48 protein-coding genes and 2 pseudogenes (1 of these 50 cut by a window edge) are annotated in these 56575 nt (G+C 63.6%); 27 read left to right on the top strand and 23 right to left on the bottom strand.

Annotated features, from left to right (window positions below; genetic code table 11):
- From dctM to ACN0X6_RS21985, 4 genes and pseudogenes are all read left to right on the top strand, one after another.
- Window positions 1-535: pseudogene (gene dctM, locus ACN0X6_RS21970) on the top strand (C4-dicarboxylate TRAP transporter large permease protein DctM); the annotation flags it as partial.
- Between the two features lie 224 nt (window positions 536-759).
- Window positions 760-2721, top strand: a complete 1962-nt coding sequence (gene acs, locus ACN0X6_RS21975; protein WP_417707233.1) for an acetate--CoA ligase — start codon at window positions 760-762, stop codon at window positions 2719-2721.
- A gap of 200 nt (window positions 2722-2921) precedes the next feature.
- On the top strand, window positions 2922-3107 hold the full coding sequence (locus ACN0X6_RS21980; RefSeq protein ID WP_417707235.1) for a hypothetical protein: 186 nt from the start codon (window positions 2922-2924) through the stop codon (window positions 3105-3107).
- 185 nt (window positions 3108-3292) lie between these two features.
- Complete coding sequence (locus tag ACN0X6_RS21985) at window positions 3293-4075, top strand: EAL domain-containing protein (protein ID WP_417707237.1); 783 nt, start codon at window positions 3293-3295, stop codon at window positions 4073-4075.
- A 185-nt stretch (window positions 4076-4260) separates the two neighbouring features.
- On the opposite strand, the gene ACN0X6_RS21990 is transcribed toward ACN0X6_RS21985, so the two are convergent.
- A complete protein-coding gene (locus ACN0X6_RS21990; protein WP_417707239.1) occupies window positions 4261-4938 on the bottom strand; it encodes a DUF4197 domain-containing protein in 678 nt (225 codons plus the stop codon).
- A 117-nt stretch (window positions 4939-5055) separates the two neighbouring features.
- Here ACN0X6_RS21990 and ACN0X6_RS21995 point away from each other — a divergent pair, with 117 nt between their 5' ends.
- Window positions 5056-5457: a hypothetical protein gene (locus tag ACN0X6_RS21995; RefSeq protein WP_417707240.1), complete on the top strand. Its 402-nt coding sequence runs from the start codon at window positions 5056-5058 to the stop codon at window positions 5455-5457.
- 73 nt (window positions 5458-5530) lie between these two features.
- Here ACN0X6_RS21995 and ACN0X6_RS22000 read toward each other — a convergent pair whose 3' ends face one another.
- The 3 genes from ACN0X6_RS22000 to ACN0X6_RS22010 are packed head-to-tail and all read right to left on the bottom strand — an operon-like array spanning window position 5531 to window position 11258.
- The gene (locus tag ACN0X6_RS22000; RefSeq protein WP_417707242.1) at window positions 5531-6931 is read right to left on the bottom strand and encodes an efflux transporter outer membrane subunit; all 1401 of its coding nucleotides are present in this window, start codon (window positions 6929-6931) and stop codon (window positions 5531-5533) included.
- 4 nt (window positions 6932-6935) lie between these two features.
- Window positions 6936-10073, bottom strand: a complete 3138-nt coding sequence (locus tag ACN0X6_RS22005; RefSeq protein ID WP_417707243.1) for a multidrug efflux RND transporter permease subunit — start codon at window positions 10071-10073, stop codon at window positions 6936-6938.
- A 15-nt stretch (window positions 10074-10088) separates the two neighbouring features.
- Complete coding sequence (locus ACN0X6_RS22010) at window positions 10089-11258, bottom strand: MexC family multidrug efflux RND transporter periplasmic adaptor subunit (RefSeq protein ID WP_417707245.1); 1170 nt, start codon at window positions 11256-11258, stop codon at window positions 10089-10091.
- Between the two features lie 172 nt (window positions 11259-11430).
- Between ACN0X6_RS22010 and ACN0X6_RS22015 the strand changes: the two genes are divergently transcribed.
- A complete protein-coding gene (locus ACN0X6_RS22015; protein ID WP_417707247.1) occupies window positions 11431-11982 on the top strand; it encodes a TetR/AcrR family transcriptional regulator in 552 nt (183 codons plus the stop codon).
- A gap of 27 nt (window positions 11983-12009) precedes the next feature.
- Here the strand turns inward: ACN0X6_RS22015 and ACN0X6_RS22020 are convergent, their stop codons facing one another.
- From ACN0X6_RS22020 to ACN0X6_RS22040, 5 genes are all read right to left on the bottom strand, one after another.
- Complete coding sequence (locus tag ACN0X6_RS22020) at window positions 12010-12708, bottom strand: SDR family NAD(P)-dependent oxidoreductase (protein WP_417707249.1); 699 nt, start codon at window positions 12706-12708, stop codon at window positions 12010-12012.
- Window positions 12705-13238 (bottom strand): DUF3833 domain-containing protein, encoded by a 534-nt coding sequence (locus tag ACN0X6_RS22025; protein ID WP_160016700.1) that lies wholly within the window; start codon window positions 13236-13238, stop codon window positions 12705-12707. Before ACN0X6_RS22025 ends, ACN0X6_RS22020 begins: the two co-directional genes overlap by 4 nt.
- 8 nt (window positions 13239-13246) lie before the next feature.
- Window positions 13247-13792, bottom strand: a complete 546-nt coding sequence (locus tag ACN0X6_RS22030; protein WP_417707251.1) for a chalcone isomerase family protein — start codon at window positions 13790-13792, stop codon at window positions 13247-13249.
- Window positions 13793-13922: 130 nt separating this feature from the next.
- Window positions 13923-15701 carry an acyl-CoA dehydrogenase C-terminal domain-containing protein gene (locus tag ACN0X6_RS22035; RefSeq protein ID WP_417707253.1) on the bottom strand — a complete coding sequence of 593 codons (1779 nt, stop codon included), beginning with the start codon at window positions 15699-15701 and terminating at the stop codon, window positions 13923-13925.
- Window positions 15702-15991: 290 nt separating this feature from the next.
- Window positions 15992-16855, bottom strand: coding sequence for an MBL fold metallo-hydrolase (locus tag ACN0X6_RS22040; RefSeq protein WP_417707317.1), 864 nt, complete (start codon window positions 16853-16855; stop codon window positions 15992-15994).
- A gap of 102 nt (window positions 16856-16957) precedes the next feature.
- Here ACN0X6_RS22040 and ACN0X6_RS22045 point away from each other — a divergent pair, with 102 nt between their 5' ends.
- The 3 genes from ACN0X6_RS22045 (at window position 16958) to ACN0X6_RS22055 (ending at window position 20330) form a co-directional block, all read left to right on the top strand.
- Window positions 16958-17857, top strand: coding sequence for a LysR family transcriptional regulator (locus ACN0X6_RS22045; RefSeq protein WP_417707319.1), 900 nt, complete (start codon window positions 16958-16960; stop codon window positions 17855-17857).
- Window positions 17858-18081: 224 nt separating this feature from the next.
- Window positions 18082-19443, top strand: a complete 1362-nt coding sequence (locus ACN0X6_RS22050) for a putative bifunctional diguanylate cyclase/phosphodiesterase (protein ID WP_417707255.1) — start codon at window positions 18082-18084, stop codon at window positions 19441-19443.
- A gap of 230 nt (window positions 19444-19673) precedes the next feature.
- Entirely contained in the window at window positions 19674-20330 is a 657-nt protein-coding gene (locus ACN0X6_RS22055; protein ID WP_417707257.1) for a TIGR04211 family SH3 domain-containing protein, read from the top strand.
- A gap of 64 nt (window positions 20331-20394) precedes the next feature.
- Here the strand turns inward: ACN0X6_RS22055 and ubiM are convergent, their stop codons facing one another.
- Entirely contained in the window at window positions 20395-21564 is a 1170-nt protein-coding gene (gene ubiM, locus ACN0X6_RS22060; RefSeq protein WP_417707258.1) for a 5-demethoxyubiquinol-8 5-hydroxylase UbiM, read from the bottom strand.
- 328 nt (window positions 21565-21892) lie between these two features.
- Between ubiM and ACN0X6_RS22065 the strand changes: the two genes are divergently transcribed.
- Genes ACN0X6_RS22065 through ACN0X6_RS22075 form a run of 3 tightly spaced genes read left to right on the top strand, consistent with a single transcriptional unit; the run spans window position 21893 to window position 25110 of the window.
- Window positions 21893-22879 carry a glucokinase gene (locus ACN0X6_RS22065; protein ID WP_417707260.1) on the top strand — a complete coding sequence of 329 codons (987 nt, stop codon included), beginning with the start codon at window positions 21893-21895 and terminating at the stop codon, window positions 22877-22879.
- A 55-nt stretch (window positions 22880-22934) separates the two neighbouring features.
- Window positions 22935-23669: a response regulator gene (locus tag ACN0X6_RS22070; protein WP_417707262.1), complete on the top strand. Its 735-nt coding sequence runs from the start codon at window positions 22935-22937 to the stop codon at window positions 23667-23669.
- Complete coding sequence (locus tag ACN0X6_RS22075) at window positions 23659-25110, top strand: ATP-binding protein (RefSeq protein WP_417707264.1); 1452 nt, start codon at window positions 23659-23661, stop codon at window positions 25108-25110. Before ACN0X6_RS22070 ends, ACN0X6_RS22075 begins: the two co-directional genes overlap by 11 nt.
- A 10-nt stretch (window positions 25111-25120) precedes the next feature.
- On the opposite strand, the gene ACN0X6_RS22080 is transcribed toward ACN0X6_RS22075, so the two are convergent.
- Window positions 25121-26074, bottom strand: coding sequence for a phytanoyl-CoA dioxygenase family protein (locus ACN0X6_RS22080; protein WP_417707266.1), 954 nt, complete (start codon window positions 26072-26074; stop codon window positions 25121-25123).
- Between the two features lie 183 nt (window positions 26075-26257).
- On the opposite strand from ACN0X6_RS22080, the gene ACN0X6_RS22085 reads away from it, so the two are divergent.
- The 8 genes from ACN0X6_RS22085 (at window position 26258) to ACN0X6_RS22120 (ending at window position 35700) form a co-directional block, all read left to right on the top strand.
- Complete coding sequence (locus ACN0X6_RS22085; protein ID WP_417707268.1) at window positions 26258-27154, top strand: AraC family transcriptional regulator; 897 nt, start codon at window positions 26258-26260, stop codon at window positions 27152-27154.
- Window positions 27155-27271: 117 nt separating this feature from the next.
- Complete coding sequence (locus tag ACN0X6_RS22090) at window positions 27272-28525, top strand: ABC transporter substrate-binding protein (RefSeq protein ID WP_417707270.1); 1254 nt, start codon at window positions 27272-27274, stop codon at window positions 28523-28525.
- Window positions 28526-29767 carry an AGE family epimerase/isomerase gene (locus tag ACN0X6_RS22095; RefSeq protein ID WP_417707272.1) on the top strand — a complete coding sequence of 414 codons (1242 nt, stop codon included), beginning with the start codon at window positions 28526-28528 and terminating at the stop codon, window positions 29765-29767.
- A 104-nt stretch (window positions 29768-29871) separates the two neighbouring features.
- The gene (locus ACN0X6_RS22100; protein ID WP_417707273.1) at window positions 29872-31140 is read left to right on the top strand and encodes an ABC transporter substrate-binding protein; all 1269 of its coding nucleotides are present in this window, start codon (window positions 29872-29874) and stop codon (window positions 31138-31140) included.
- Window positions 31141-31256: 116 nt separating this feature from the next.
- Entirely contained in the window at window positions 31257-32165 is a 909-nt protein-coding gene (locus tag ACN0X6_RS22105; protein ID WP_417707274.1) for a carbohydrate ABC transporter permease, read from the top strand.
- A gap of 70 nt (window positions 32166-32235) precedes the next feature.
- The gene (locus ACN0X6_RS22110; protein WP_417707276.1) at window positions 32236-33063 is read left to right on the top strand and encodes a carbohydrate ABC transporter permease; all 828 of its coding nucleotides are present in this window, start codon (window positions 32236-32238) and stop codon (window positions 33061-33063) included.
- A gap of 28 nt (window positions 33064-33091) precedes the next feature.
- Window positions 33092-34252, top strand: coding sequence for an ABC transporter ATP-binding protein (locus tag ACN0X6_RS22115; protein WP_417707321.1), 1161 nt, complete (start codon window positions 33092-33094; stop codon window positions 34250-34252).
- Window positions 34253-34425: 173 nt separating this feature from the next.
- Entirely contained in the window at window positions 34426-35700 is a 1275-nt protein-coding gene (locus tag ACN0X6_RS22120) for a maltoporin (RefSeq protein ID WP_417707278.1), read from the top strand.
- Window positions 35701-35986: 286 nt separating this feature from the next.
- Here the strand turns inward: ACN0X6_RS22120 and mapR are convergent, their stop codons facing one another.
- Window positions 35987-37399, bottom strand: a complete 1413-nt coding sequence (gene mapR / locus ACN0X6_RS22125) for a GntR family transcriptional regulator MpaR (protein ID WP_417707280.1) — start codon at window positions 37397-37399, stop codon at window positions 35987-35989.
- 295 nt (window positions 37400-37694) lie between these two features.
- Window positions 37695-39107 (bottom strand): cytochrome c oxidase accessory protein CcoG, encoded by a 1413-nt coding sequence (gene ccoG, locus ACN0X6_RS22130; protein WP_417707282.1) that lies wholly within the window; start codon window positions 39105-39107, stop codon window positions 37695-37697.
- A gap of 338 nt (window positions 39108-39445) precedes the next feature.
- Between ccoG and ACN0X6_RS22135 the strand changes: the two genes are divergently transcribed.
- The 5 genes from ACN0X6_RS22135 to ACN0X6_RS22155 all read left to right on the top strand — a co-directional run bounded on the left by ACN0X6_RS22135 (window position 39446) and on the right by ACN0X6_RS22155 (window position 44563).
- Window positions 39446-41113 carry a nitrite/sulfite reductase gene (locus tag ACN0X6_RS22135; protein ID WP_417707284.1) on the top strand — a complete coding sequence of 556 codons (1668 nt, stop codon included), beginning with the start codon at window positions 39446-39448 and terminating at the stop codon, window positions 41111-41113.
- Window positions 41110-41628: a DUF934 domain-containing protein gene (locus ACN0X6_RS22140; protein ID WP_417707286.1), complete on the top strand. Its 519-nt coding sequence runs from the start codon at window positions 41110-41112 to the stop codon at window positions 41626-41628. Before ACN0X6_RS22135 ends, ACN0X6_RS22140 begins: the two co-directional genes overlap by 4 nt.
- Window positions 41625-41978 (top strand): CidA/LrgA family protein, encoded by a 354-nt coding sequence (locus ACN0X6_RS22145; protein ID WP_017674822.1) that lies wholly within the window; start codon window positions 41625-41627, stop codon window positions 41976-41978. Before ACN0X6_RS22140 ends, ACN0X6_RS22145 begins: the two co-directional genes overlap by 4 nt.
- Window positions 41975-42658, top strand: a complete 684-nt coding sequence (locus ACN0X6_RS22150) for an LrgB family protein (RefSeq protein ID WP_064495811.1) — start codon at window positions 41975-41977, stop codon at window positions 42656-42658. Before ACN0X6_RS22145 ends, ACN0X6_RS22150 begins: the two co-directional genes overlap by 4 nt.
- Window positions 42659-42955: 297 nt before the next feature.
- Window positions 42956-44563: a malate:quinone oxidoreductase gene (locus ACN0X6_RS22155; protein ID WP_417707288.1), complete on the top strand. Its 1608-nt coding sequence runs from the start codon at window positions 42956-42958 to the stop codon at window positions 44561-44563.
- A gap of 225 nt (window positions 44564-44788) precedes the next feature.
- On the opposite strand, the gene ACN0X6_RS22160 is transcribed toward ACN0X6_RS22155, so the two are convergent.
- The 3 genes from ACN0X6_RS22160 to ACN0X6_RS22170 all read right to left on the bottom strand — a co-directional run bounded on the left by ACN0X6_RS22160 (window position 44789) and on the right by ACN0X6_RS22170 (window position 49521).
- Window positions 44789-45502 carry a S1 family peptidase gene (locus tag ACN0X6_RS22160; protein ID WP_417707290.1) on the bottom strand — a complete coding sequence of 238 codons (714 nt, stop codon included), beginning with the start codon at window positions 45500-45502 and terminating at the stop codon, window positions 44789-44791.
- Window positions 45503-45722: 220 nt separating this feature from the next.
- Window positions 45723-48206 carry a glycerol-3-phosphate 1-O-acyltransferase PlsB gene (gene plsB / locus ACN0X6_RS22165; RefSeq protein WP_417707292.1) on the bottom strand — a complete coding sequence of 828 codons (2484 nt, stop codon included), beginning with the start codon at window positions 48204-48206 and terminating at the stop codon, window positions 45723-45725.
- 472 nt (window positions 48207-48678) lie between these two features.
- Window positions 48679-49521: an EamA family transporter gene (locus tag ACN0X6_RS22170; protein ID WP_417707294.1), complete on the bottom strand. Its 843-nt coding sequence runs from the start codon at window positions 49519-49521 to the stop codon at window positions 48679-48681.
- A gap of 354 nt (window positions 49522-49875) precedes the next feature.
- Between ACN0X6_RS22170 and ACN0X6_RS22175 the strand changes: the two genes are divergently transcribed.
- Window positions 49876-51687, top strand: a complete 1812-nt coding sequence (locus ACN0X6_RS22175; protein ID WP_417707296.1) for a diguanylate cyclase domain-containing protein — start codon at window positions 49876-49878, stop codon at window positions 51685-51687.
- A gap of 56 nt (window positions 51688-51743) precedes the next feature.
- Here ACN0X6_RS22175 and ACN0X6_RS22180 read toward each other — a convergent pair whose 3' ends face one another.
- The 4 genes from ACN0X6_RS22180 to ACN0X6_RS22195 form a co-directional block, all read right to left on the bottom strand.
- Window positions 51744-52160 (bottom strand): hypothetical protein, encoded by a 417-nt coding sequence (locus tag ACN0X6_RS22180; RefSeq protein WP_417707298.1) that lies wholly within the window; start codon window positions 52158-52160, stop codon window positions 51744-51746.
- A gap of 10 nt (window positions 52161-52170) precedes the next feature.
- Window positions 52171-52563 carry a hypothetical protein gene (locus tag ACN0X6_RS22185; RefSeq protein ID WP_417707300.1) on the bottom strand — a complete coding sequence of 131 codons (393 nt, stop codon included), beginning with the start codon at window positions 52561-52563 and terminating at the stop codon, window positions 52171-52173.
- A gap of 239 nt (window positions 52564-52802) precedes the next feature.
- A complete protein-coding gene (locus ACN0X6_RS22190; protein ID WP_417707302.1) occupies window positions 52803-53261 on the bottom strand; it encodes a hypothetical protein in 459 nt (152 codons plus the stop codon).
- A 362-nt stretch (window positions 53262-53623) separates the two neighbouring features.
- Window positions 53624-53995, bottom strand: a complete 372-nt coding sequence (locus ACN0X6_RS22195) for a hypothetical protein (protein ID WP_417707304.1) — start codon at window positions 53993-53995, stop codon at window positions 53624-53626.
- Window positions 53996-54147: 152 nt separating this feature from the next.
- On the opposite strand from ACN0X6_RS22195, the pseudogene ACN0X6_RS22200 reads away from it, so the two are divergent.
- Window positions 54148-54521 (top strand): annotated as a pseudogene (locus ACN0X6_RS22200) (hypothetical protein).
- A gap of 136 nt (window positions 54522-54657) precedes the next feature.
- Here the strand turns inward: ACN0X6_RS22200 and ACN0X6_RS22205 are convergent.
- From ACN0X6_RS22205 to ACN0X6_RS22215, 3 genes are all read right to left on the bottom strand, one after another.
- Window positions 54658-55074, bottom strand: a complete 417-nt coding sequence (locus tag ACN0X6_RS22205) for a DUF3617 domain-containing protein (protein ID WP_417707306.1) — start codon at window positions 55072-55074, stop codon at window positions 54658-54660.
- Between the two features lie 871 nt (window positions 55075-55945).
- Window positions 55946-56299 carry an Imm1 family immunity protein gene (locus ACN0X6_RS22210; RefSeq protein ID WP_417707308.1) on the bottom strand — a complete coding sequence of 118 codons (354 nt, stop codon included), beginning with the start codon at window positions 56297-56299 and terminating at the stop codon, window positions 55946-55948.
- A 77-nt stretch (window positions 56300-56376) separates the two neighbouring features.
- Window positions 56377-56575, bottom strand: partial view of a hypothetical protein gene (locus ACN0X6_RS22215; protein WP_417707310.1) — the 3' portion only. It continues 89 nt past the right edge of the window; 199 of the gene's 288 nt are visible here — the last part of the coding sequence; the start codon falls outside the window, past its right edge — the gene reads right to left on this strand; it ends in the stop codon at window positions 56377-56379.

Genomic DNA, 56575 nt, shown 5'->3' on the forward strand with positions numbered 1-56575 from the left:
CGTCGCCCTGTTCGTGTACAAGGACCTGAAGATCAGCGAGTGCCCGAAGGTGCTGCTGGAGTCCGGCAAGCTGACCATCATGCTGATGTTCATCATCGCCAACGCCATGCTCTTCGCCCACGTGCTGACCACCGAGCAGATTCCGCAACAGATCACCGCCTGGGTGGTGGATCTGGGTCTGCAGCCGTGGCAGTTCCTGCTGGTGGTGAACATCGTGCTGCTGATCGCCGGTGCCTTCATGGAACCGTCGGCGATCATCCTGATCCTGGCGCCGATCCTGTTCCCGATCGCCATGCAGCTGGGCATCGACCCGATCCACCTGGGCATCATCATGGTGGTGAACATGGAGATCGGCCTGATCACGCCACCGGTGGGGCTGAACCTGTTCGTCACCTCGGCGGTGACGGGCATGCCGCTGACGGCGGTGATCCGCGCCGCACTGCCATGGCTGATGCTGCTGATCAGCTTCCTGATGGTGATCACCTACATCCCGGCCGTGTCCATGACGCTGCCGAACTGGCTGGGGATGAGCTGAGCAACCGTCTTTACCGCGTCTACCTCTGCGCCCGGCCTTGTGCCGGGTTTTTTTATCTGCGTGCCGCGATATATCCATGACACTGTCGAAGTGGCTTTTCATAAGCCGGGCAGGGCCTCAAGACCATGGTCTTAGAGCGGTAAGACCATGGTCGAATGGCCTTACGAAGGGTCGGGGGATACAACATGCACCATACAAAAACAACTCCCCGTCGAGGTGATTCCATGAGTGCTGCGTCTCTTTACCCTGTGCGTCCCGAAGTGGCCGCGCGGACCCTCACTGACGAGGCCACCTACAAGGCCATGTACCAGCAGTCGGTGGTCAACCCCGAGGGTTTCTGGCGTGAGCAGGGCAAGCGAATCGACTGGATCAAGCCTTACAACAAGGTCAAGCAGACCACCTTTGACGATCACCACGTTGACATCAAGTGGTTCGCCGACGGCACCCTGAACGTCTCCTACAACTGCCTCGACCGTCACCTGGAAGAGCGCGGCGACCAGATCGCGATCATCTGGGAAGGCGACGATCCGTCCGAACACCGGGAGATCACCTACCGCGAACTGCACGAGCAAGTGTGCAAGTTCGCCAACGCCCTGCGTGGCCAGGACGTTCACCGCGGCGACGTGGTGACCATCTACATGCCGATGATCCCGGAAGCCGTGGTGGCCATGCTGGCCTGTGCACGCATCGGCGCGATCCACTCGGTGGTGTTCGGTGGCTTCTCGCCCGAGGCGCTGGCCGGCCGCATCATCGACTGCCAGTCCAAGGTGGTGATCACCGCTGACGAAGGGCTGCGTGGCGGCAAGAAAGTGCCGCTCAAGGCCAACGTCGACGATGCGCTGACCAACCCCGAGACCCGCAGTATCCAGAAGGTCATCGTGGTGCAGCGCACCGGTTCCGAAATCAAGTGGAACCAGCATCGTGACATCTGGTACGAAGACCTGATGAAGGTCGCAGGCAGTGTCTGCGCACCCAAGGAAATGGGCGCTGAAGAGGCCCTGTTCATCCTCTACACCTCCGGTTCGACCGGCAAGCCAAAGGGCGTGCTGCACACCACTGGCGGCTACCTGGTATACGCTTCGCTGACCCATGAGCGCGTGTTCGACTACCGGCCGGGCGAAGTCTTCTGGTGCACCGCCGATATCGGTTGGGTCACCGGCCACACCTACCTGGTCTACGGACCGCTGTCCAACGGCGCCACCACCCTGATGTTCGAAGGCGTGCCGAACTATCCGGACGTTTCGCGCGTCGCCAAGATCGTCGACAAGCACAAGGTCAACATCCTCTACACCGCACCGACTGCCATTCGCGCCATGATGGCCGAGGGCAAGGCTGCGGTCGAAGGCGCCGATGGTTCCAGCCTGCGTCTGCTCGGTTCGGTCGGTGAGCCGATCAACCCGGAAGCCTGGCAGTGGTACTACGAGAACGTCGGCCAGAGCCGTTGCCCGATCGTCGACACCTGGTGGCAGACCGAGACCGGTGCCTGCCTGATGACTCCGCTGCCGGGCGCTCATGGCCTCAAGCCGGGCTCCGCTGCGCGTCCGTTCTTCGGCGTACAGCCGGCGCTGGTGGACAACCTGGGCAACATCATCGAAGGCGCTGCCGAAGGCAACTTGGTGATCATCGACTCCTGGCCGGGTCAGGCGCGTACCCTGTACGGCGACCACGACCGCTTCGTCGACACCTACTTCAAGACCTTCCGTGGCATGTACTTCACCGGTGACGGTGCGCGCCGCGACGAAGACGGCTACTGGTGGATCACCGGCCGCGTCGACGACGTGCTCAACGTCTCCGGCCACCGCATGGGCACCGCCGAGATCGAGAGCGCCATGGTCGCCCACTCGAAAGTGGCCGAGGCGGCGGTGGTCGGTGTACCGCACGACATCAAAGGGCAGGGCATCTACGTCTACGTCACCCTCAATGCTGGCGAGGAAGCATCGGAGCAACTGCGTCAGGAACTGCGCAACTGGGTACGCAAGGAGATCGGCCCGATCGCCACGCCGGACGTGATTCAGTGGGCCCCCGGCCTGCCGAAGACCCGCTCGGGCAAGATCATGCGCCGTATCCTGCGCAAGATCGCCACCGCCGAATACGATACGCTCGGCGACATCTCCACGCTGGCCGATCCTGGCGTGGTGCAGCACCTCATCGACACGCATCGCCAGATGCAAGCCGCCTGCGCCTGATCGGCAACGGCAAACGAAAGCCCCGCCCGGCCAGAAGCCCGGCGGGGCTTTTCATTTCCATGGGGCAGGCTTCGCTTAAACTTGTACATAATATTTGATTTGTACAATTATTCTGTCGATATGCATAATGGCGCAATGCCATTTGGTGTGATCGAATAAGGCACTGCTGTCGGTTCTTGCCTGACGACTCGGCGGTGCTCATGTTTGCCACTCTCAACATCTCCCAGAGCCTGTACGCAGGTCGGGGCAATCGCTGTGCAGCGGGTCAGCAGTGGGGGCAGCAGGCCAGCCAGGCCGGTGATGCCATCGTCACCATTCGCCAGGCTTGCGCCAGGGTGGTCGGTGAGGTCGATCATGCGCGAGCAGAGGGTCGCCAGTGGATGTAGCGCGCACTGTCGAGCGCATCGCACAGCTGTCCATGGAAACCAGCGAGGCGGTGGTCGACACATCGCGCACCGCGCAAGGCTTGCGCCAACTGGCTTTGACCTTGGAAAAACAGGTGGCTTCATTTCGCTTTTGACTAGTCTGACAATGAGCCAGTCTGCAAGCCGTGTTTTATAAGGAAGCACCGATGGATAGCGCCAGCCAGAGCATCTTTCCTCAGCCGTTTCGACCTGTGGGTTGCGCCGAATGCCGTAACGCCGAGGCCCTGGGGTTCGACTTCACAATGGCTTTTCAACTGATCGTCGATATCGAGCAGCAGCGCCCGTTCGCCTATGAAGCCCTGGTACGGGGCTGCAATGGTGAGTCCGCCGGGGAAGTGCTCGGACGGGTCAATGATGGCAACCGCTACCGGTTCGATCAGGCCTGCCGGGTCAAGGCCATCGAGCAGGCCGCCAAGCTCGGGCTGCTCGACATCCCGGATTGCCTGCTCAGCATCAACTTTCTGCCCAATGCGGTGTATCGCGCCGAGACCTGCATCCGCGCCACGCTGGAGGCGGCGCGGCGCTTCGACTTCCCGCGTGAGCGGCTGATGTTCGAGGTGACCGAGGGCGAGCAGATCCATGATGCCGAGCACCTCAAGCAGATCTTCGCCGAGTACGGCAAGCAGGGCTTCACCACCGCCATCGACGATTTCGGGGCCGGCTACTCCGGGCTCAACCTGCTGGCCGAGTTCCAGCCGCACGTGCTCAAGCTGGACATGGCCCTGACCCGAGGCATCGATCAGGACCCGGTGCGCCAGGCCATCGTCGCCGGTATCGTGCTGGTCGCGCAGCGCCTGGGCATTCGCATCATCGCCGAGGGCATCGAAAGTGCAGGCGAGCGTGATGCGCTGATCGAGCTTGGTATCCGCTACATGCAGGGCTTTTTCTTCGCCAGGCCTGCGTTGGACAGACTCTGCCTGCCCTGCTAGCGACCAGCAACCGGGGCGCCAGGTGATGCCGGTCAGTCAAGCGTCGATGCACCGAACATGCAGCAGCGGCGCCGCGCCGCGAATGAGGGCGGCGCGCAACTGAACAACTTCGCCCCGGGGCGGGGCTCCTGCGAAAGGCCGCTTTGGACGCTTATCCGACCGGCATCCGGCGTCAGGGGCTTTTCTCAGAGCGCGCCGAATACCTTCTTCGCCAGGCTGGTAGCGGCACCGGCCGGGTTCTGGCGGATGCTGGCTTCCTGCTGGGCAATCATCTCGAACAGGCCATCGAGCGCCTGCTCGGTGACGTAGCCTTCCACCGTGCTGCTCTTGGCATCGACCACGCCAAAGCTGGCGGCCTGGCCGGCGAAGGCGTTGTACTGCTGGGCCAGGCCGACCTGGTCGGTGGCCTGCTTGACGATGGGCAGGAACCTGGCGCGGATCTGCTCGCGGCTGCTCTTGTTCAGGTACTGGGTGGCCGAGTCCTGCGGGCCGCCGAGAATCGACTTGGCGTCGGCCACGGTCATCTTCTTCACTGCGTCGACCAGCAACGCCTGGGCTTGCGGTACGGCGGCCTCGGCGGCCTTGTTCATGCTCGCTTCGAGCTGATCGACCTGGGCGCCCATGCCCATCATCTTCATGGTCTTGGCGGCTTTGCCGAGCGTGCCGGGCAGCTCGATGCGCACGTCCGGGTTGTTGCTGAAGCCGCCGGGCGTGCCCAGTTGCTTGACGGCCACCTGGGCGCCCTGGATCAGCGCATCCTTGAGGCCGCCACTGGCGTCCTGCTGGCTCAGGTCGGAGAGGGACAGGGCGAAGACGTTGGCCGAGAGCAGCAGGCCAGCGGCGAGAGTCGTGAGGCGCAGCATCATGTTCATCCTTGCATCGGGGGGAAATACTGTGAGCTTAACGGAGTCTGCCGCCCTGACAAGCCAGGCGATGGGGGTGGATGGGCAGCGCGCTTGGCTATGGCTATGATCAGGGCCATGAATTCACCATTGCCTCTGCGTACTCCTTGCCCACCGGGTGCCTGCGACTGTCAGCGCGATGAGCTGCTGGACAGGCCTGGCGCCGACACGCGCATTTTGCTGCTGAACCGCAGTGAGGAGCAGCGCCTGCTCGAGCGTCTGGAAAACCTGCAAAGCCTGGATGATCTCGAGCGCATGCGGCAGCGTATGTTCGAGCAGTTGGGCATTCGCCTGCATATCGAGCCGGCCCATGGCGAGGTGCGCAGCATGCGCGGCATCCACATGCACTTCGAGGCGCATCCGGGGCTGTGCCGCAAGACCCGGCAGAGCATTCCGGCGGCAATCCGCCGGGCCATGGAGAAAAGGCCGGAAATCGCCTGGCGTCTGCTCGATGCCAACGATTTGCTGGGAGCTGGCTAGGTCGAGTACGCATTGATCGAAAACGACAAGGCCACGCTGATGCGTGGCCTTGTCGTTTGTTGCGGTGAGCAGGTTAGCGTTGCCAGCCACCGCCCAGCGCCCGGAACAGGTCGGCCAGCGCCAGCTGGCGCTCGGTGCTGATCTGGATCAGCGTGGTCTGGTCGTTGAAGCTGCTGCGCTGGGCATCCAGGTAGCGCAGGTGGTCATCCACACCGCCTCTGTAGCGGGCTTCGGCCAGGGTTTCGGCCGCTCGGCTGGACTCGGCCAGGGCACGCCGTGCGGTTTCTTCACGGCGCAGCGTGTCGGTGGCGGCGAGGGCGTCGGCGACTTCGCGGAAGGCGGTCTGGATGGTGCCTTCGTAGTCGGCCACGGCGGCGTCCTGGCGCACTTCGGCAAGATCCAGGTTGGCGCGGTTGCGGCCGCCGGCGAAGATCGGCAGCGACAGCGTCGGGGCGAAGCTCCAGGCCCGCGAGCCGCCCTCGAACAGCCCGGACAGCTCGGTGCTGGAGCTGCCCACCGACCCGGTCAGGCTGATGCGCGGGAAGAACGCCGCGCGGGCCGCGCCGATATCGGCATTGCGCGCCTTGAGGCGGTGCTCGCTGGCGAGAATGTCGGGGCGTCTTTCGATCAGTTCCGAGCTGGTGCCGGGGGCGATGTCTTGCAGCACCATCAGCTCGTCGCGTGGGGTCGACGGCAAGAATAGCCCGGCGTCTGGCGTGCCGAGCAGCAGTGCGAGGGCGTTGTCCGCCTGGCGCAGCTGGCGTTCGGTGCTTTCTCGCTCGGCCCTGGCCTGCTCGGCGAGGCCGACCGCCTCCTGATAATCCAGGGCGGTGGCGGCGCCGACTTCGCGGCGTCTGCTGACCAGTTCCAGCGAGGCTAGGCGGCTTTCCAGCGTCTGCTCCACCAGCGCTTGGCGGCGCAGCGCGCCATCGCGGGTCAGGTAGGCCTGGATCACTTCGGCAATCAGGCTGATCTGCGTGGCGCGGGTGGCCTCCTCGGTGGCCAGATAGGTCTCCAGCGCTGACTCGGACAGGTTGCGCACGCGGCCGAACAGGTCGACTTCGTACTCGGCCAGACCCAGGCCGACCTGGTAGACGCTGGTGACCTCAGAACGGCCGGTTTGCGACTGGTCGGCCGGCAGGCGCTGGCGGTTACCCGTGGCGTTGGCATTGAGCGACGGCAGTCGATCAGCGCGCTGGATGCGGTACTGCGCGCGCGCCGCTTCGATGTCCAGCAGGGCCTGGCGCAGGCTACGGTTGTTGTTCAGCGCGGTATCCACCGCGCGACGCAGGTCGGCATCGACGATGAAGGTCTGCCAGTCCAGCGCTTGCGCGCGGGTGCCATTGGCATTGGCCACCTGCCAGTTTGTCGCCACCGGCGCAGCCGGGCGTTCGTAGGTCGGCGCCAGGGAACAGCCGCCGAGGGCGATAGCCAGGGTCAGCAGAGCGGGGCGGAGTATGAGGTGAGAGGTCATCGCATTACTCCGCTTTGTGCAGGGGATGGTTGTCGGTTTGCTGAGGTTTGGCACGCATCAGCGACAGCACCCAGACGAAGAAGATCGGCACGAAAATCACCCCGAGAAGCGTCGCGCTGAACATGCCGCCCAGCACACCGGTACCGATGGCGCGCTGGCTGGCAGCGCCTGCGCCGGACGCGATCACCAGTGGCACCACGCCGAGCATGAACGCCATGGAGGTCATCAGAATCGGGCGGAAGCGCATGCGCGCTGCTTCGATGGCTGCATCACGCAGCGAGTAGCCGTCTTCCCACAAGTCCTTGGCGAACTCGACGATGAGGATGGCGTTCTTCGCTGCCAGACCGATCACGGTGATCAGGCCGACCTTGAAGTACACGTCGTTGGGCAGGCCCACGGTGGTCACTGCCAGCACCGCGCCGAGTGCGCCGACCGGCACGATCAGCATCACCGCCAGCGGAATCGCCCAGCTCTCGTACAGCGCGACCAGCAGCAGGAACACCACCACGATGGCCAGCGCGAACAGCATCACCGCCTGGCCGCTGGCGACCCGCTCCTGATAGGACAGCCCCGTCCATTCGTAGCCGATGCCGCCTGGCAACTCGGCGGCGATACGCTCCAGTTCTGCCATGGCGTCACCGGTGCTGACACCGGGGGCGGCGTCGCCGGCGATGCGGATCGACGGGTAGCCGTTGTAGCGGGCGATCTGTACCGGGCCTTCTTCCCAGCGGGTGGTGACGAAGGCGCTCAGTGGCACCAGGGTGCCGCTATCGTTGGGCACATGCAGCTTGAGCACGCTTTCCGGGGTCATCCGCGCGGCCTGTTCGGCCTGCACGACGACACGCTGCTGGCGACCCGCATTGGCAAAGTCGTTGATCACCGCAGAGCCGAAGGCGGTGGACAGCGCGGTGCTGATCGAGTCGAAGGCGACGCCCTGGCTGCGCGCTTTCTCGCGGTCGATGACCAGGCGCAATTGTGGCGCTTCAGACAGGCCTTCCATCATGCCGTAGAGGAACAGTGGGTTGCCGTTGACCTGCCCGAGCAGTTGGTCGCGGGCGGCAAGCAGCGCTTCACGGCCCAGGCCGCCACGGTCCTGCAGGCGCAGCGAGAAGCCGCCGGAATTGCCCAGGCCTTCGATAGGCGGAGGCGGCACGGCCATCATCGCGCCGTCATCGAGGTTGGCGAAGTGAGCGTTGACCGCGCTGGTTTCCGCCTGCACGGATTGCGAGCTATCGCGCTCGGACCAGTCCTTGAGCAGCGGGAAGGCAATGGCGGCGTTTTCGCCCATGCCCGAGAAGCTGAAGCCCAGCACCAGGAAGGACGTGGCTACCGCTTCGCGAGACGCGAGGAATGCTTCCAGTTCTTCACCTGCTGCCGATGTACGCTCGCGGGTGGCGCCCGGCGGCAGTTGGATATCGACGATCATGTAGCCCTGGTCTTCGACCGGCACGAAGGATTCCGGCAGGCGCAGGTAGAAGAAGCCCATCAGCACGACGATGCCGACATAGATGAACATGAAGCGACCGGCGCGCGGCACCAGGGTCTTGTTCAACGCGGTATAGCGGCCAGTCAGTCGAGTGAACTGGCGATTGAACCAACCAAAGAAGCCGGTTTTTTCATGGTGACCCTGAGGGATCGGCTTGAGAATCGTCGCGCACAGCGCCGGGGTGAAGGTCAGCGCCAGGAAGCCGGAGAACAGGATAGATACCGCCAGCGACAGCGAGAACTGCTGGTAGATCACCCCGACCGAGCCGGCCATGAAGGCCAGCGGCAGGAACACCGCCGACAGCACCAGGGTAATACCGATGATCGCCCCGGACACCTGGCCCATCGCCTTGATGGTCGCCGGCAGCGGCGCCAGGCCTTCTTCGGCCATGATCCGCTCGACGTTCTCCACCACCACGATGGCGTCGTCGACCAGAATACCGATGGCCAGCACCATGCCGAACATGGTCATCATGTTCACCGAGAAGCCCAGCAGGTACATGAAGGTCAGCGTACCGAGCAGGCACACCGGCACCACGATGGTGGGAATCAGCGTGTAGCGCAGGTTCTGCAGGAACAGGAACATCACCAGGAACACCAGCACCATGGCTTCGGCCAGGGTGGTGATGACTTTCTGGATGGCCACGTCGACAAAGCGTGAGGTGTCGTAAGGCACCGAAAATTCGACGTTGTCCGGGAAGTTCGCCGACAGCTCGGTCAGACGCTCTTTGACTAGCTTGGCGGTCTGGATGGCGTTGGCGCCGGGAGCCAGCTGCACGGCGGCGGCGACGGAGGGCTTGCCATCCTGGCGCGAGCCGAAGTTGTAATCCTGGCGGCCGACTTCGATGCGTGCGACGTCGCCCAGGGTCAGGCGCGAGCCGTCCTGGTTAGCGCGCAGCACGATGGCGGCGAACTCCTCCGGGTTGTCCAGCGTGCCCTTGACGGTCAGCGTGGCGGTCAGCTCCTGCTCGCTGGAGCCTGGCGTACTGCCGAAGGCACCGGCCGGTACCTGGACGTTCTGAGTGCGGATCGCGTCATTGACGTCGTCGATGGACAGGCCATAGCCGACCAGTTTCTGTGGGTCGATCCACACGCGCATGGCGGCTTCGGAGTCGAAGAACTGCAGTTTGCCGACGCCGGGCAGGCGGCGAATCTCGTTGTTGACGTTACGCACGGCGTAGTCCGCCAGCGCCGTGGTGTCGGCGTTCTTGTCGCCGTCCTTGTAGCGCAGCGAGTAGACCAGCAGAAAGCCGGCGGTGGCCTGCTCGGTCTGAATGCCCAGGGTGAGTACCGCCTGTGGCATGCGCGACTCGGCCTTCTTCAGGCGGTTCTGCACGTCGACCTGGGCCAGGTCCGGGTCGGTGCCGGGCTGGAAGGTCACGGTGATTTCGGCGATGCCGTTGGCGTTGCTGGTCGACTCGAAGTACAGCATGTTCTTCGCGCCGTTGAGCTCATCCTCGATGACGCTGGTCACCGAGTCGGTCAGTACCTGAGCCGAAGCGCCGGGGTAGGTGGCGGTGACGGTGATCTGTGGTGGCGCCACGTTGGGGTACTGGGCCACCGGCAGAAACGGAATGGCCAGCAAGCCTGCCATCGAGATGAACAGCGCGACCACCCAGGCAAAGCGCGGGCGTTTGATGAAAAACTGGGGCGTCATGTCATGGACTCCGGCTTATTGCGCCTTGGGTTGGCTGGCGGCGTCGGACGCTGGCGCGCCTTCATCGCGGGGCACCACCTTGGCACCGGGGCGGATCGCCGACAGCGAGCTGACGATGACCTTGTCACCCGCCTTGAGGCCTTCACTGATCTGCCAGCGCGAACCCTGCATGGCGCCGGTGGTGACCTGGCGAAGCTCGACGGTGTCGCCTTCGCCCAGCAACATCACGCTGGCCTGGCCATCGGCGGAGCGTTGAACGGCGCGCTGCGGCACCAGGATGGCGTTCTGATTGAGCCCCTGCGGCGTCAGCACGCGCACGTACATGCCGGGCAGCAACACGCCTTGCGGGTTGTCGAAACGGCCGCGCAGAGCGATCTGGCCAGTGCTGCGATCCACCGAGATATCGGTGAACAGCAGGGTGCCTTTGCTCTCGATATCGGTGCCATCGACGCGCAGCGACAACGGCTGATCGGCCGCCCCGGCGACCTTGCCGTCGGCGATGGCGGCGCGCAGACGCAGGGCATCGGCAGCTGGCTGGGTGAAGTCGGCGTAGACCGGGTCGAGCTGCTGGATACGGGCGAGCAGGGTGGCTTCACCCTGGCCGACCAGAGCGCCCTCGGTCACCTGGGCGCGGCCGATGCGGCCGGCAATGGGCGCACGCACTTCGGCGTAACCCAGATCCAGGCGTGCGGTTTCCACGCTGGCTTGCGCCGAACGCTTGTCGGCCTGGGCGCTTTGCAGGGCCGCCCTGGCTACATCGAAGTCCTGCTTGCTGACCGCATCGATCTTCACCAGCGGCTCGTAGCGCTTGACCGTGGCCTGCGCCTGGAACAGCTGCGCTTCGGCGCGGGCCAGTTCGCCCTGGGCACGAGACAGGGCGGCCTTGAACGGCGCTGGGTCGATCTGGAACAGCAGGTCGCCGGCCTTGACGTCGGCGCCTTCCTCGAAGGTGCGTTTTAGCACGATGCCGGCGACCCGGGCGCGTACTTCGGCCACTCGCACCGGCTCGATACGGCCCGGCAGTTCGGCGATCAGGGTGAACGGCTCGGTCTTGACGGTCAGCACGTCGACCTCGCGTGGTGGTGCCTCACTCCAGCCTTGCTCACCTTGGTCGCAGCCGGCCAGGCCGATTGCCGCCAGCAGCGTGACCACTGAAAAAACGTAACGTCCGCAAATTCTGCTCATGCCTGTCACCTGGAGTGAGATCCATTGTCCTTGAAAGGCGTGAATGATCATGCCTTGGCTGAAATGAGTCAATATTGACTCATATGGATCTTCTGTGAGCAAAATTGTAAGTCCCCGTTGAGTCTGGGGACTTTTTCTGCACAATGCGCGCTGCTCAAGCGGAGGGCCTGCGATGTCCAATGATGAAAAACTGCTCAAGGCCCTGGCCGTTGCCATCGTCGACCGCCCGCGGGCGACGCTGAAGGATCTGGCCGAGGCGGCGGGCGTCAGCAAGGCCACCTTGCATCGTTTCTGTGGCACGCGTGACAGCCTGGTCGAGCGCCTGATGAATCACAGCCAGGCCGCGCTCAATCAGGTGATCGAGGACGCCGACCTGCAGGTCGCCGATGTGGCGCAGGCATTGCGCACCCTGATCGAGAATCACCTCAGGCACCGCGAATTGCTGGTGTTCATGATCTTCCAGTACCGCCCGGACAGCCTTGACCCGGACAAGGACGGTGCGCGTTGGATCGCCTACACCGATGCGTTGGACAGCTTCTTTCTGCGCGGCCAGCAGGAGGGGTACTTTCGCATCGACATCACCGCCGAGCTGCTGACCGAACTGTTCGTGTCGCTGATCTATGGCGTGGTCGATGCCGAGCGCCGTGGCCGCGCCGCCAGTGCGCGTTCGCTGGCGGTGCTGGAACAGTTCTTTCTCAAGGGCGCCGGGCAGTCACGCCCCTGATGCCCAGGCCCCGTTGCCTGGCGGTCGTCACCACGGCAGGGGCTGGCCGTCGTAGGCGTGGAAGCTGCCGCTGTGCTCGGGCCCCAAGGCATCGATCACCCTAAGCATTTCTGCGGCGGCCAGTTCGGCCGGACGCGCAGCGCTGGCACCGCGAAAGGGTTGCGACAGGGGAGAGATGACCGTGCCGGGGTGCAGGCTGAGCAGCCGTGCCCTGGGCTTGCTGCGTGCCAGCTCGATGGCGGCGGTCTTGATCAGCATGTTCAGCGCCGCCTTGGACGCTCGGTAGGCGTACCAACCACCGAGGCGGTTGTCGCCAATGCTGCCGACCTTGGCCGAGAGCACGGCCATGGCGCCCTGTCGGTCCAGCAGCGGCAGGAAGTGGCGCAGTATCAGGGCCGGCCCCAGCGCATTGACCTGAAAGACGGCCTGCAAGGCATCGGCCTCGATGGCGGACAGGCTTTTCTCCGGCGTGATGCCGGGTCGGTGCAGCAACCCAGCCGTATGCAGGATCAACTGATACGGCCCTTCGTCCGCCAGGGTCGCTGCGGCTTCGGCGATGCTGCTGGGGGCTTCCAGATCGAGCGCCGGTAAGCTGCCACGGCTCAGCTCACGGACGCTGGCGCAGTTGGGGTCGGCACGCAGCAGCTGGCAAAAGGCCTGGCCGATGCTGCCGCTGGCGCCAATCACCAGCGCCCTGTAGCCGTTGCCCAGGCTGTGCAGGGTCATGGCGTGGCAGCGCCGCGGCGGAAGAACAGCGTGACCTGACCGAGTTCGATGCCGAACTTGCTCATGACCGAGCGGTTGATCAGGGTGTCGTCGTCCATCAGGTACATCCAGTCGTCGAAGTAGACGACGTAGGTGCTGTCATCCACCGGCAGATTGAGGTGGTAACGCCAGCGCAAGGCGTTGCCGGCCACTTCACCGATGGCTTCGCCGACCACATCGTCGGCGGTGCCGATCCAGCGGCCGGCGCCGTCCGGCGTCAGCGTCCAGACCCTCCGCTGGCGAGTGCCGTCGCTGTACAGAAAGCGCTCGTCGAGGATCAGCTTGTCGCCCTCGCGCCGACTCTGGATATCGACGTGAAAGCGCTTGATCACTTCGCCGGATCGGTCCTGGAACATGCCCCAGGCCTGCACCGGCCCGGAGAAGTAGGTGGGCAGATCCAGCACCGGCTTCTCGTTGGCGTAGCGCTCGACCGGGACCTGGCCACAGCTGATCAGCAGCAGGCTGCTCAGCACAATCAACAGGGTTTTCATGCGATACCTCAGGGGTTGAGACCGAGCAATGCCGCGCGCAGCTTCGGACTGCGGGTCTGCGGATCGAGCCAGATGGAGAAGAAGGCGCGGGCGAACTCCGGGTCGTCGATGACATGTTGCAGCTTGCCGTCGACGTAGAAGCGGCAACCCTCGCCGGGCAGGAATACGCCGGTGATGCGCGTGCCATCCGTCACGTCGACGAACGCCTGGCTCATCTGCTGCGTCCACTCGGCCTGCTGTTCGCGGTCGAGGGGCTCACCGTTGATCCGGCGAATCTCGTCGAGGCTGGTGTCGACCAGGGTTTCGCGGCTGATGGTGCGTCGGTAGGTCAGCTCCAGGGCGAAGGGCTGGGTGAAATCCACCTGCTGCACCGGGCTCCACAGCTTGGCGTTGTAGACCGAGAAGCCGAACCAGCTGAAATCGCCGCTGCCGACCAGGTTGGCCTGAGGCAATTGTTCGCGCCAGTTGGCCTGGCTGTTGCCTTGCACCGTGGCGCTGACCAACGCCAGTGCCAGTAGCAGGGTCGAACAGAGTCGCGATGTCAGGGTTGCCATGAGCCATCACTCCGCAGTCGATGTTGACCGTGGCCAGCGTCTGGCCACGGGTAGTGAATAAAAAAATCCGACAACCAAAAAGGGGAGAGGTGGGTTGTCGGATTGCGCAGCTTGTCGGCGCCGCCTGCGATCAGGCGGCGAACTCCTCGTCAGTGAAGGCCATCAGCGTCGCCTTGCCTGCCTTGATCTCGCTGAGCAGAGCGTCGGCTTCTGGCAGGATGCGGGCCATGAAGAAATCGGCGGACTTGATCTTGGCCGCATAGAAATGGCTTTCCGAACTGCCAGCATCGAGTTGGCGCCGGGCCAACTGGGCTTGTTGCGACCACAGCCAGGCCAGGCTGGTCAGGCCGAACAGGCGCAGGTAGGGCGTCGCCGCTGCAGCTGCCTGCTCCGGGTCCTTGCTGCCTTCGCTGGCCAGCCACAGGGTGGCCTGCTGCAGTTGCTTCAGTGCCTGGGTGACCGCCGCTGCGTGCGGAGCTTCGGCATTGTTCTTGAGCCAGCCCTCGACCAGGGCGAAGAACGCGCGTACCGCGCGACCGCCACCAAGGGACAGCTTGCGGCCCACCAGATCGAGCGCCTGGATGCCGTTGGTGCCTTCGTAGATGCGCGTGATGCGGCTGTCGCGCACCAGTTGCTCGATGCCCCAGTCTTCGGTGAAGCCCGAGCCACCGAGTACCTGCAGAGCTTCGTTGGCGCAGGTGAAGCCTTCATCGGTGAGGAAGGCTTTCACCACCGGGGTGAGCAACTGCACCAGGTCGTCGGCGCGGGTACGTGTCTCGGTGTCTTCGGCGCCGTGGGCGATGTCCTGCTGCAGGCCGGCGAAGTAGGCGAGGGCGCGGCAGCCTTCGATCATCACCTTCTGCCGCAGCAGCATGCGCCGCACATCCGGGTGCACCATGATCGGGTCGGCCGGCTTGTCGGCGGCCTTGGGCCCGGAGATCGAGCGGCTCTGCAAGCGCTCGCGGGCAAAACCGAGAGCGATCTGGTAGGCGCTTTCGGCCACGCCCAGCCCTTGCATGCCGACCATCAGGCGCGCCGAGTTCATCATGGTGAACATGCAGCTCAGGCCCTTGTTCGGCTCGCCGATCAGCCAGCCCTTGGCACCTTCGAAATTCATCACGCAGGTGGCCGAGCCCTTGATGCCCATCTTGTGCTCCAGGCCGCCACAGAAGGCCGGGTTGCGGCTGCCGTCCTCCAGCAGCTTGGGTACGAGGAACAGGGAGATACCTTTGACGCTGTCCGGTGCGTCCGGCAGCTTGGCCAGCACCAGGTGCAGGATATTGTCGACCAGATCGTGCTCACCGCCGGTGATCCAGATCTTGGTACCGGTGATGGCATGGCTGCCATCTGCCTGCGGCACGGCGCGGGTGCGGATCAGGCCCAGGTCGGTGCCGCATTGCGGCTCGGTCAGGCACATGGTGCCGGTCCACTCTCCGCTGATCAGGCGGGGCAGGTACTGCGCCTGTTGTTCGGGCGTGCCGTGGCTGGTCAGGGCGTTGATGGCGCCGTGGGTCAGGCCGGGGTACATGCCCAGCGACAGGTTGGCCGAACAGGTCATTTCCTCGACCAGCATGTTCAGCACATGCGGCAGGCCCTGACCACCGAACTCGGGGGTGCAGGCCAGCGCCGTCCAGCCGCCTTCGGCGAACTGCTTATAGGCCGCCTTGAAGCCATCGGGGGTGCGCACGCTGTGTGTCTGCGGATCGTACTGGCAGCCTTGTTTGTCGCCGGGGCCGTTGAGCGGTGCGAGCACGTTCTCGGCCAGTTTGGCTGCCTCTTCGAGGATCGCACCGCCGAGGTCGGCGCTCAGCTCACGGTGTTCAGGCAGCGTTTGCAGCAGGGTGTAGGCGTCGAGCAGTTCTTCGAACACGAAGCGCATGTCACGCAGCGGAGCACGGTAGGACGGCATGGCGATTTACCTAAAGCTGTACAAGATTTATTTATGTACAGTTTTTGTATAGCTGTTTGGATTGCTTTGCAAGCCCTTTCGAGCACGTTGGTACAATGACTGCCGCGTCACGCTCGCAATCGCAAAAGCTGTACAGGTTTTGCCGGCCCTGAAACGGCAACGCCCGACAGGCCATGGACGCTGTCGGGCGTATGCATCGCGGTGCGATCACCCGGTCACGGGCTGGCCCGGATAATCCGCAAGGACTCGAGCCAGGCTGCGTGAATCTGCACCAATCAGGACCTGGCGTTTCACGGCCAGTGCATTTCTCCTTTGAGGACCTTGGCGCTCAGCTCCAGGCTGCTGTCATCCTGCAGTCGAGGATAGCGCGCCTTCATCGCGGCGATCAGTGCCTGACTGTCCTTGGCCTTGGGCAGTTCCTGCTCCAGGGCCAGCAGGTAGTCACGGGTGAAGTGCAGGTCGGCCAGGTTCATCGCCGGCTGACCCAGGTAATGGCCCGGAATCAAGGTGGCCGGTTGCAGGGCTTCGAGTTCATCCAGTGACTTCAGCCAGCGCTGCCGAGCCTCGACACTCTGTGCATCGGCGACCCACAGGTGGATATTGGCGCTGGTCAGCACGCCGCCGACCACGGCCTTGCTGCCGGGAATCCACAGGCTGGTGTGCTGCGGGTCATGCCCGACCACCTCGATAGGCTGACCTTCCAGTTCCAGCCGATTGCCTTGCAGGGCTTCGGGTACCAGGGTACGGGCTGGTGCGCTGTCCTTGAGAATGGGTCCCCAGTAGGCCAGCTTGGGCGCGCGGGTCTTCTCGATGTAGGCGACGGTGGCCGGTGTGGCCAGCACCTTGGCTTCGGGGTAGGCGCGGGTCAGAACCTCGAGACCGAAGTAGAAGTCCGGGTCGCCATGGCTGATGAAGATGGTGGTCAGGCGTTTGCCACTGGCCTGAATGCGCTCGACCAGTTGTTGCGCCTCATCGTTGGAGAACTGCGCATCCACCAGGATGGCGTCCTTCTCGCCGCTGATCAGCGTCGAGCTGACCGGAAATACAGCGGCTTCGCGTGGGTTGTAGGTGTCCAGTGTCAGCGGCTGGGCAAGGGCGCCGCTGGCAGCGGCGAGCAGGCCGAGGCCGGCGAGCAAACGGGTAACGTGGGACATGGCGATCTCCAGGCAGATAAGGGTGCGGCGCATCTTATGTGCTACCTGGCGAGCGAAAAGCCCCGTAAGCTGGCCATATTTGTTGCATGGATCGAGCGAATGATGGATCGACTGACGGCGGCGCGGGTGTTCGTCGAGGTGCTGGAGCGCGGCAGCCAAACGGCCGCTGCCGAGGCGCTGGACATGTCGCGGGCAATGGTGTCGCGCTACCTCGCCGAGCTGGAAGCCTGGGCCGGCGTGCGCCTGCTGCACCGCAGCACACGGCGACTGAGCCTGACGGCGGCCGGTGAACAGATGCTGCCGCAATGCCGCGAGATGCTGGCGCTGGCCGAGCGCATGCAGGCATTGGGTCAGGCGGCGGATGATGCGCCGCGCGGCACGCTGCGCATCACCTGCAGCCAGTCCTTCGCTCAGGCCTGGCTGGTGCATGCGCTGCAGGCCTTCATCGAGCGTTACCCGCAGGTCAGCGTCGACCTGCTGGTCGGCAGCGAGGCGGTCAATCTGGTGGAGGCGCGTATCGACCTGGCGCTGCGCATCACCAATCAGCTCGACCCGAATCTGATCGCCCGGCGCCTGGCGGTGTGTCGCTCGGTGGTCTGTGCCAGCCCGGATTACCTGGCGCGACACGGCACGCCGCAGCGCCCGGAGGATCTGGCCCGGCATGACTGTCTGGCCTACGCCTACTTCGGCCGCAGCCTGTGGGAGTTCGAGCATCGAGGGGAGGCGATTGCCGTTTCGGTGTCCGGCAGCCTCAGCGCCAACGAGTCGATGGTGTTGCTGGAGGCGACCCTGGCTGGCGCCGGCATCAGCCTGCAGCCGCTGTACTCGGTGGCTGCACCGCTGCGTGAGGGACGGCTGGTGCAGCTTCTGGCGGACTACCGGCCGCCGGAGCTGGGCATTCATGCCCTGTACGGCACGCGTCGACAGATGCTGCCGGCGATGCGCCTGCTGCTGGATTTCATTGCCGAGCGACTGGCCAGCGAGGCGCACTGGCAGCATTAACAGGCTGTTGAAAAACTACCTGCGTTGCCATTGCTGCGTTAAAAACAGGCTCAAAATGCTCATTTACAACTCGTAAACTGCGCTTTTTCGCCTGTTTTTGCCTTGCACTGGCTGCCTCGCCTACGTTTTTCAACGGCCTGTTAACCGCCTGTTAAAAGCTGCGCCGGAAACTTGCATTCGGCCACGCAGCTTCAAGAATGAAGTCATCGGATCAGGATTTCACCATGCCATCACTCTCGAGCTTCGGCAGGCGCGTTCGCAAACTCTGGCATGGTGCCGACCTGGCTCTGGTCGGCCAGCGTCGCGAGCGCCGCATGCGCATGCTGTCGAGCCTGGTGATGATGGTGATGGGCCTCCTCTGGGGGCTGTTCTTTTTCTCGCGCGGCTACTGGGCCATCGTCATCATGGACGTGACCATCGTCCTCAGCGGTGTGGCGGTCTTCGCGCTGACCCTGCGCAACCAGGCCCGTAGCGCCAACCTGATCCTGTTCGGTGCGCTGATCCTTATCGTGGTCGCTTCGACCCTGCTGCTCGACCCGCCGACCCTCACGGCGCCGCGTGCGACGCACCTCTATCTGCTACCGGTGGCCGTGGCCGCGTTGATGGCCTTCCGCGATGAGCCCCTGTGGCTGCGTTACGGCATGTCCCTGTTCTGCCTGCTGTTGTTCGTCGCCCTGGCCGCGTCCAACTGGCGGCCCACCGATCTTTATGCGCTGCCGGACGATGTGCGCATCGTCGGTTCCTGGGTGCAGAGCGTTGCCGCCATGGCGCTGTTCTTCCTGCTCCTGCATATCCTGCAGAGCGACACCGCCGAGCGCTCGGAGCTGGATCGTGACCTGCGCGCGGCCATTCGCGAGCAGCAGTTCGTGCTGTATTACCAGCCGCAGCTCAATGGTGCCGGGCGGGTCATCGGCGCCGAGTTGCTGATTCGCTGGCAGCACCCGCAACGCGGGCTCCTGGCGCCTGGCGAGTTCATCGATCACGCCGAGAATACCGGGCTGATCATCCCCATTGGCCAATGGGTGCTGGAGCAAACGGCCGCGCGCCTGCGTCAGTGGAAGGATGACCCGCTCTTCGGCGACCTGGGCCTGGCGGTGAACATCAGCCAGAAGCAGTTCTCGCAGAGCAGTTTCGTCGCCGAAATTCTTGGCCTGATCGAGCGCCACGGTATCGATGCCCAGCGCCTGGAGCTGGAGTTGACCGAGACGCTGATCGTGCATGACATGGAGGACCTCACGCGCAAGATGGCGGCGCTGGTCGAGCGTGGCGTGCGCTTCTCGCTGGATGACTTCGGTACCGGCTTTTCTTCCCTCAGTCACCTCAAGCGCCTGCCGTTGAGCAAACTGAAGATCGACCGTTCGTTCATCTGCGACGTGCTCACCGATGCCAACAGCGAAACCATCGTGCGCACGGTGATCGCCCTGGGCCAGAGCATGGGCATGACGGTGATCGCCGAGGGCGTGGAAACCGAGGCACAGCGGCAGTTTCTGGCTGACAACGGTTGCAGTCAGTTCCAGGGATATCTGCTCGGCCGGCCGATGCCGTTGGCGGATTTCTGTGCCTTCGTTCAGCGCCACAACGGCTGAATCGCTGTTCCGTCCATCTTTCATCGTCAGCGGCGAGTGAACTCGAGGCCGTCCGCCAATGTCTGTCTGCAGTCGGCCCGTACCGGCAGGAATAGATGGCTATTGGCCGCTAGTGTGGCGTCTACGTCGCGGATTCTGCCTGCATCATGCTCGAGCGTGTTCTTCAATGCGTGGCCGGCAACGTCCATCCCGTTCGCCGGGTTCGTCTGACTGCCACGTGAAGATTGCCCATGTTCTTATCTCGTCATGCTCCACTCCAACCCCGCATTCTCGGTGCCTGCCTGCTGCTCGGTGGCCTGCTCGGCGGCGCACAGCCGTCTCTGGCCGAAGAGACGTCCGGCAACCAGCGCTGGGTCAGCGACAGCCTGAACACCTACGTGCGCAGTGGCCCCACCGATGGCTACCGCATCGTCGGCACCCTGGTCTCCGGGGAGAAAGTGGAGCTGCTGCGTACTCAGGGCGACTACAGCCAGGTGCGCAGCGCAAGCGGCAACAGCGTCTGGATTCCCAGCCGCGACCTGCAATCGGTACCAGGCCAGGCCGAGCGCCTGCCGCAGCTGGAACAGAAAGTCGCTGACCTCAGCGCGGAGCTCAAAGGCATCGACGACGCCTGGAAGATCCGTGTGCAAGGCATGCAGGAAACCCTGGATTCGCGCAAGAAACTCATCGACGAGCTGCAGGCCGCCCGTGGCGCGCTGGATGCCGAGCTGACCACCACCCGTTCGCAACTGCGCGATGCCCAGGCGCAACTGGGCAACGAACAGCAGCAGGCACTGATGCGCTACATGGCCTATGGCGGCAGCATCGCCGGCGCCGGGCTGCTGCTCGGGCTGATCCTGCCGACCATGCTGCGGGTCAAGCGCAAGCGCAATGATCAGTGGGTGTAGCGCCTGTCTTCAGCGCCTCGTTTCTGGAGGCATTGTCCAGAAATGGCCAATCTCGTTCACTCTCCTAGTCAGCGGTGAGGTGACGGGCGATGCCCTTCTTCAACGGCAGCAGGCCCTGCGCCACGCGCAGGCCGGCGCCGCGCAGCAGGCGGGCGGGCAACTGGTCGTTGGTGTACAGCTCCACCAGCAGGTTGGTGGCCTGGTACAGCGGCCAGGTGGCCAGACGTAGCTGACGCTCGTAGCGCGCCAGTGGCGCGGCTGCGCCGATATCCTGGCGCTTGCCATGAGCGGCCAGCAGTGCGTCGCTGAGCAGTTGCACGCCGATCAGGCCGAAGTTGAAGCCATGCGCGGTGACCGGGTGCATGCCCACGGCGGCGTCGCCAAGCAGGGCGCAGCGGGGGCCGACCATGCGCCGCGCATAGGCGCCTACCAGCGGGTAGGCGTGGCGACTGCTGACCAGTTGCATGGCGCCGAGGCGGCGCTCGAAGCGCTTTTCCATCTCGCGGGCGAAGCTGGTTTCGTCGAGTTTGTGCAGGCGTTCGATCTCGCGCGGTGGCAGGGTCAGCACGGTCGACGACTGCCGGCCATTGAGCGGTAGCAGGGCCAGGGTCTGGCCATAGCCGAACCACTCCCAGGCCACCTGTCGGTGCTCCTGTTCGTGCTGCATGCGGCACACCAGCATGCTCTTGCCGAAGTCCTTGAGTTGCGCGCCGATGCCGAGCTGGCGGCGGGTTTCCGAGAAACGGCTGTCGGCGGCGACCAGCAGGCGCGGTTGCAGCAGCCGGCCGTCCTGCAGCACCAGTTTCACCTCGTGCTCGCCGGCCTGAATGGCGCGCACGCTGGTGTCACACAACAGCTGCACGTCAGCGCAGTCGCGCACGGCCTGATAGGCCGCGCGGCGGATGGCCTGGTTGGCCACCAGATGACCGAGGCGCTCGGCGCCGGCCTGCTCGGCGCGGATCTTCAGGGCGAACAGCGAGGGGCCGTTGAACACCTGGGCATCGCGCAGCACGGCGATCTCCTCGGTGGGCAGGCGTGACCATAATTCCAGGCGTTCGAGCAGAGCCTGCGAGCCGTGGGTGAGGGCGATCTCGCGGCCGTCGAAGGCCGGTTCGGCCAGCGCCTGCTCGGCCTGGCGTTCCACTACCACGATGGACAGGCCCTGCCCGGACAGGGCGCGTGCCAGGCACAGGCCCGCCGGGCCGGCGCCGACGATGAGGATATCGGGTGACATGCTGCAGCTCTCCGTGCGGAAGACCGGTAGGGCGGGTGAACCCGTCCTGCGCCGATGCAAAGTGCGAGTCTAGGTCGCAGCAACGCCGCAGATATTGTCCGGGATCATGCCCAGGGCTGAATCGGTTGTGCGGGGCGAGGGCTATGAGTTGGCAGTGAATATTGTTTTTATTACAACTTTATCCGTCTTGATAGGCGTAATTTTCGGGTTTACTGTGGTGCGCGTTGTTTGAACTATAAAAATAATTCGGGTTTGGAGTCGATGCCATGCATCCTCACTTTTCTGCAGGTGCCGATCAGCGAACGGCCTTCGCTCAGGAGGCATTCTCGTGAAACTGGCTCTGGTCGGCGACATTGGTGGTACCAACGCGCGCTTTGCCCTGTGGCGTGACGGGCAACTGGAGGCGGTGCAGGTTCTGGCGACCGCCGATTTCCCCGGGCCGGAGCAGGCCATCGTCGCCTATCTGCAAGCCCAGGGCCTGTCCCCTGGGGCGATAGGTTCGGTGTGCCTGGCCTGCGCCGGACCGGTCAGCGGTAACCTGTTTCGCTTCACCAACAATCACTGGCGTATCGATCGTGCGGCGTTCTGCCAAGCGTTGCAGATCGACCGCTTGCTGCTGGTCAACGACTTCTCCGCCATGGCCCTGGGCATGACCCGCATCGCCGAGCACGAGCGCGTGCAGGTGTGCCCGGGCGAGCCGCAGGCAGACCGTCCGGCCCTGGTGATCGGCGCCGGCACCGGCCTCGGTGTCGGTACGCTGCTCGCGCAGGCAGATGGCAGCTGGCTGGTGCTACCGGGCGAGGGTGGCCACGTCGACCTGCCCATCGGCAGCCCGCGCGAGGCCGAACTCTGGCAGGTCCTCTATCGACAGCTGGGTCACGTGCGCGCCGAAGACGTGCTCAGTGGCAACGGCTTGCTGGTGCTGTATCGGGCCATCTGCGAGCTGGACGCTCAGCCGTTGCAGCACGCGACGCCGGCGGCCCTCACCGCCGCCGGCCTGGCGGGCGAGCCTGTCGCCGCCGAAGTGCTGGAACAGTTCAGCTGCTGGCTCGGGCGCGTGGCCGGCAACGACGTGCTGACCCTGGGTGCACGCGGTGGGGTGTATATAGTCGGCGGCGTGGTGCCGCGTTTCGCCGAACGTTTTCTCGCCAGCGGTTTTGCCAAGAGCTTCAGCGACAAGGGGTGCATGAGCGATTATCTTCACGGCATTCCAGTGTGGCTGGTGACGGCCGAGTACCCAGGCCTCACAGGCGCCGGTGTGGCCCTGCAACAGGCATCGGAACCTAGCCCGGAGGCAATCCGGGAGAACCCTTGATAGCACCCCGGATTTCAGCCGGGCTACACAGCCATAACAATAAAGGGGGCGGACCATGAGCCAGCCCGGCAAATCGATTCTGCTGGTCGATGACGACCAGGAAATTCGCGAACTGCTCGATACCTACCTGAGCCGCGTCGGCTTTCAGGTGCGCGCCGTGGCTGACGGCGCCGCCTTCCGCCAGAGTCTGTGTGCGGAGTCGGCCGACCTGGTGATTCTCGACGTGATGCTGCCCGACGAGGACGGTTTCAGCCTGTGCCGCTGGGTACGCGAACATCAGCGCTTTGCCCAGGTGCCGATCATCATGCTCACCGCCAGCTCCGACGAGGCCGACCGCGTGATCGGCCTGGAGCTGGGCGCCGACGACTACCTCGGCAAGCCGTTCAGCCCGCGCGAGCTGCTGGCGCGGATCAAGGCGCTGCTGCGCCGCGCCCAGTTCACCCAGGAGCGCAGCGGCGAGGTGCTGGCGTTCGACGACTGGCGCCTGGACATGGTCAGCCATCGGCTGTTTCACCGCGACGGCGAGGAGGTGATGCTGTCCGGTGCCGACTTCGCCCTGCTCAGGCTGTTTCTCGATCACCCGCAGCAGATTCTCGACCGCGACACCATCGGCAACGCCACCCGTGGCCGTGAGGTCATGCCGCTGGAACGCATCGTCGACATGGCCGTCAGTCGCCTGCGCCAGCGCCTGCGTGACACCGACAAACCACCACGGCTGATTCGCACCGTGCGCGGCAGCGGCTACCAGTTGGCGGCCACGGTGAGCCTGCAGGCAGGCGATGGGCGTTAAAGCGCGGCACTGGCTGCCGCGTTCGCTGCTCGGGCGCATGCTGCTGCTCACCCTGCTGGCGATATTGGCGGCGCAGACGCTGTCCAGCGTGATCTGGCTGTCGCAGCTGCGCGCCACCCAGCTCGAAGGCCTGGTCACCACCGCGCGCAGCCTGGCGCATTCGATGTCCGCCAGCGTGCGCTACTTTCGTTCGCTGCCGGTGGCGTATCGGCCACTGGTGCTCGACCAGCTGCGCAGCATGGGCGGCACGCGCTTCGTGGTCAGTCTCAATGATCGTCCGTTGCAGATGCAGCTGCTGCCGGCCACGCCGCGCAAGCAGGCGGTGACCGAATCGGTGGCGCAGGTTTTGCACCAGTCGCTGGGCAATGCCGCCGACATCTCGGTGACCTTCGTCAGCCCGGATGACCTGCGCATCTTCAACGGTGGCCTGAAGCTCGACGAATTGCCGCGTTCCTGGGCGCATTACGCGTTGACCCTGGAGCCGGTCAATCCCCCCGTGCTGGTGACGCAGATCCAGTTGGCGCCGGGGGAATGGCTGTACATCGCCTCGTTGCTGCCCGAGCCCTACACCAGCCTGGAGGAACCCATTCTGCCGACCCAGCAGCTGTGGTTCATCCTCCTGACCACTGCCTTTTTGCTGTTGTTCATTGGCTTGCTGGTACACCTGCAGAGCCGCCCGCTCAAGCGCCTGGCGCGCACCGCGCGGCACCTGTCGCTGGGCGCCGAGGTGGAGCCTGTTGCCGAAGGCGGTGGCCGCGAGGTGGTGGAGGTGGCCCGCGCCTTCAATGCCATGCGCGAGCGCATCAGCCGTTACCTGACCGAGCGCAGCCAGCTGTTCAGCGCCATTTCCCATGACCTGCGCACGCCGATCACGCGCCTGCGCCTGCGCGTCGAACTGCTCGATGACGAAAGCCTGCAGAGCAAGTTCGGGCGTGACCTGGACGACCTGGAACTGCTGGTCAAAGGCGCGCTGCAATGCGTGAAGGACACCGACATCCACGAGAACATCGAGCCGGTGGACCTCAATTACCTGCTGCATTGCCTGGTCGAGCCCTACCTGGCACCGGCGGGCAAGGGTAGCGTGACCCTCGATGGTGGGGCCTGCGCGCCTTATCCGGGCAAGCCGCTGGCGCTGCGGCGCTGCATTGGCAACCTGATCGACAACGCGCTGAAGTACGGCGAGCGTGCCCACCTGCACATCGAGGACGACGGCGCGGCGTTCGTCCTGCATGTCGATGACGAGGGCCCGGGTGTGCCGGAGCAGCGCCTGGAACAGGTGTTCGAGCCACACTTCCGTCTGTCCGGGCAGCAGCAGGGCTATGGGCTGGGTCTGGGTATCGCGCGCAACATCGCCCACAGCCATGGCGGCGAGGTCAGCCTGTGCAACCTGCGCTGCGGCGGCCTGCGCGTGACCCTGCGCCTGCCGCGCACGCCGGAATGATGCCGAGGCGTCATGGCCATGGATCGAGCCCCAGCAGGCGACGTCCGTGGGTATCGAGTTCGGCGCGTGCAAAGTGCGTGCGCTCGTACTCGCGCGGGTCGCCGGGAAAGGGCGCGCCGGTCGGAGGCGTCTGCTCGGCCCAGGAGCGGATGCGCATGGCGCGCAGCGCTGGGTTGTCGTAGTCGGCGGGAAACATCGAGATGTACTGCGCGAGGCGCACGCGGTTGTGCGAATAGTTGGGACGTACGCCATGGGCCAGCAGGCTGTTGAAGATCAACAGGTCGCCTTTGTTCAGGCTGATGTTCTCGATAGGCCGTTGGCCGATGTCCGGTTTGAAGGGGTTGGCTCCTGTCGGTTGCTGCGCCCACCAGTCGTCGATCTCGGCGAACAGGCTGGGGACGCACTGGAAGCCGCCCACCTCGTCGTCCTGGGCCGCCAGCGAGAGCACGCCCTGGGCGGCGATGGGCAACGGCCTGCGGGATATGTCGACGTCGAAGTGGATGAAACCATCGGGGTCGCCGGTTGCGCGACTGGCCTTATTCGGCGGGTTGAGATTGGCGCGGTCAATGGCGACCCAGAGGTCTTCACGATCCCAGATATCGACGAAGGCATCGTAGATGCGCCGGCTCTGTCGGGTGTTCCACAGGCTCTGGTGGTGATAGACCTCGACCATGCCGGTATTGTTGAGCTCGGCCATGCGGTGTTCGCGGCGCTGGGGCGCATACCAGGTGGTGGGGTCGTCACGATCCATTTCCTGGAACTGCCAGAGCATGTCGACCACGGCATCGGCTTCTTCGTCGCTGACGGCCCTGGGCACGATGACATGGCCATTGTGCGTCCAGTGCCACCAGTCCTGTTCGTCAAGTACGCGCAGTGGCAGGCGCTTGCGCACATCGCGCAGGGGGATGGCGGCGTTCGTGGCGCCGGGGTGATCGCCGTGGCCGGGTGGCAGGTAGTGGTTCATATCGTGCTCCTCGTTCACTGAGCATGATCAGCCTAGCGAGACGAGCAGGCGGCGATTGCCGGACCTGGAGGCGCGAACCGATACGATTGTCGCGTGTGCTGCGCGACAAGCTCGCGTGGGACGTAGAGTACCCAGTCTGTCGAGCCACTCGCGGCGCGAGTGGCAAGGGTGGAGGGAGAGGCGATGCGCGCATTTCTGGAAAGGATCACGCCTGAGGAAGGAGCGTCCTGGTCGCTGCTCCATCGACGACTGGAGGAGGGTATCCCCTTCGAGTGGCATCTCCACCCCGAGTATGAGCTGACGCTGACGCTCAACAGTCGTGGGCATCGCTATATCGGTGACGATATCGAAGCCTACGATGATGGCGATCTGGCTCTGGTGGGGCCGGGCATCGCCCATAGCTGGTGTTCGAGCGAGCGCCTCGACCCATCCCGTCCGCATATCGCCCTGGTGATCTGGTTTCGCCGCGAATGGCTGAGCGCCATGCTGGCGACGTTGCCCGAACTGAGGGACCTGGCGGGCCTGCTGGCGGATGCAGCGTGCGGCCTGAGTTTCGGCCCCGCCAGTCGCAGCCGTGCCCGGCCGCTGATTGAGGCGATGCCCGCGGCCGAGCCGGCCCATCGCCTGCTGCTGTTGCTCGAGGTGTTGCTGTTGCTATGCCGGGCGGATGACCGGACGCTGCTGAGCAATGTGCCGAGCCCGCGAGCGCAGCCCCTGCATGCCGATCCGCGCCTGCTGCGCGTGCTCGACGTCCTGCACCGTGACGTCGTCCGGCCGATCACCATCGCGGCGCTGGCGGAGCTGGCCTGTCTCAGTGTTTCCGCCTTGCATCGCATGTTCCATCGGTATTGCCGCATGAGCGTGATGCAGTACCTCACGCGTTTGCGCATCGGCCGCGCTTGCTCGCTGTTGATCGGGGGCGATCTGCCTGTCGCGCGGATCGCCGAGCAGGTCGGTTACGCCAACCTGTCACTGTTCAATCGTCAGTTCCTGGCACTCAAGGGCTGCACGCCCAGCGCTTTTCGGCGCCGTCATCGGCGCCCCGGTGCCCGGTACGCGGGGGGCTCCGCTGCTTCGTAACCAGTTGGTGACCTTTCTGCGTCCCTTTGTTACCTGCCCAGCCACCTGGCTGGTTAGCATGCGCCAATCTGCAGGCGCGATCTGCGCAGTTCACATCGACAAGAGGGTACTGCGGTCATGAATGCATTCGCATGTCTGGCAACTGCCGTTTCCATCCTGGCTCTGTCTCCTCTGGCCGCTGCTGGCGAAGTCGAAGTCCTGCACTGGTGGACCTCGGGTAGCGAAAAACGCGCCGCCGACACGCTCCAGGCGCGGGTCGAGCGCCAGGGCCACCGCTGGAAGGATTTCGCCGTCGCAGGGGGCGGCGGCGAGGCGGCCATGACCGTTCTGAAGACCCGCGCCGTTTCCGGCAATCCACCGGCCGCCGCGCAGATCAAGGGCCCGGACATCCAGCAGTGGGGCGAGTTGGGGCTGCTCAGCGAGGTGGATGGGGTGGCCACCCAGGGCAATTGGGACAGGCTGCTGGCGCCTGAAGTCGCCAGCATCATGAAATTCCAGGGCCATTACGTGGCCGTACCGCTCAACGTGCACCGGGTCAACTGGCTGTGGATCAACCCCGAGGTGTTCGCCAAGGCCGGCATCGAGCGGGCGCCGACCACCCTCGACGAGTTCTTTGCCGCCGCCGATACGCTCCAGGCCGCCGGCTTCATCGCCATCGCCCATGGTGGTCAGCCCTGGCAGGATGGCACGGTCTTCGAGAACCTGGCGCTGAGCGTGCTCGGCCCGCAGGCGTACCACAAGGCTTTCGTCGAACTGGACGCGACGACGCTGTCCGGCCAGGGAATGGTCGAGGTGTTCGAGACGCTGCAGAAGCTGCGTGGCTATATCGATGCCAACGCCGCCGGGCGCGACTGGAACACGGCTGCCGCGATGGTCATCGACGGCGAGGCTGGCATGCAGATCATGGGTGATTGGGTCAAGGGCGAATGGACAGCCGCCGGCAAGGTGGCCGGCAAGGACTACCAGTGCGTGGCCTTCCCCGGTACCCAGGGCAGCTTCGACTACAACATCGACTCGCTGGCCCTGTTCAAACTGGGCAATGCCGCCGATCGCGAGGCGCAGGAGGAACTGGCGCGGGTGATAATGAGCCCGGAGTTCCAGATCCTGTTCAGCCAGAACAAGGGCTCCATTCCGGTCTATCTGGATCTGGACGTGAGTGCGTTGGACAGCTGTGCCCAGGCCTCCATCGCGGACTTCAGGGAGGCTTCTGCCAGTGGCGGTCTGCAGCCCAGCCTGGCGCATCTGATGGCGGCGCCAGGCTATGTCCAGGGTGCGGTCTTTGACGTGGTCAGCAACTTCTTCGGTTCACCGTCCTCCGACCCGCAGAAAGCCGCGCTGCAACTGGCCAGCGCGATCAAGGCGCTGCATTGAATGTCGCTCACGAAACGCAGCGGGAGCTGGCTGTCCACGCCGCAGCACCTCGCCTGGCTGAATGACGAGGCCCAGCGCCTGCTGCCCTTCGCACGGGGCGCCAGGGTCGAGCAGGGCTTTGCCGCGCTCGATGCCCAGGGGCGTTTACCCGAGGGCGCGGTGGCCGAGCTGATTCACACCACGCGCATGACCCACTGTTTCGCCCTGGCGCATATCCAGGGCATTCCCGGCCATGCCGTGCTGGTCGACCATGGCCTGGCCGCACTGCGCGGTGCCCTGTGGGACGAGGCGCACGGCGGCTGGTTCGGCGATGCCACGCGCAGCGGCGGCAAGTCCGCCTACCTGCATGCCTTCGTGGCGCTGGCGGCCAGCTCCGCCCGGGTCGCTGGACGTCCTGCTGCCCAGGCACTGCTCGATGACGCCACCCGGATCATCGAGCGGTATTTCTGGAGCGAGGAGGAGGGCGTGCTGCGCGAGCACTTCGATCGCGACTGGCGTCACGAGGAGGCCTACCGTGGTGCCAACAGCAACATGCACGCCACCGAGGCCTTTCTCGCCCTGGCCGATGTCACCGGCAACGTGCGCTGGTTGCAGCGTGCACTGCGCATCGCCGAGCGCCTGATCCATCGGCACGCCGCCGCGTGCGGCTACCTGGTGGTCGAACACTTCGATGCGCACTGGCAGGCGCTGCCGGACTACAACATCGACAACCGCGCCGACCCCTTCCGCCCCTATGGCAGTACGCCTGGCCACGCCTTCGAGTGGGCACGCCTGCTGTTGCATCTGGAAGCGGCGCTGACCCGGGCCGGGCTCACTGCGCCCGACTGGCTGCTGGCCGATGCTCAGGGCCTGTTCGCCAGCGCCTGCCGTCATGCCTGGCAGGCTGACGGTACGCCGGGGCTGGTCTACAGCCTCGACTGGAATCAGCGGCCGGTAGTGCGCACCCGCCTGCACTGGGTGCATGCCGAAGCCGTTGCGGCTTCGGCTGCGCTGCTGCAGCGAAGCGGCGAGGCGACCTACGAGCACTGGTATCGACGCCTTTGGGCGTTCATCGCCGAGCATTTCATCGACCTGCACGGCGGCAGCTGGCACCACGAACTGGATGAACACAACCAGCCGTCCTCCCGTATCTGGGCGGGTAAACCCGATCTGTATCACGCCTACCAGGCCTTGCTGCTGCCACCTCTGGCGCTGGCACCGAGCCTGGCCACGGCGCTTGCTGCCGATGTAACGGGGTGGTGACATTAATGCATCCTTTCGTTACCCGAGCCGCCAACGACCCTGATTAAACTCCCTCTCAGCACAAGCGCCACGACTTGCCCGATAACAACAAGAAAGGTATTCCGATGAACGTTATGACTCGCCTCGCTACCGCCGTTTCTCTTGCCTCCCTGTTCCCCTTCGCTGCGCTGGCCGCCGACGCCAAAGGTACGGTGGAAGTGGTGCATTGGTGGACCTCCGGTGGTGAGGCCGCCGCGGTGAAGGTCCTGCGGGAACTGGTCGAGAAAGAGGGTTTCACCTGGAAGGACGGCGCGGTGGCCGGTGGCGCCGGTTCTGCCGCCATGACCGTGTTGAAGACCCGCGTGGTGTCCGGCAACCCGCCGGGCGCGGCACAGATCAAGGGCCCCGACCTGCAGGAGTGGGGCGCGCTGGACCTGCTCGCGCCGCTGGACGAGGTGGCCCAGGCCAATGGCTGGGATGGCCTGCTGTCGAAGACCGTTGTCAGAACCATGCAGTACGACGGTCAGTACGTCGCGGTACCGGTGAACATCCACCGGGTCAACTGGCTGTGGATCAACCCGCAGGTGTTCGAGAAGGCCGGCATCGACCAGGCGCCGACCACCCTCGAAGAACTGTACGCCGCCGGCGACAAGCTCAAGGCCGCCGGTTTCATCCCGCTGGCCCACGGCGGCCAGCCCTGGCAGGACGGTACCCTGTTCGAGGGGCTGGTGCTGAGCGTTATGGGCGCCGAGGGCTATCACAAGGCGTTCGTCGAGATCGACGAGGCGACCCTGGTCAGCCCGCAGATGACCGAAGTCTTCACCGCGTTGAAGAAACTCTCCACCTACATGGATGACAACCGCGCTGGGCGTGACTGGAACCTGGCCACCGCCCAGGTGATCGACGGCAAGGCCGGCATGCAGATCATGGGCGACTGGGCCAAGAGCGAGTGGACGGCCGCCGGCAAGGTGGCGGGCAAGGACTACCAGTGCGTGCCGATGCCGGGCACGGCTGGCAGCTACACCTACAACATCGACTCCGTGGCCATGTTCAAGCTCAATAGCCCAGACGACATCGCCGCCCAGCATGCCCTGGCGCGGATCGCCCTGGAGCCCGAGTTCCAGTACGTGTTCAACCAGAACAAGGGCTCGATCCCGGTGCGCTCGGACCTGGACATGAGCCAGTTCGACAGCTGCGCGCAGGCCTCGATGCGGGATTTCCAGGAGGCCGACAAGAACGGCAAGCTGGAGCCGAGCATGGCCCACAGCATGGCCACCAACCTCGCCGTACAGGGCGCCATCTTCGACGTGGTGACCAACTTCATGAGCGAGAAGAACGCCGACCCGAGCAAGGCCGGCGCGCAGATCTACGCGGCGATCAAGGCCGCGCAGTAGCGCCAGCGGGCCGGTGTTGCCGGCCCAACTCCCGAGCACCGCTTCGCACGACGGGCCCCAGGCCCCGTCGGGGCGGTGCTCGGCCCTGATTCAACCTCGCCAACTGGTACCGCCCGATGAGTGTCACCCCGGTAATGACCAAGGCCTCGCCCCTCGACCTGCTGCAACGCTGGCTGCCCAAGTTGGTGCTGGCGCCAAGCATGCTGGTGGTGCTGGTCGGTTTCTACGGTTACATCCTCTGGACCCTGGTGCTGTCGTTCACCAACTCCAGCTTCATGCCCAGCTACAAGTGGGTCGGCCTGCAGCAGTACATGCGCCTGCTGGACAATGACCGCTGGTGGGTGGCGAGCCAGAACCTGCTGCTGTTCGGCGGCCTGTTCATCGGCATCAGCCTGGTTATAGGCGTCTTTCTCGCCGTGCTGCTGGATCAGCGCATCCGCCGCGAAGGCTTCATTCGCACCATCTTTCTCTATCCCATGGCGCTGTCGATGATCGTCACCGGCACCGCCTGGAAGTGGCTGCTCAATCCGGGGCTGGGCCTGGACAAACTGCTGCGCGACTGGGGCTGGGAAGGCTTTCGCCTCGACTGGCTGGTGGATCAGGACCGGGTCATCTACTGCCTGGTGATCGCGGCCGTGTGGCAGGCCTCGGGCTTCGTCATGGCACTGTTCCTGGCCGGGCTGCGCAGCGTCGATCAGTCGATCATTCGCGCCGCCCAGGTGGATGGGGCCGGGCTGCCGACCATCTACCTGCGCATCGTGCTGCCGAGCCTGCGTCCGGTGTTCTTCAGCGCGCTGATGATTCTCGCGCACATCGCCATCAAGAGCTTCGACCTGGTGGCGGCGATGACCGCAGGCGGCCCCGGTTATGCCTCCGACCTGCCGGCGATGTTCATGTACTCCTTCACCTTCAGCCGCGGCCAGATGGGCATCGGATCGGCCAGTGCGATGCTGATGCTCGGCGCGGTGCTGGCGATCCTGGTGCCCTACCTGTATTCCGAATTGCGAGGCAAACGCCATGACTAGTGTGAGCGTCGCGCAGCGACGATCTTCTGATGTCCTTCTCCCTCCGGGAGAAGGTGGCGCGAAGCGCCGGATGAGGGTATTCAGCTTCAGCCGTATAGCCATCCACGCCACCCTGATCCTGGCCTGCGCGGTGTACCTGGTGCCGCTGCTGGTGATGCTGCTGACCAGCATCAAGACCCCCGAGGACATCCGCACCGGCAACCTGCTGTCCTGGCCCGAGACCATGACCCTGATCGGCTGGGCCAAGGCCTGGAGCGTGGTCGACGGCTACTTCTGGAACTCGGTGAAGATCGCCATTCCCGCCGTGCTGATCTCCACCGCCGTCGGTGCGTTGAACGGCTACGTGCTGTCGATGTGGCGCTTTCGCGGCTCGCAGTTGTTCTTCGGCCTGCTGCTGTTCGGCTGCTTCCTGCCGTTCCAGACCGTGCTGCTGCCGGCCTCGTTCACCCTGGGCAAACTGGGCCTGGCCAATACCACTGCCGGCCTGGTGCTGATCCACGTGGTCTACGGCATCGCCTTTACCACGCTGTTCTTCCGCAACTACTACGTCACGGTGCCCGATGCCCTGGTGCGCGCCGCGCGGCTCGATGGCGCCGGCTTCTTCACCATCTTCGGGCGCATCCTGCTGCCGATGTCGGTGCCGATCATCATGGTCTGCCTGATCTGGCAGTTCACCCAGATCTGGAACGACTTCCTCTTCGGCGTGGTGTTCGCCAGCGGCGATGCACAACCCATCACCGTGGCGCTGAACAACCTGGTCAACACCAGCACCGGGGCCAAGGAATACAACGTCGACATGGCCGCCGCGATGATCGCCGGGCTGCCCACCCTGCTGGTCTACATCCTGGCCGGCAAGTACTTCCTGCGCGGCCTCACTGCCGGCGCGGTGAAAGGCTGACGCCTCGAAGATTGGAGAAATGACATACATGGCTACCCTCGAACTGCGCAACGTCAACAAGTCCTACGGCAGCGGCCTGGCGGACACCCTGAAGAACATCGAGCTGGCCATCGACGCCGGCGAGTTCCTGATCCTGGTCGGCCCCTCCGGCTGCGGCAAATCCACCCTGATGAACTGCATCGCCGGTCTGGAGAACATCAGTGGCGGGGCGATCCTGGTCGATGGCGCCGACATCAGCGGCATGAGCCCGAAGGATCGCGACATCGCCATGGTGTTCCAGTCCTATGCGCTGTACCCGACCATGACGGTCGAGGACAACATCGCCTTCGGCCTGAAGATGCGCAAATTGCCGCCGGCCGAGATCGAGGCCGAGGTGGCGCGCGTGGCCAGGCTGCTGCAGATCGAGCATCTGCTGGCGCGCAAGCCCGGCCAGTTGTCCGGTGGTCAGCAGCAGCGCGTGGCCATGGGTCGGGCGCTGGCGCGGCGGCCGAAGATCTACCTGTTCGACGAACCGCTGTCGAACCTCGACGCCAAGCTGCGCGTGGAGATGCGTACCGAAATCAAGCTGATGCACCAGCGCCTGAAGACCACCACGGTATACGTCACCCACGACCAGATCGAGGCCATGACCCTGGGCGACAAGGTGGCGGTGATGAAGGACGGCATCATCCAGCAGTTCGGCACCCCGCAGCAGATCTACAACGACCCGGCCAACCAGTTCGTCGCCAGCTTCATCGGTTCACCGCCGATGAACTTCATCCCGCTGCGCACGCAGGTGCGTGACGGCCAGTGCTTTGGGCTGCTGGACTCGGCGGCCGGCGCTCCGGGCCAGGCGCGCTGCGAGTTGCCGCTGGGCACAGCAGCCGAGCTGGAAGGGCGCGAGCTGATGCTTGGCCTGCGTCCCGAACAGATCCAGCTGGCCGCTGCCCCCTCGGCACTGCCGAGCCTGCGCGCCGAGGTGGAGGTGGTCGAGCCGACCGGCCCGGACACCCTGGTGTTCGTCAGCCTCAATCAGACCAAGGTTTGCTGCCGTCTGGCGCCGGACGCCGCGCCGCAGGCCGGCAGCAGCCTCGACCTGCAGTTCGATCCGGCGCGCGTGCTGCTGTTCGATGCCAGCAGTGGCGAGCGCCTGCGCCCGGGAAAGCGTCAGGCCACTGACAACAAGGTGGCCCAGTTCAAGCTCGGTTAGCGGCGTAGCCCGGATCAAATCCGGGGGTTGCCCAATAACCCCCCGATTGCATTCAGGTTATGCGGCGCACCCAGTCACGTAGGGTGCGCCGTGCGCACCAGAAAAACGAAAGAACCGTCGCTGCGGCGGTCATTGCGCAGCATCCGTAAAAATAAAAACAATCAGGAGCAACCATGAAGACCACACAGCAATCTGCCCCCCAACGTCCTGGTGCGCACAGCCTTGGCGGCCGCGCGACACCCTACCTACTGGCCGTTACCGTCAGCCTGGCCTGGGTCACGCCGCAGGTGCAGGCCGTCGAGTTCACCGGCTACGTGCGCAGCGGTATCGGCGGGGCGGATACCGGTGGCACGCAGCAGTGCTTCCAGTTGCCGGGCGCGCAATCGAAGTATCGCCTGGGTAACGAGTGCGAGCAGTACATCGAGCTGGACCTGCGCCAGGACCTGTTTCGCCTGGACGACGGCTCGGTGATCAGCGTCGAGGGCATGGCGCAGCTTTACAACCAGTACGGCCACACGCCCAAATTCACCGGTGACTACGGCTTCGCGCGGATGAACCAGATGTACGCCGAGTGGAGCAACATGCCGGCGCTGGGCGGCGGTTCGCTGTGGGCCGGGCGGCGCTTCTACAAGCGTAACGATATCCACATCACCGACTTCTACTACTGGAACCAGAGCGCCACCGGTTTCGGTATCGACGAGATGAAGATCGGCGACCTCAAGTACAGCTACGTGTTCTCGCGCAAGGACAACTACGACCAGAAACCCTACATCAATCGCCACGATTTCAACGTCGGCGGCTTCCAGGTCAACCCCGGTGGCGAGCTGGAAGTGGGCGTCAGCTACATCGACAAGCCGGACAGCACCGACGCCAATAGCGGCTGGGCAGTGAGCGCGCAGCACAAGCAGCAGGGCTTCTTCGGCGGGGTCAACACCGTCGCCCTGCAATACGGGCGCGGGCCGGGCACCGCGCTGGGTTACACCGGCGACCCGACTCTCGACAACAGCAATCGCAGCTGGCGCCTGGTGGAGTTCTTCGACTTCCAGATGACCCCGCGTCTCGGTGGCCAGGTGCAGCTTGTCTATCAGAAGGACAAGCGCCCGGATGGAGCGGACCAGAACTGGTTGTCCATCGGCGGCCGTACCAGCTACGCCTTCACCGAGCAGTTCAAGCTGGTCGGCGAGATCGGCCGCGATCAGGTCGAGGCCCCCGGCGGCACGCGCAAGCTGACCAAGTTCACCATCGCGCCGACCTGGTCGCCCGCCGGCCCGGGTTTCTGGGCGCGTCCGGAAATTCGCCTGTATTACACCTACGCCAGCTGGAACCGCGCGGCGCAGCAAGCCGCCAACCTGCTGGCCGACGGCTCGGCATTATCCGAGAACGGCGCTTTCGGCAGCGCGCGCAACGGCTCCAATTTCGGCGTGCAGGTGGAGTACTGGTGGAAGTAGCCCGAAGGTAAGGGTGCGTCGCCGTGCGCACCAAGACCGTAGCCCGGATGCAATCCGGGGCGATTCTTGCTCCGGCTCCCGGATTTCATCCGGGCTACAACAACCCCGCCACCAGGCGCCCGAGCACCTCCATGGCCTGTTCGCTGCGCGGGCTCCACGGGTGGCCGTAGCCAGACGTAGGGTGGATCGCGCTTCACCGATCCACCGTGGATGCCGGGATGGTGGATGAAAACGGCGTCATCCACCCTACGAAGGGCACCGCTGATCCTAGGGTGCGCACCAGGTGTCAGAGCAACCCCGCCACCAGGCGCCCGAGCACGTCCATGGCCTGTTCGTTGCGCGGGTTCCAGGGGTGGCCGTAGTTCAGCCGCGCGCAGTGACGAAACCCCTGGCTGGCGGAGAAGATCGGCCCCGGCGCCAGGCTGATGCCCTGGGCAAGCGCCAGGCGCAGCAGTTGCAGCGAGTCCAGGCGCTCGGGGAACTCGAACCAGAGGAAGTAACCGCCCGCCGGCCGCGTGACCCGCGTGCTGGCAGGAAAGTGCCGGGCAGCCGAGGCCAGCATCGCGCTCTGCTGCATTTCCAGGGCGTGGCGCAGCTTGCGCAGGTGGCGGTCGTAGCCGCCGTGCTGCAGGTAGTCGGCCAGCGCCGCCTGGGCCGGTACCGAAGGCGAGATGGTGGTCATCAGCTTGAGTCGGGCGATCTGCTCGGCATAACGCCCACCGGCCACCCAGCCGATGCGATAGCCCGGCGCCAGGCTCTTGGAGAAGGAGCTGCAATGCATCACCAGCCCTTCACGGTCGAAGCTCTTCACCGGCTTGGGCGGGTGGCTGCCGAAGTACAGCTCGGCGTATACGTCGTCCTCGATCAGTGGCACCTGATGCTCGACCAGCAGTTCGTACAGCGCCTGCTTCTTGGTCTCGCTCATGCTAGCGCCCAGCGGGTTCTGCAGGCTGCTCATGAACCAGCAGGCCTTGATCGGCAGTTGCTTGAGGCTCTCCGACAGGGCGCCCAGGTCGATGCCTTCGCGCGGGTGCACGGGAATCTCCACGGCCTTGAGCTGTAGCCGCTCCAGCACCTGCAGGCAGGCGTAGAAGGTCGGCGACTCGATGGCCACCAGGTCGCCCGGCTGGGTCACGCACTGCAGGCAGAGGTTGAGCGCCTCCATGGCGCCGTTGCTGATCACCAGCTCCTCCATCGGCAGCATCACGCCGCTGACCATGTAGCGCAGGGCGATCTGTCGACGCAGGTCGGCGTTGCCGGCGGTCATGTCGGCGATGATCTCGTGTGGCGAGAGCCTGCGCAGCGCGTGCGCCATGCTCTTGGCCAGGCGCGGCAGGGGGAACAGGTCGGGGCTGGGGAACGCCGAGCCGAAGGGCACGGTGTGCGGGTCCTTCAGCGAGGCGAGCACGGAAAACACCAGCTCGCTGACGTCCACTTCGGTGGTCTGCGCCGCGTGGGCGGTCAGTTCCGGCTCGTGCAGCGGGCGCTTGGCGTGTTCACGCACGAAGTAGCCGGAGCGTGCGCGCGCCTGAATCAGGCCGCGATCCTCCAGCAGGTAGTAGGCCTGGAACACGGTGGACGGGCTGACCCCGTAAGTGCGGCTGGCATGGCGTACCGAGGGCACCTTCTCGCCGGGGCCGAGCACGCCGGTGCGGATCAGCTCGGCGATCTCGTCGGCGAATTTTTCGTAGCGTTTCATCCTGTCCTGGTTCACCGAGGCAAAGGGTACGGGCGAACACTTTACGGGGTGAGCGGCAGACATGGCAGTGCCTCGTGAAGGGGGACGTATCACGGTTGTGGCAACCGTAGCCCGGATGCTTGCTCCCCTCTCCCCGGAGGGGAGGGGATTGATCGCATTCACCTTTCATTAAGTGAACAGTCCGTAGGGTGGGCTTTAGCCCACCAGCGGTGTAAAGCCCACCCTACCTGGCTCCCGAGCCTTCCTTGGAACCCCGGCAACAGCTAACAGGGACATAGCCATTGCATCCGAGGCTTCAACGCAGCGGCGCCAGGAAGGTGCTCTGGGTGCTCACATGGCTCTGCGCATCGCCCTGGTCACGCACCTCGAAACGCAGCGTCTGCGGGCCGGCCGCGTTGTGCGAGGCGGTCAGCGCGACGCTCACCGGCAGGTCGCGAATCTCCCCCGGCGCCAGCTTCAGTGTGCTCGGGCCATGCAGCTCGAAGTCGCTGGCCTCGACCAGCGTGATGGCGTAGCTGCGCGGCTGTTGGGTCTTGTTGATGATCTTCAGGCTGTAGATGTTCTCGATCTGGCCCAGGGCGTTCTCGCGGAACAGGCCACGGTCGCGGGTCACGTCCAGGGAGATCAGCGGCCGCTCGGCCAGGGCCCAGACGAAGGCGCCGATCATCACCGCCAGCATCGCCGCATAGCCGATCAGGCGCGGGCGCAGCCAGTGGGTCTTGCCGCCGGCCAGCTCATTCTCGGAGCTGTAGCGCACCAGGCCGCGAGCATAGCCGAGCTTGTCCATCACGCTGTCGCAGGCGTCGATGCAGGCGCCGCAGCCGATGCATTCCAGCTGCAGGCCGTCGCGGATGTCGATGCCGGTGGGGCAGACCTGTACGCACATGGTGCAGTCGATGCAGTCGCCCAGGCCTTCGGCCTTGTAGTCGGCGTCCTTGCGGCGCGGGCCACGGCTCTCGCCACGGGCGGCATCATACGAGATGACCAGCGTATCGCTGTCGAACATCACGCTCTGGAAGCGCGAGTAGGGGCACATGTCGCGGCACACCTTTTCGCGCAGCCAGCCGGCATTGATGTAGGTGGCGGCGGTGAACGACAGTACCCAGAACGCGGTGGTCGCACCCATCTCCAGGGTCAGCAGGTCCGTGGTCAACTGGCGTACCGGCGTGAAGTAACCGACGAAGGCCATCGCCGTGACCACGCTCACCACCAGCCACAGGCCGTGCTTGGCACTGCGCCGGGCCAGTTTCTGCAGCGACCAGGGCGCGGCATCGAGTTTGATGCGCTGGCCACGGTCGCCCTCGGTGAGCTGTTCGACGCGCATGAAGACCCAGGTCCACACGCTCTGCGGACAGGCGTAGCCGCACCAGACGCGGCCGGCCAGCACGGTGATGAAGAACAGGCCGAAGGCGGCGATGATCAGGATCGCCGAGAGCAGGATGAAATCCTGCGGCCAGAAGGTCGCGCCGAAGATATGGAACTGGCGGTTGTCCAGGTCCCAGAGCACGGCCTGGCGGCCATTCCAGTCGATCCAGGCGGTGCCGAAGAACAGCAGGAACAGGAGGCCGGCGCCGAGCAGGCGCAGGTTGCGAAAGCGCCCGGTGAAGCTGCGCGTGTGGATCGGGCCGCCGGCCTGGGCCGGTGTCAGGCGAATGGGTTTGGCAGGGTCGATGGTCTCGACGCTGCGCACAGGGATCAGATCGGTCATGGCGTGCCTCATCAGGCGTTTATCAGGCTGGCGCCATGATCCGAGTGGGACTGTTCGCAAAACAGACTCAGGTTTTCGATAAAAAAGCGGATCAGATGCTTGAGTGGTACTCCGGACAAAGCACCTGAGAGGCCGCCGAGCCTCGCCATTTCTGGCCCCTGTGGCCTTTATGTCGAACGATATGGATACCGCCCTGCGACATCGCGCCGCGTCGATCAGTGCCCTGCGCGGTCGCTGTCACTACTATCTGATCCGGTTTTTTAAGGCTTTTCTGGCGCTGTTTTCGGTACACCCCAGGCAGGCATAGTCGATGCCCCGTGATCAGGAGGCCTGCCGGCATGTACCAATACGACGATTATGACCGCGCGCTGGTGCGCGAGCGCGTCGCCCAGTTCCGCGATCAGGTACAGCGGCGCCTGGCCGGCGAGCTGAGCGAGGAGGAGTTCCTGCCGCTGCGCCTGCAGAACGGCCTGTACCTGCAGAAGCATGCCTACATGCTGCGCGTGGCGATTCCCTACGGCACCTTGTCGGCCAGGCAGATGCGCGCGCTGGCGCATATCGCCCGTGAGTACGACCGGGGCTACGGGCACTTCACCACGCGGCAGAACATCCAGTTCAACTGGGTCGAACTGGAGCGCGTGCCGGATATCCTCGACTGGCTGGCCGAGCACGACATGCATGCCATCCAGACCTCCGGCAACTGCGTGCGCAACATCACCACCGAAGCCTTCGCCGGGGTGGCCGCCGACGAATACCTCGATCCGCGCCCGCTGGCCGAGATTCTTCGGCAGTGGTCGACGGTCAACCCGGAATTCCTGTTCCTGCCACGCAAGTTCAAGATCGCCCTGTGCGCCGCCGAACAGGACCGCGCAGCGATCCAGGTGCATGACATCGGCCTGCAGCTCTACCGCGACGCGGCCAACGAGCTGCGCCTGCGCGTGCTGGTCGGCGGCGGCCTGGGGCGCACGCCGATCATCGCCCAGACCCTGCGCGAGGGGCTGCACTGGCAGGACTGTCTGTCCTACGTCGAGGCCATTTTGCGCGTGTACAACCGCCACGGCCGGCGCGACAACAAGTACAAGGCGCGCATCAAGATCCTGGTCAAGGCCCTCGGCATCGACGCCTTCGCCGCCGAGGTGGAGCGCGAGTGGCAGCCGATCAAGGATGGCCCGGCGCGCCTCACCGAGGACGAGTACCGGCGCGTCGCCGCCTCCTTCCACAAACCGGCCTACGTGCCACAGGACGCCCTCGACCTCGACTTCGGCACCCACCTGGCGCGTGACGAGGCCTTCGCCCGCTGGGTCTCGCGCAACGTCATGGCGCATCAGGTGCCTGGCTACCTCAGCGTGGTGCTGTCGACCAAACCGGGTATCAGCGCGCCACCCGGCGACGTCAGCGCCGAGCAGATGGACGTGCTGGCCGACTGCAGCGAGCGCTACGGCTTCGGCGAGATTCGCGTCGCTCACGAGCAGAACCTGGTGCTGCCCGACGTGCGCAAGAGCGACCTCCATGCGCTCTGGAGCGAGGCGCAGGCGATCGGGCTGGGCACCGCCAACGCCGGATTGCTCACCGACATCATCGCCTGCCCCGGTGGCGACTTCTGCTCGCTGGCCAACGCCAAGTCGATCCCCATCGCTCAGGCCATCCAGCAGCGCTTCGACGACCTCGACTACCTGCATGACCTCGGCGATATCAGCCTGAACATCTCCGGCTGCATGAACGCCTGCGGCCATCACCATATCGGCAACATCGGCATCCTCGGCGTCGACAAGAACGGCAGCGAGTGGTACCAGCTCACCCTCGGCGGCAGCCAGGGCCAGCAGGCGGCGCTGGGCAAGGTGATCGGCCCGTCGTTCGCCGCCGAACAGGTGCCCGAGGTGATCGAGCGCATCGTGCGGACCTACGTCGATTTCCGAGAGGTGAGCGAGGGCTTTCTCGACACCGTTCAGCGCATCGGCCTGGAACCGTTCAAGGCGCGCGTATACAGCCGCGAGGAGCTGGCATGAACAACCTGATTCGCCTGGTCGAGGGCCAGGCCTGCATCGTTCGCGACGATCCCTGGCAACTCGACGCTGAGGGTGACGCACCCCTGATCCTGCCGCTGGCGGCCTGGCGCGAGCGGCAGTCCGTCGAGGTGCTGGAGGGCAGGGCGGTGAGCGCCGATGGCCTGCTGCTGCGGGTGGATGACGAGCCGGAGGCGCTGCAGCCGTTTCTCGTCAGCCTGCCGCTGATCGCCATCGACTTCCCCAGCTTTCGCGATGGCCGAGGCTACAGCCAGGCCTACCTGCTGCGCACCCGCCTGGGCTGGCGCGGCGAGTTGCGCGCGGTGGGCGATGTGCTGCGCGACCAGTTGGCGCACATGCGCCAGTGCGGCTTCGATGCCTTCGCCGTGCGCGCCGACAAATCGCTGGAGGATGCACTCAAGGGCCTGCAAGGGCTCAGTGTGTTGTATGGTCGCTCGGTTATCGAGCCGCGTCCGCTGTTTCGTCGGGGGCGCCATAAGGAGGAGTCGAGATCATGATGGTGCGTGGCCTGTTCTGGCTGGTATTGCTGCAGTTGTTCGGTGTGGCTCTCAATCACTGGCTGTTGCCGATGCTGCCGGCTTCGATCATTGGCCTGCTGCTGCTCTCGGTCTGGCTGATGTGGCGCGGCGCCGTGCCCGAGCCGCTGCAGCAGGCCGCCGGTGGTTTGCTGCCTTACCTGCCGCTGCTGCTGGCCGTGCCGGCGTCGGGGATCATGACCAGCAGTGACCTGCTGCTCGGCGAGCTGCCGGTGATCGCCACGGCACTGGTGCTGTCGCTGCTGGTGACCGTACCGTTCTGCGGTTGGCTGTTGCAGACGCTGATCCGCCGTCAGGAGCGCAAGGGATGACGCTGTTGACTCATCATCCGCTGTTCGCCATCGCCCTGACCCTGGCGGCCTTTCTGATCGCCGCCTGGCTCTATCGCCGCAGCGGCTGGCTGGTGCTGCAACCGGTGCTGGTGTCGGTGACGCTGATCGTCGCCACCTTGCTGCTCTGTGGGGTGGATTACGCCACCTACCGCGCCGGCGCCGAGCCCGTGGCCTGGCTGCTGGGGCCGGCCACCGTGGCGCTGGCGGTGCCGCTGCAGCACAACATCAAGCGCATCCGCCAACTGTTCTGGCCGGTGATGATCACCCTCACGGCCGGCGGCGTGCTCTCGGTGGCGCTGACCCTGGCCATCGGCTGGGCGCTGGGCGCCGACTGGAGCGTAGTGATGAGCCTGGCGCCGAAGTTCGTGACCATGCCGATTGCCATGCCGGTGGCCGAGCAGATTGGCGGCGTCGCCTCGCTGGCGGCGGTGATGGTCATGCTCACCGGGGTGATCGGCACGGCCATGGGGCCGTTGCTGCTGCGCTGGGCCGGGGTGGATCACCCGGCGGCTCGTGGCCTTAGCTACGGTATCAACGCTCATGCCATCGGCACCGCGCATGCCTTGCAGGAAGGCGAGGAGTGCGGTGCCTTCGCCGCCCTGGCGATGAGCCTGCTGGGCATCGGCACCGCCTTGCTATTGCCACTGCTGCTGGCCTGATTCGGGCGGGATTCCGCCATGTGCAAGGGTCTCTTTGCGGGGATCTGGCGAGTTCCCGCCAGCCCGGAATCTGCTGTGTGGCAGAAAGCCGCATTGAGGCTGCTGAATCCTTTCAGCGGCACGCATATTGCTCCAGCACGCGGCGCGATCGGAATACGCCCGCCAAGAGGCCTGGAAACACCCTTCCTCCCGCCGCGCCGCAGATCTGCGGCTATCGCCCATATGCGGCCCACACGGCCGCTGCCCGAAACCTTGCCTGCACGGCCCTTGTCGTCGTGCGACGAACTGGACTGTCCCATGAAAAAAATCCTGCTGACGCTGCTTTGTCTCAGCGTGATCGGTTGCTCCAAGCCCCGCGAGCCCGAGAAAACCGTCGACGTCCTGCTGATCGGCGCTGGCGTGATGAGCGCCACCCTCGGCACCTACCTCCACGAACTGCAGCCGGACTGGAGCATCGAAATCTACGAGCGCCTCGACCGCGTCGCCGCCGAGAGTTCCAACGGCTGGAACAACGCCGGCACCGGCCACTCGGCCTTCTGCGAGCTGAACTACACCCCGGAAACCGCCGACGGTGGCATCGACATCAGCAAGGCCATCGCGATCAACGAGTCGTTCGAGATCTCCAAGCAGTTCTGGGCCACCCAGGTCGAACGCGAGGTGCTGAGCAAGCCCAGGAGCTTCATCAACATCACGCCGCACATGAGCTTCGTCTGGGGCGACGACAACGTCGAATACCTGCGCAAGCGCCACGCCGCGCTGCAGCACAGCAACCTGTTCCGTGGCATGGAGTTCACCGAGGACCAGGCGCAGATCGCCCAGTGGGTGCCGCTGGTCATGCAAGGTCGTGATCCGCAGCAGAAGGTCGCTGCCACGCGCATGGCCATTGGTACCGACGTCAACTTCGGCGAAATCACCCGTCAGCTGATCGACTCGCTGATCGGCAAGCAGCAGGCCAGCCTGCACCTGGAGCACGAAGTTCGCGACCTGCAGCGCAACGATGACGGCACCTGGCGCGTGACCGTGGCCGACCTGGCCAAGGACGGCGCCGAGCAGAGCATCAACGCGCGCTTCGTCTTCATTGGCGCCGGTGGTGGCGCGCTCAAGCTGCTGCAGAAGTCCGGCATCGAAGAAGCCGAGGGCTACGCCGGTTTCCCGGTCGGCGGCCAGTTCCTGATGACGCGTAACCAGGACATCGTGGCTCAGCACCTGGCCAAGGTTTATGGCAAGGCTTCGGTCGGCTCGCCGCCCATGTCCGTGCCGCACCTGGACACCCGCGTGATCGACGGCGAGAACGTGCTGCTGTTCGGCCCGTTCGCCACCTTCTCCACCAAGTTCCTCAAGAACGGCTCGCTGCTCGACATGTTCAGCAGCATGACCACCGACAACTTCATGCCGATGGTCAACGCCGGCATGGACAACTGGTCCTTGAGCACCTACCTGATGGGCCAGCTGATGCTCAGCCAGGACGACCGCATGGCCTCGCTGCGCGAGTACTTCCCGCAGGCGCAGGATGCCGATTGGGAGCTGATCAATGCCGGCCAGCGCGTGCAGATCATCAAGAAGGATGCCGAGAAGGGTGGCGTGCTGCAGTTCGGCACCGAAGTGGTGACCTCTGCCGATGGCAGCATCAGCGCATTGCTGGGCGCCTCGCCGGGCGCCTCGACCGCTGCGCCGATCATGCTGCACCTGATCGAGAAGGCGTTCGCCGACAAGGTCGCCAGCCCTGAGTGGCAGGAGCGTCTGAAGGGCATCATTCCGTCCTACGGGCAGAAGCTGAACGATGACCTGGCGCTGACCAACCGCATTCGCCAGTGGAGCAGCGAGCGTCTCGAACTGCCGCACATCGAAGTCGCGCCGGACGTTGAAATGGCCGCCGAGCCCGAGCCGGCTGCCGTGACGCTGTAAGGCGTTTCACGTTGCACGAGAACCCGCCCTGCGTCCTGCGTTCGGCGGGTTTTTTATCGGGCCGCAAACCATGCGTAGCCCGGATGCAATCCGGGGGCTGTTTGAACACCTGGCAACGCTGTCGCGGCTAAAGCCCCTCCCACAAGCCCGCATGGAACGGTGGGAGGGGCTTCAGCCGGGGCTGGGTAGGGGGCGCTTCCCCCGGATTACATCCGGGCAGGGTGATCATTGCGTCAGCGTCATCAGGATATCGGCATACCAGGTGCAGTTCAGACCCAGGGCTTCGTCCTGACCTTCATCGCGATTGCCCAACAGGCGCGTGGAATGGATGCCGAGCAATTTCCAGGGCAATTCGCCCTCGACGCTGGCGCGTTTGACCACTGGCGCGCCGCTCAGGCCGCGATGGGTGCGGCCGTCGGTGAGGAAGTAGCCCAGCCCGTGGAAACGCAGACCGAAGGACGACGCCAGCCCGGCATGACGCGCCACCGGCATGCGGTGCAGGGTGTCCTGAAAGCCCAGCGGGAAGCCCACCACCAGCAACGTCGAGCCGATCTCCACATGCTCGTCGGCTTGTAGCAGGTGCTGCGGGGTGAAGGCCTGGTAAGCACCGTTGTTGGGAAGCGCGTCCTGATCCAGCTCGATCACCGCCACGTCGATCTCGCCCGCGCCATCCATACCCTGACGCCACAGGTGCTGTTCGCCGTCATACAGCGGGATGGAAAAGCTGACGGTGCTGGCCAGGTTATGTGCGTCGGTATGCAACTCGATCTGCAGGCTGTCCGGCTGATGGCCGCTTGGCTCGTCGAGCACCACGTGACGGCTGGTGACGAGGAACAGCCGTTGATCCCGGAGGAAGAAGAAACCACTGGCGTTGGTCAGTATCTGCCCAGCGGCCAGCGTGGTGATGCGTGCAGCGCTCAACATCAGGGAATCGATCATGGCCTGGGCCTCCTGCCGGTGTGTGGTCTATCGACTGACTGCCAAAGCCGTGACAGGTTCGTCTGGTGGCATCGAGCCTGCGCCAGGGTGGATGTAAAGCGTGACATCCACCCCAGGAGCTGACGTGACACGTGTAGGGTGCGCCGTGCGCACCGGGGGGCTACGGCGATTCGAAGGTGCGCACGGCCTGGGCGGCCCCGCGACACCCTACGAATAGCAATCACGGTGCTGCCGGCTCATCCTCGTTGCGATCCAGCGCCACCTGGCGAATCGACAGGCGAATCTCCGCCGGCAGCACGCGCTTGGCGGCGCCTTCGGCCAGCTCGCTGAGCAGCGGGTGGTGGCTGAGCTTGCCGGCTTCGTCCTGACGCAGCACGCCCTGGTCCAGCAGGCTCTGGATGAAGTGACGGAACAGGCTCTTGTCGAAGAACTCCGGCGCGTTCAGGCCATGCAGAATGGACAGGCGCTGGGCCATGACCGTGCACAGGTCTTCCAGCTCCTCGGCGCTGATCGCGTTCTGCCCGGCGTTGAGCAGCAGGGCGATGGCCATGTAGAAGCGCTGCAGGGTCTGCGCCACGGAGCGCGACAGCAAGGTCAGCAGCACGAACTGGCGCGAGCTGGGCGCCGGGCGCACGTACACATCGCCCTCGACCTTGAGCAGGCCCTGCTCGACGAATGCCGTCAGCCACTGGTCGATCACGCCTTCCAGCTCGCTCTGTTCCCAGCGGATGAACAGCTCGGACTGCAGGTAGGGATACAGCGCGCCGGCGTAGCGCAGGATCTGTTCGCGGCTGATCCGTGCGCTGCTCTGGAAGAAGCTCGCCAGCAGCGCCGGCAAGGCGAAGATGTGCAGCACGTTGTTGCGGTAGTAGGTCATCAGGACGGCGTTCTGCTCGTCCAGATAGAGAATCTTGCCGAGGGCGTCCTTCTGCTCGGCCAGCAGGTCCATGCCCTTGACGTGCTCGATCAGCGCCGCGCCATCGCCTTCCGGCAGGGTGGTGTGTGGCGAGTAGGGCACTGCGCGCAGTAGCGCCAGGTACAGGTCAAGCACACGGGCCAGGGCGCGGTCGTCCAGGGCCAGCTTGCTGGTGGACAGCAGTGCCAGGGCCACCAGGTTGACCGGGTTGATCGACGCCGCCTCGTTGAGATGGCGCGCCACGCGCTCGCCCAGGCGGTTGGTGGTGTCGTTGAGCCAGGCCGGGCGGTACTGCGGGGCCAGCTCCTGCTGGCGCCAGCCGGGCTGCTGCTGGTCGAGGAATTGCGCCAGCTTGATCGGCTCGCCGAAGTTCACCGAGACCTGGCCGAAGCGCTGCTTGAGCGCGCCGAGCACCTTGAACAGGTCGAAGATCGACTCCTTCTTCTTGCTCGCGCCACGCAACTCGCCCAGGTAGGTACGGCCTTCCAGCACGCGCTCGTAACCGATGTACACCGGCACGAAGACGATGGGCAGGCGGTTGCTGCGCAGGAAGCTGCGCAGGGTGATGGCCAGCATGCCGGTCTTCGGCCGCAGCATGCGCCCGGTACGCGAACGGCCGCCCTCGACGAAGTACTCGACCGGGAAACCCTTGCTGAACAGGGTGTGCAGGTATTCGTTGAACACCGCCGTATACAGCGGGTTGCCCTTGAAGGTACGGCGCATGAAGAAGGCGCCGCCACGGCGCAGCAGGCCGCCGATCACCGGCATGTTGAGGTTGATGCCGGCGGCGATGTGCGGCGGCGTCAGGCCGTTGCGAAACAGCAGGTAGGACAGCAGCAGATAGTCGATATGGCTGCGGTGGCAGGGCACGTAGATCACTTCGTGACCCTGGGCGATGTCGCGCACGCCTTCGATGTTGTGCACCTTGATGCCGTCGTAGATCTTGTTCCAGAACCAGGAAAGCACCAGCTCGAGGAAGCGGATCACCGTGTAGGTGTAGTCCGAGGCGATCTCGTTGCCGTAGCGCAGCGCCTGGGCTTCGGCCTTTTCCAGGCTGATCTTCTCGCGCTCGGCTTCCTCGGCAATCGCCTGGCGCACCATCGGGTCATGCACCAGGCCCTTGACCAGGTTGCGTCGGTGCGACACGTCCGGGCCGATCACCGCCGCCTTCTGGTTGCGAAAATGCACGCGCAGGATGCGGTGCACCATGCGCAGCGTGCGCTCCTGGCCCTTGTCCTGCTCGACCAGCTCGCGCAGGTGAATCGGCGTTGAGAACTGCACGCGGGTCTTGCGCCCGAGAATCAGGATACTCACCAGTCGGCGCAGGCGCCCGGTCACCGCCCAGCTGTCGGCGAACAGCAGTTTCCAGGGGCTCGTCTCACGGTCCGGCGACTGGCCCCAGAACACGCTGACCGGCACGATCTGCGCGTCATCCACGGCATGCTGGCTGAGGGCAGTGACCACGCGATCGAGGGTTGGCGAGATGCCGCGCTTGTCCTGGCGGCCGAACCAGTCCGGCTCCGGCGTCAGGTAGAAGAAGGCGGCGGGCTCGATGTGTTCCCCGACCGCTACCGGCAACACCGGGCGCGGCAGGCCGGCCTTGGTGCACTCGCGGTCGACCACTGCCAGGTCGCTCACCGACGGCTGCTGCAGCACGTAGAACACCGGCTTGCTGCGGTCGAGCTTGAGGGTGAAGGCGGACTGGTTGATGGTTTCCGAGCGTACCCAGAGGTACAGCAGGCGGCGCAACGATCCGAAGACGAGGCGGCGGAAGGGAGAACGGGTCATACGGACTCTGCTTGTATGGCAAAACGAGCGGTGGCTCGGGAAGGGCGCTAGTGTGCCGCAAGCCGCGTCTGGCGGGCAAAAAACTCGTGCGTCCAGACGGTCAGCCCGGCCAGCATGCAGGCGACGTGTGACGAAAAAACGCTCGACGACTCAGCAGGCGTTGATCAACAGAACTGCAAAGCGGGTCTGGGGTTCCCGATCAGAATGTCGAGTCAGGCCGCCCCGATGATGCGGATCGCCTCCTGACCTGCTGGTTGCGTTGGGGGACCGGCTAGGATCGAGCTCTGCTCGCGAAGCTTTTGTGCGTGGGGATTCGCGAACAGAACTCGCACCTACGGATGTTCTTGTAGGGTGGGCCGAGCGGCGTACCGCTTCAGCCGACCATTTGCTGCGACGTTGCTGCAGGGGCGTAGGGTGGGCTTCAGCCCACCAAGTTGTCCTTTCGCAATCCACTTGCTGCACCACTAACCCCTCACGCCAACTTCATCACCACCACACCCGCCGCGATCACCGCGCACGCCACGAGGCGAATCGGTCGTAATCTTTCCTTGAGCAGTACCACCCCCAGCAGCACGGCGAACACCACGCTGGTCTCGCGCAGGGCCGAAACCAATGCCACCGGCGCCTGAGTCATGGCCCAGATGACGATGGTGTAGGCCGCCATCGACATCGCCCCGCCGGCCAGCCCGCCACGCCAGTGCGGGCCCAGTTGCAGGAAGGCGCGCGGCCCACGGCTGATGGCCAATACCGCCGCCATCACTACGCCGTTGACGGTAAACAGCCACAGCGAATAACTCAGCGCATCGCCATTGCTGCGAGCGCCCATGGCATCGCTAAGGGTGTAGCCGGCGATGAACAGCGCCGTCATCAACGCACAGCCCAGCATCGCCCCTTGCGGCGCCTTGTGCTGCCCGCCGCGCAGCGCCATCAGCCAGATGCCCAGCACCAGAACCAGCAAACCCAACAACTGCATTGCACCGAGCCCGTCATGCAACAGCAGCAGCGAGAGCAGGGCGACCATCAGCGGCGAGCTGCCCCGCGCAATCGGGTAGACCTGGCCCAGGTCGCCGTACTGGTAGGCGCGGGCGAGAAAGAAGTTGTAGCCGATGTGCAGCAGCGCCGACAGCACGATCCAGGGCCAGGCCGAGGCTTGTGGCAGCGCCACCAGCGGCAGGGCGCAGAGCGCCACCAGGCCGGCACCGATCTGAATCAGCGTGGCGGTGAGGAAGCGATCCAGACCAATCTTGAGCAGAGCGTTCCAGCCGGCATGCAGGGCAGCGGCGGCGATGACGGCGAGAAAGACCGTGGTTTCCAAGGCGGGCCTCGAAGGCAGGCGGTTGTCGAAGACATTGAGCAGGAGCCGTGCTGTGGTCGGCTCGACGTGCTGTGGTCGGAGTAGAGTGTCGGTCGTCAGTCTGCCGTACGCTCGATTCTCGGGCAAAATCCATTACCGCATGATGGCAGCACAGTGGCGCAACAATGCCTATGATTCAACGCAAGGCGATGGATCACGCCCCGCGACGCTGAACCAAAGGGCAGCAGACCCTTGCCCTCGAAACCAGAAAACAGCCCGCCCGTGAATGGCTTGGAGAACAAGGCGATGACCCCGCCCGGACTGTCGATTGACGCGCATGATGCCGTCGCTCGACGCCCTCGAATCGCAACACCCTTGAACCTGCTGATCGTTCTGGCGAGCGTATTCGTTGCCGTTGTCTGGCTGATCACCCTGCAACGCATCGCCTTCGAACGTGAGCAGGCGCTGGCTGCGGAAATGGAAGCCAACTCCAGTCTGGCCATCGCTTTCGAGCAGCAGGTGTTTCGCGCGCTGAAGGCGGCCGAGCAGGTGGCGGCTTTCGTGCGCGAGCAGTATCGCCGGGAGGGCAAGGTCATCGACCTGCGTCGCTGGGTCGAGGAGGGCGTGATCCGCGAGGAGATGTTCACCATCGTCAGCGTGGTGGACGAGCAGGGCGATATCGTCAGCAGCAGCCAGAACACCGGCCCGGTCAACTACGCCGACCGTGAGTTCTTCACCGCGCAGCGCGATGCCCGTATCGATCATCTGTTCATCAATCGGCCGGTACTCGGGCGGGTCTCCGAGCGCTGGCTGATCCCCATGTCGCTGCGTATCGAGCGCGATGACGGTAGCTTCGCCGGTGTCGTGGTGATGGCCGTGAGTCCAGAGGACGTCACGCGCTTCTTCCAGCAGGTCGATCTGGGCCCGCAGGGGCTATTGGAGCTCGCCGGCCTCGACGGCGTTATACGGGCGCGCAAGATCGGCGCACGCAGCGAATTTGGCCTGGGTGCCGAGTCGCTGGCCTGGTTCCAGCGGCAAAAGCTGCACGGCGCCGATGATTTCCTCGACAGTGGCGAGGCGCTCGATGGCGTCGCCCGTATCGTCAGCTATCGCACCATGGCCGACTATCCACTGATGATTACAGTGGCCACCGCCTATGACGAGGAGATGGGCACGACCTTGCAGCGGCGCTCCACTTACCTGATGGCCGCAGTCGGCGTCACCCTGGTGGTCATGCTGTTCGTTGGCCTGCTGGCGCTGATGCTGGTTCGCCAACGTGCGGCCACCGATGCCCTGCAAGGCAGCGAAGCGCTGTTTCGCGCCACCTTTCACCAGGCGGCCATGGGTATCGCCCACATCAGCCCCGAGGGTCGGATACTGCGGGTCAACGAGAAGTTCGCGCGCATGCTGGGGCGCCCGCCCGAGGCGCTGCAGGGCACCAACATTTTCGACCTGAGCGACGCCGAAGTGGCGGCCGCAGCCCGCAATTTTCTGAGCGAGCAACTGGCCAGCGAGGCACGTGCGCTTTCCCCGGAAATCGAGAAAACCTATCGGCGTGAGGATGGCTCGCTGATCTGGGTATGCGAGGCCTCGAGCGTGGTACGCAATCGCCAGGGTCACCCGGCGTTCCTGGTGCTGGTCACGCAGGACATCACCGAGCGCAAGCACCTGGAAGCGCGCCTTTGTCATGACGCCGAGCATGACGCCCTCACCGGGTTGGCCAACCGCGTCAGGTTCCACCAGCGGCTCGACCAGGCGCTGGAGTCCGTGCGCGACCAGCAGCAGCTGTGCGCCGTGCTCTATATCGACCTGGATGGATTCAAGGAAATCAACGACCGCCACGGTCATGCGGCCGGCGATAGCCTGCTGCAGATGGCCGCCAGACGACTCGAAGGTTGTGTGCGCAGCACCGACACGGTCGCACGCTTCGGCGGTGATGAGTTCGGCATCGTCCTAGGCAATCTGCACGGCAGTCAGGATTGCGAAACGGTGGCGCTCAAGGTGCTGGATGTGCTGGCCAAGCCATTCGATCTGGACGGCAGCATGGTGCGGATATCGGCGAGCGTGGGCGCCGCTTTGTTTCCGCTGCACGCCGAAGACGGCCAGGACCTGCTCAAACGTGCGGACCAGGCCATGTACGCCGCCAAGCACGCGGGCAAGAACCGTTTTCACAGTGCTGACGGATAGGGCTGATGATGGCCTGAGCGGCCATCGCCGGCTCTTCGCCTGAATACCTGGGACGGCTACTGGTGCGCGACAGGCTGAGTCGAAGCGCCCTGTTCGCCAGCCACCAGCAGCTGCCTGCGCCATTTCCACTCCAGCATGCCCAGGCCTGCGACGAACGCAGCTTCGCCGAGCACATGGCAAAGCCCCGCTAGCGTCATGACCGGGGCAAAGGTCGCCGCGATACCCAGGCATGCCAGCGCCCAGAATCCGTTGGCCACTGCCAGCAGCTTGATCAGCGCTTCGGCGCGCCGCACACGAATCGCCAGCGAAAAGGAAAAGCAGGCGTAGGCAATATTGACTGCGCCGATGAAGCTCAGCAGCTCGCGGGGAAGGGCATACCAGCCGCTCAACCAGGGGGCCAGCAGCAGAACTACCACGCCCGCGCTCGCAGCGGCCATGCAGTCCAGCCAGAGGATATGCCTGATCATTCCCATGGGGCCCGCCTCAAGCGCCGCGCTGCTTTTGCAGGGCCAGCAGGAACAGCAGGGTAAAGGCGATCACCAGCAGATCCAGGGCGATGGCGGGCGCGGCCTTGTTCAGGTAATCCTGGCCATGGATCAGCAGCAGCGACACGAAGATGGCCTTGCTCAGCGCGGCAATGACGGCGCAGAGAACCCGATGCTTCGGGCTCAGCGCGCCATAGATCAGCAGCACGCCCATCAACCCGACCAGCGCCGACCAACTGCGAACGACCAAGGATTGCAACTGCCCATCGAAGGATGCGCCAAACATCGAATGCAGCGCCTTCTGCGGGGCGAACAGGCCGTAGAACAGGGTCGCCGTTAGAACGCCGGATAGCAGCATCAGCCATCTGAAATTGCGTGCAATGAAATCCATCGACGTTTACGTCCTTGTTGGGATGAGCGGGGAGAGCATAGCCTCAAAGCGAAGACGTCGGGCGCAGTCAGGCTACTTATCCCTGTCTCGGTATTGCTTGTAGAGTGGCTTCGCTAGAATTGCAATGACAAATATAGCGAGCATGATGGTGAAGGCGCTATTTTGAAAGTGAGCGAAAAACAGCCACGACAAAGCCGCGCAGACTAAAGCGGCTACCAATAAAATTAAAGTGTCTTTCATCAGGCGTAGACCCCACTCCCAACTAGGGCCTTGGAGCGATAGGCGACTCTGAACCTGCTACTCTTGTCCAGTATTTCCGGGTTGCGAGCATAAAACGAGTTCCAGCCATCAAATGCAAGGTTGTTTTGCTGAAGAAACACAAACATATCTGACACCCTGTTGCCGCAACCTACTGAGCGCCCGCTTGCTACAGCGATAGTCCCAATGACGGCCCCAACATAAAAAGAAGCCCCCAGTGAAGCTGCGACTTTCAATTTCTCCAGCCCGGTCGTTGCTTCAATGACCTTTGCCATTGTCGCTCCCGTACCTAATGTTTCTAGAGCGTCCAAAGCAAGTCCGGCATTCGCTACGGCTGCATTGAGATTGTCAAATAGTGTTTGAGGAACAGGTAGCCCCAAATCTTTCATGTTCTCGTTAAAGTGTATCTTGAAATCATCTGAGTTATAGCATTGACTCATTGGTATCTCCCTGATTGATTAGCCTAACGGTTGACCAAGGGGTGGGCTTTAGCCCGTCTCAGGGAGCGATTTGAATCATTTGGCTATGTTTTTTCTTTAGGGCAATTCTGATAAGCCATGTGCCGTCACTTCCGCAGAGGCAGGAGCCCAGGCACTACACAGGTTCTGGATTCCCGCCAGCGCGGGAATGACGGGCTTTAGCCCGTCCCAGTGGGCGTAGCGAACGGTTTGAACGGTTTGAATCCTGTTGTTAAGTGTTTTGCGCGCGTTGGCCTGCATACTGGGATACTTCCTTGCTTAAACCGCCACCTACGACAATAGCAGCGCTCAAAATCACACAATTTTTAATTATGTATTGGCCTTCAAGTGTGAGTGCATATGGGAATTTGATGAAGCACACTTCTGGCAGTAGAAATAGCGGCAGTACGGTTCCGAACAGCTGTAAAAATAGCAAGGTTAATGCAATCCTCAGCAGAGGCTTGATGAGAAGGCAAACACCAATGGCAATTTCCCATACCCCCCAGTATGGGTATGAATATATCTGAAGGTAGCCAGGTTATCGTATTTGTCACTAGATCATTTACTGGGCTTAAGCCAAGTGGCTTTAGAGCACCAAGCCAGATGAATATGATCGACAAGGAGTACTTTAATAGGGTTTGTCCATGTTGGTGCATCCATTCTGCAGCAATTTTGTCGCATCTTCCGAAGGTGAAGCTTCCTACTTTGAATTCCATGATTTCTTCCTGAGGACACTTGACGTTTGGTTAAGGGGCCGGCTTTAGCCCGTCCCAGTGAGCGAAGCGAACGGTTTGAATGCTGTAATGGACTCTCCCTGCGCCACGGCGCTATACCAAGGCGTTGAGGGTTGAAGAATGGGAGAGCTGCCATGAAACGAATCGCAGTTGATCTGGCCAAGTCCGTTTACCAAGTTGCCGAGAGTGTCCGTTCCGGCCAGGTGGTGCAGCGCAAGCGGCTGAACCGAGAGGCGTTCCGGCGATATATACAGGAGCAGGGCGAACCGGTCGAGTGGGTGATGGAAGCCTGTGGCACAGCGCACTATTGGGGGCGGCCCAGCGTTGCCAGGCACGCACGCAGGAAAAGCTGACGCAGCTGCAGCGCTGGGCTGTGCAGACGGCAGAAGGTATCGGCCACGACAAAGCGGTTGTAGCACTGGCCAACAAACTGGTGCGAATCTGCTGGGCGGTGTGGTGCCAGGAGCGGCGTTTCAATGGCAATTGGCAGAGCGTAAAGCCCGCCTGACGGCACGTGCAACGGAAAAGCTTTGCTCACTACTTGTGGGGAGAGTCCATACACGTTGTCAGGCTGGCCATAAGCAGTAGTTTACTGCCGTACAGGGTCGGAACAGAAGTTGTGTTAAACCTCCATGCCCCTTCCTTTATTTACAATCGCTTACGCGCAGGGCATCGAATTGATACTCCATCTCAATTCTTCCCATTGTAAGAAAGGCGCTGCCGCTGAAATGAGTATCGTCCCACATGATCGAACCAACCGTAGTTCGGGTAACAAAGTCTGTCTTGCACTCTGTACGCCACTCAGCCTCTCCATCAGTTTCTGATAAAATCTCAGCGCCACAGTTTTTTTGCATCAATTTATCTTCCATTTTTAGTAAAAGCGTAGGAAGGTCTTCCACATCTGTATCGCTATAACAGGTCTGGGTCTTGACTGAATTGTCGGCAATGCCAGAAGTGATTTCATATATTCCAGGGCGCACGATTTGCCTTTCTGTCGAAAACACTAAGCTAGAAACAGAACATAGTAAGCATGTTGTTACAGCTGCGAATAGTTTATCCATTTCACTTCCTATGAAAAAATTGATGCACAGATGGAGGGCGAGCAGTATAGCAAATTTTACGCTGGCAGCAGTGTAGGTAATCGAGTTTGCGTGAAAGAGCTGTCATCTTCTGCGTGTCAAGAATGCGTGGAGTTTCGGAGGTTCTGGGAGTGCACGTCTGTCTGGTGATGCCTGATGTTTGGTTGAGGGACAGGCTTTGTCCCGTCCCAGATAACACAGCGATTGGTTCAATCACTTGTTAGGTAGGCAACGAAAAGTCTATCTGTGCGTGACAAAAGCCAGCGTTTCCTTGAGGGTATACGGATGATAATGGTTTGCCACTTAGTGCATTTGGTGAATAACTCGCAATTTGCAGCCTATGACTGATTCCAGTTCAATGAGAAGGTGATCGGATATCTCATGTCCTAGGTCGCTAAAACGTATAATGAATCGACTAAAGCCCATGGGCCACTTATAACGAAAATCGTTCAGTGTTGATATGTGTCCGCAGCAGGGCATTGATATTGTACGGAGTCGGAACCCATCCTCATTCGAGTAATCTTGATCCATGAGGTCTTGCCAATATTCGACCTGAACTTCAGTGCTGCAGTGTGGGCAATGAATAGACTCAAAATTTTCCCCGCAGTCCCTGAAGGCGATGTGTTCATCGGTCTCGAGTGTGATCTCTGGTACGTTTTGATGCCATGCTTTTTGAATCAGTGCAATGGCGGCTGTTTGCGACGCCTTGCTTGGGATGAATTCCGGGGTGGCAGGAATTAAACAAACATAGTGATCCGACATTTGTACTCCTAACGGTTGGCTAAGAGGTGGGCTTTAGCCCGTCCCAGTGAGCGAAGCGAGCGATTTGAATACCACTTGTTAGGCTATATAGTTATAGTTGACCGTTAGCTTTTTTGTATTCCAATTCAACGCCGTCTTCTGAATCATTGTGCCAATGAATAAACGCAGGTGGCGTTTGCTGCGTTTGGAAAAAATGCAGTGCGTGCTCAATTACATCAACAGGGTAGGCCCACGATGCGGGGTACTCGTCGTACTGGCCATTATTAAGCCGATATTCAATAGTTGATTCTGTCGGCCCTTCGTAATTAGTGTTGCGTGAGCTAAAGCCCGCGTCCCCGTTATACCTTAGGTACATCAACCATCCCCACTTACCGTTGATAAGTGCGCACATGGACTGGCCGTCTGGGATCTCGATCCACACTTCCCGGAATGGTGATTTTTCCATTATGAATGCCTAACGTTTGGTTAAGGGGCGGGCTTTAGCCCGTCCCAGCGAGCGGAGCGAGCGATTTGAACCACTAGTTAGAGGCTACACAAGTAGTTCTGTTGTTCAATGTGCCAGGACTCAGGATATGGCTGATGATCTTGCTGCTCTGACGTTGTGTATTCACCGAAATCGCTGAGCTGATAGTAAATTTGCATGGCTTCAAAATGAGAATTTGCAAAGAACAGCCAGACACAGAAACTGCCAGGTTCATTTAGCTCGCGCGCAGAATTGCCA

This window comes from Pseudomonas sp. (genome assembly GCF_048269965.1).
In the GTDB taxonomy this organism is placed as follows: Bacteria; Pseudomonadota; Gammaproteobacteria; order Pseudomonadales; family Pseudomonadaceae; genus Aquipseudomonas.

What these genes read in the sequence shown, in the direction of transcription:
- acs (WP_417707233.1), top strand. Translation starts at nt 760, where the DNA reads ATGAGTGCTGCGTCTCTTTACCCTGTGCGTCCCGAAGTGGCCGCGCGG.
- ACN0X6_RS21980 (WP_417707235.1), top strand. Translation starts at nt 2,922, where the DNA reads ATGTTTGCCACTCTCAACATCTCCCAGAGCCTGTACGCAGGTCGGGGC.
- ACN0X6_RS21985 (WP_417707237.1), top strand. Translation starts at nt 3,293, where the DNA reads ATGGATAGCGCCAGCCAGAGCATCTTTCCTCAGCCGTTTCGACCTGTG.
- ACN0X6_RS21990 (WP_417707239.1), bottom strand. Translation starts at nt 4,938, where the DNA reads ATGCTGCGCCTCACGACTCTCGCCGCTGGCCTGCTGCTCTCGGCCAAC.
- ACN0X6_RS21995 (WP_417707240.1), top strand. Translation starts at nt 5,056, where the DNA reads ATGAATTCACCATTGCCTCTGCGTACTCCTTGCCCACCGGGTGCCTGC.
- ACN0X6_RS22000 (WP_417707242.1), bottom strand. Translation starts at nt 6,931, where the DNA reads ATGACCTCTCACCTCATACTCCGCCCCGCTCTGCTGACCCTGGCTATC.
- ACN0X6_RS22005 (WP_417707243.1), bottom strand. Translation starts at nt 10,073, where the DNA reads ATGACGCCCCAGTTTTTCATCAAACGCCCGCGCTTTGCCTGGGTGGTC.
- ACN0X6_RS22010 (WP_417707245.1), bottom strand. Translation starts at nt 11,258, where the DNA reads ATGAGCAGAATTTGCGGACGTTACGTTTTTTCAGTGGTCACGCTGCTG.
- ACN0X6_RS22015 (WP_417707247.1), top strand. Translation starts at nt 11,431, where the DNA reads ATGTCCAATGATGAAAAACTGCTCAAGGCCCTGGCCGTTGCCATCGTC.
- ACN0X6_RS22020 (WP_417707249.1), bottom strand. Translation starts at nt 12,708, where the DNA reads ATGACCCTGCACAGCCTGGGCAACGGCTACAGGGCGCTGGTGATTGGC.
- ACN0X6_RS22025 (WP_160016700.1), bottom strand. Translation starts at nt 13,238, where the DNA reads ATGAAAACCCTGTTGATTGTGCTGAGCAGCCTGCTGCTGATCAGCTGT.
- ACN0X6_RS22030 (WP_417707251.1), bottom strand. Translation starts at nt 13,792, where the DNA reads ATGGCAACCCTGACATCGCGACTCTGTTCGACCCTGCTACTGGCACTG.
- ACN0X6_RS22035 (WP_417707253.1), bottom strand. Translation starts at nt 15,701, where the DNA reads ATGCCGTCCTACCGTGCTCCGCTGCGTGACATGCGCTTCGTGTTCGAA.
- ACN0X6_RS22040 (WP_417707317.1), bottom strand. Translation starts at nt 16,855, where the DNA reads ATGTCCCACGTTACCCGTTTGCTCGCCGGCCTCGGCCTGCTCGCCGCT.
- ACN0X6_RS22045 (WP_417707319.1), top strand. Translation starts at nt 16,958, where the DNA reads ATGGATCGACTGACGGCGGCGCGGGTGTTCGTCGAGGTGCTGGAGCGC.
- ACN0X6_RS22050 (WP_417707255.1), top strand. Translation starts at nt 18,082, where the DNA reads ATGCCATCACTCTCGAGCTTCGGCAGGCGCGTTCGCAAACTCTGGCAT.
- ACN0X6_RS22055 (WP_417707257.1), top strand. Translation starts at nt 19,674, where the DNA reads ATGTTCTTATCTCGTCATGCTCCACTCCAACCCCGCATTCTCGGTGCC.
- ubiM (WP_417707258.1), bottom strand. Translation starts at nt 21,564, where the DNA reads ATGTCACCCGATATCCTCATCGTCGGCGCCGGCCCGGCGGGCCTGTGC.
- ACN0X6_RS22070 (WP_417707262.1), top strand. Translation starts at nt 22,935, where the DNA reads ATGAGCCAGCCCGGCAAATCGATTCTGCTGGTCGATGACGACCAGGAA.
- ACN0X6_RS22075 (WP_417707264.1), top strand. Translation starts at nt 23,659, where the DNA reads ATGGGCGTTAAAGCGCGGCACTGGCTGCCGCGTTCGCTGCTCGGGCGC.
- ACN0X6_RS22080 (WP_417707266.1), bottom strand. Translation starts at nt 26,074, where the DNA reads ATGAACCACTACCTGCCACCCGGCCACGGCGATCACCCCGGCGCCACG.
- ACN0X6_RS22085 (WP_417707268.1), top strand. Translation starts at nt 26,258, where the DNA reads ATGCGCGCATTTCTGGAAAGGATCACGCCTGAGGAAGGAGCGTCCTGG.
- ACN0X6_RS22090 (WP_417707270.1), top strand. Translation starts at nt 27,272, where the DNA reads ATGAATGCATTCGCATGTCTGGCAACTGCCGTTTCCATCCTGGCTCTG.
- ACN0X6_RS22095 (WP_417707272.1), top strand. Translation starts at nt 28,526, where the DNA reads ATGTCGCTCACGAAACGCAGCGGGAGCTGGCTGTCCACGCCGCAGCAC.
- ACN0X6_RS22100 (WP_417707273.1), top strand. Translation starts at nt 29,872, where the DNA reads ATGAACGTTATGACTCGCCTCGCTACCGCCGTTTCTCTTGCCTCCCTG.
- ACN0X6_RS22105 (WP_417707274.1), top strand. Translation starts at nt 31,257, where the DNA reads ATGAGTGTCACCCCGGTAATGACCAAGGCCTCGCCCCTCGACCTGCTG.
- ACN0X6_RS22110 (WP_417707276.1), top strand. Translation starts at nt 32,236, where the DNA reads ATGAGGGTATTCAGCTTCAGCCGTATAGCCATCCACGCCACCCTGATC.
- ACN0X6_RS22115 (WP_417707321.1), top strand. Translation starts at nt 33,092, where the DNA reads ATGGCTACCCTCGAACTGCGCAACGTCAACAAGTCCTACGGCAGCGGC.
- ACN0X6_RS22120 (WP_417707278.1), top strand. Translation starts at nt 34,426, where the DNA reads ATGAAGACCACACAGCAATCTGCCCCCCAACGTCCTGGTGCGCACAGC.
- mapR (WP_417707280.1), bottom strand. Translation starts at nt 37,399, where the DNA reads ATGAAACGCTACGAAAAATTCGCCGACGAGATCGCCGAGCTGATCCGC.
- ccoG (WP_417707282.1), bottom strand. Translation starts at nt 39,107, where the DNA reads ATGACCGATCTGATCCCTGTGCGCAGCGTCGAGACCATCGACCCTGCC.
- ACN0X6_RS22135 (WP_417707284.1), top strand. Translation starts at nt 39,446, where the DNA reads ATGTACCAATACGACGATTATGACCGCGCGCTGGTGCGCGAGCGCGTC.
- ACN0X6_RS22140 (WP_417707286.1), top strand. Translation starts at nt 41,110, where the DNA reads ATGAACAACCTGATTCGCCTGGTCGAGGGCCAGGCCTGCATCGTTCGC.
- ACN0X6_RS22145 (WP_017674822.1), top strand. Translation starts at nt 41,625, where the DNA reads ATGATGGTGCGTGGCCTGTTCTGGCTGGTATTGCTGCAGTTGTTCGGT.
- ACN0X6_RS22150 (WP_064495811.1), top strand. Translation starts at nt 41,975, where the DNA reads ATGACGCTGTTGACTCATCATCCGCTGTTCGCCATCGCCCTGACCCTG.
- ACN0X6_RS22155 (WP_417707288.1), top strand. Translation starts at nt 42,956, where the DNA reads ATGAAAAAAATCCTGCTGACGCTGCTTTGTCTCAGCGTGATCGGTTGC.
- ACN0X6_RS22160 (WP_417707290.1), bottom strand. Translation starts at nt 45,502, where the DNA reads ATGATCGATTCCCTGATGTTGAGCGCTGCACGCATCACCACGCTGGCC.
- plsB (WP_417707292.1), bottom strand. Translation starts at nt 48,206, where the DNA reads ATGACCCGTTCTCCCTTCCGCCGCCTCGTCTTCGGATCGTTGCGCCGC.
- ACN0X6_RS22180 (WP_417707298.1), bottom strand. Translation starts at nt 52,160, where the DNA reads ATGGGAATGATCAGGCATATCCTCTGGCTGGACTGCATGGCCGCTGCG.
- ACN0X6_RS22185 (WP_417707300.1), bottom strand. Translation starts at nt 52,563, where the DNA reads ATGGATTTCATTGCACGCAATTTCAGATGGCTGATGCTGCTATCCGGC.
- ACN0X6_RS22190 (WP_417707302.1), bottom strand. Translation starts at nt 53,261, where the DNA reads ATGAGTCAATGCTATAACTCAGATGATTTCAAGATACACTTTAACGAG.
- ACN0X6_RS22195 (WP_417707304.1), bottom strand. Translation starts at nt 53,995, where the DNA reads ATGGAATTCAAAGTAGGAAGCTTCACCTTCGGAAGATGCGACAAAATT.
- ACN0X6_RS22205 (WP_417707306.1), bottom strand. Translation starts at nt 55,074, where the DNA reads ATGGATAAACTATTCGCAGCTGTAACAACATGCTTACTATGTTCTGTT.
- ACN0X6_RS22210 (WP_417707308.1), bottom strand. Translation starts at nt 56,299, where the DNA reads ATGGAAAAATCACCATTCCGGGAAGTGTGGATCGAGATCCCAGACGGC.